At 62.8% G+C, this 43,393-nt stretch carries 43 protein-coding genes and 2 pseudogenes (1 of these 45 only partly in view); 21 read left to right on the plus strand and 24 right to left on the minus strand.

What is annotated here, in order from left to right; genetic code table 11:
• The 9 genes from AC1D2G_RS04865 to puuE form a co-directional block, all read right to left on the minus strand.
• A protein-coding gene (locus tag AC1D2G_RS04865; protein ID WP_095083048.1) for an ABC transporter ATP-binding protein crosses the window boundary here: on the minus strand, nt 1–306 show its 5' end (the start). Its footprint begins 1,350 nt before the window's first position; the window shows 306 of its 1,656 coding nt (coding positions 1–306); the start codon lies at nt 304–306; its stop codon lies off the left edge, out of view.
• Nucleotides 306–1,130 carry an ABC transporter permease gene (locus AC1D2G_RS04870; RefSeq protein ID WP_095083047.1) on the minus strand — a complete coding sequence of 275 codons (825 nt, stop codon included), beginning with the start codon at nt 1,128–1,130 and terminating at the stop codon, nt 306–308. The genes AC1D2G_RS04865 and AC1D2G_RS04870 overlap by 1 nt, the downstream gene beginning before the upstream one ends.
• Nucleotides 1,131–1,139: 9 nt before the next feature.
• On the minus strand, nt 1,140–2,099 hold the full coding sequence (locus tag AC1D2G_RS04875) for an ABC transporter permease (protein ID WP_184873155.1): 960 nt from the start codon (nt 2,097–2,099) through the stop codon (nt 1,140–1,142).
• 16 nt (nt 2,100–2,115) lie between these two features.
• Entirely contained in the window at nt 2,116–3,702 is a 1,587-nt protein-coding gene (locus AC1D2G_RS04880) for an ABC transporter substrate-binding protein (protein ID WP_095083043.1), read from the minus strand.
• 154 nt (nt 3,703–3,856) lie between these two features.
• Complete coding sequence (locus tag AC1D2G_RS04885; protein WP_477412338.1) at nt 3,857–5,842, minus strand: CocE/NonD family hydrolase; 1,986 nt, start codon at nt 5,840–5,842, stop codon at nt 3,857–3,859.
• 82 nt (nt 5,843–5,924) lie between these two features.
• Nucleotides 5,925–6,518, minus strand: coding sequence for a nucleoside deaminase (locus AC1D2G_RS04890; protein WP_477412340.1), 594 nt, complete (start codon nt 6,516–6,518; stop codon nt 5,925–5,927).
• Nucleotides 6,518–7,021, minus strand: coding sequence for an ureidoglycolate lyase (locus tag AC1D2G_RS04895; RefSeq protein WP_095083037.1), 504 nt, complete (start codon nt 7,019–7,021; stop codon nt 6,518–6,520). Before AC1D2G_RS04895 ends, AC1D2G_RS04890 begins: the two co-directional genes overlap by 1 nt.
• The gene (locus AC1D2G_RS04900) at nt 7,018–7,881 is read right to left on the minus strand and encodes a bifunctional allantoicase/(S)-ureidoglycine aminohydrolase (protein ID WP_477412342.1); all 864 of its coding nucleotides are present in this window, start codon (nt 7,879–7,881) and stop codon (nt 7,018–7,020) included. The genes AC1D2G_RS04895 and AC1D2G_RS04900 overlap by 4 nt, the downstream gene beginning before the upstream one ends.
• Before the next feature lie 9 nt (nt 7,882–7,890).
• A complete protein-coding gene (gene puuE / locus AC1D2G_RS04905) occupies nt 7,891–9,309 on the minus strand; it encodes an allantoinase PuuE (RefSeq protein ID WP_477412344.1) in 1,419 nt (472 codons plus the stop codon).
• 203 nt (nt 9,310–9,512) lie between these two features.
• Here puuE and uraH point away from each other — a divergent pair, with 203 nt between their 5' ends.
• The 4 genes from uraH to xdhC all read left to right on the plus strand — a co-directional run bounded on the left by uraH (nt 9,513) and on the right by xdhC (nt 14,676).
• On the plus strand, nt 9,513–9,887 hold the full coding sequence (gene uraH, locus AC1D2G_RS04910; RefSeq protein ID WP_477412346.1) for a hydroxyisourate hydrolase: 375 nt from the start codon (nt 9,513–9,515) through the stop codon (nt 9,885–9,887).
• Between the two features lie 3 nt (nt 9,888–9,890).
• Entirely contained in the window at nt 9,891–11,372 is a 1,482-nt protein-coding gene (gene xdhA, locus AC1D2G_RS04915) for a xanthine dehydrogenase small subunit (RefSeq protein ID WP_477412348.1), read from the plus strand.
• A complete protein-coding gene (xdhB, locus tag AC1D2G_RS04920; protein ID WP_477412350.1) occupies nt 11,372–13,723 on the plus strand; it encodes a xanthine dehydrogenase molybdopterin binding subunit in 2,352 nt (783 codons plus the stop codon). Before xdhA ends, xdhB begins: the two co-directional genes overlap by 1 nt.
• 62 nt (nt 13,724–13,785) lie before the next feature.
• Nucleotides 13,786–14,676, plus strand: coding sequence for a xanthine dehydrogenase accessory protein XdhC (gene xdhC, locus AC1D2G_RS04925; protein ID WP_477412352.1), 891 nt, complete (start codon nt 13,786–13,788; stop codon nt 14,674–14,676).
• 13 nt (nt 14,677–14,689) lie between these two features.
• Here xdhC and AC1D2G_RS04930 read toward each other — a convergent pair whose 3' ends face one another.
• The 3 genes from AC1D2G_RS04930 to AC1D2G_RS04940 form a co-directional block, all read right to left on the minus strand.
• Nucleotides 14,690–15,940, minus strand: a complete 1,251-nt coding sequence (locus AC1D2G_RS04930; RefSeq protein WP_477412453.1) for an LLM class flavin-dependent oxidoreductase — start codon at nt 15,938–15,940, stop codon at nt 14,690–14,692.
• A 17-nt stretch (nt 15,941–15,957) separates the two neighbouring features.
• Nucleotides 15,958–16,971 (minus strand): LLM class flavin-dependent oxidoreductase, encoded by a 1,014-nt coding sequence (locus AC1D2G_RS04935; RefSeq protein ID WP_477412354.1) that lies wholly within the window; start codon nt 16,969–16,971, stop codon nt 15,958–15,960.
• A 136-nt stretch (nt 16,972–17,107) separates the two neighbouring features.
• A complete protein-coding gene (locus AC1D2G_RS04940) occupies nt 17,108–18,028 on the minus strand; it encodes a LysR family transcriptional regulator (RefSeq protein WP_477412356.1) in 921 nt (306 codons plus the stop codon).
• A 137-nt stretch (nt 18,029–18,165) separates the two neighbouring features.
• Between AC1D2G_RS04940 and AC1D2G_RS04945 the strand changes: the two genes are divergently transcribed.
• The 4 genes from AC1D2G_RS04945 (at nt 18,166) to AC1D2G_RS04960 (ending at nt 22,538) form a co-directional block, all read left to right on the plus strand.
• The gene (locus AC1D2G_RS04945) at nt 18,166–19,383 is read left to right on the plus strand and encodes a urate hydroxylase PuuD (RefSeq protein WP_477393743.1); all 1,218 of its coding nucleotides are present in this window, start codon (nt 18,166–18,168) and stop codon (nt 19,381–19,383) included.
• 1 nt (nt 19,384) lies between these two features.
• On the plus strand, nt 19,385–20,698 hold the full coding sequence (guaD, locus tag AC1D2G_RS04950) for a guanine deaminase (protein ID WP_477412358.1): 1,314 nt from the start codon (nt 19,385–19,387) through the stop codon (nt 20,696–20,698).
• An 80-nt stretch (nt 20,699–20,778) separates the two neighbouring features.
• Complete coding sequence (locus AC1D2G_RS04955) at nt 20,779–21,282, plus strand: heme-degrading domain-containing protein (protein ID WP_477412360.1); 504 nt, start codon at nt 20,779–20,781, stop codon at nt 21,280–21,282.
• Nucleotides 21,279–22,538, plus strand: a complete 1,260-nt coding sequence (locus AC1D2G_RS04960) for a glycerate kinase type-2 family protein (RefSeq protein ID WP_477412362.1) — start codon at nt 21,279–21,281, stop codon at nt 22,536–22,538. Before AC1D2G_RS04955 ends, AC1D2G_RS04960 begins: the two co-directional genes overlap by 4 nt.
• A gap of 9 nt (nt 22,539–22,547) precedes the next feature.
• Here the strand turns inward: AC1D2G_RS04960 and AC1D2G_RS04965 are convergent.
• From AC1D2G_RS04965 to AC1D2G_RS04980, 4 genes and pseudogenes are all read right to left on the minus strand, one after another.
• A pseudogene (locus AC1D2G_RS04965) lies at nt 22,548–24,010 on the minus strand (UdgX family uracil-DNA binding protein).
• Between the two features lie 2 nt (nt 24,011–24,012).
• Entirely contained in the window at nt 24,013–25,248 is a 1,236-nt protein-coding gene (locus AC1D2G_RS04970; protein WP_477412364.1) for a putative DNA modification/repair radical SAM protein, read from the minus strand.
• Nucleotides 25,249–25,335: 87 nt separating this feature from the next.
• Complete coding sequence (locus AC1D2G_RS04975) at nt 25,336–26,721, minus strand: glutamine synthetase family protein (protein ID WP_095084312.1); 1,386 nt, start codon at nt 26,719–26,721, stop codon at nt 25,336–25,338.
• A 46-nt stretch (nt 26,722–26,767) separates the two neighbouring features.
• Nucleotides 26,768–28,147 carry an aspartate aminotransferase family protein gene (locus AC1D2G_RS04980; RefSeq protein WP_477412366.1) on the minus strand — a complete coding sequence of 460 codons (1,380 nt, stop codon included), beginning with the start codon at nt 28,145–28,147 and terminating at the stop codon, nt 26,768–26,770.
• Between the two features lie 159 nt (nt 28,148–28,306).
• Between AC1D2G_RS04980 and AC1D2G_RS04985 the strand changes: the two genes are divergently transcribed.
• Nucleotides 28,307–28,759, plus strand: a complete 453-nt coding sequence (locus AC1D2G_RS04985; protein WP_477412368.1) for a hypothetical protein — start codon at nt 28,307–28,309, stop codon at nt 28,757–28,759.
• A 15-nt stretch (nt 28,760–28,774) separates the two neighbouring features.
• On the opposite strand, the gene AC1D2G_RS04990 is transcribed toward AC1D2G_RS04985, so the two are convergent.
• Both AC1D2G_RS04990 and AC1D2G_RS04995 read right to left on the minus strand, forming a co-directional pair.
• The gene (locus AC1D2G_RS04990; protein WP_477412370.1) at nt 28,775–29,749 is read right to left on the minus strand and encodes a WD40 repeat domain-containing protein; all 975 of its coding nucleotides are present in this window, start codon (nt 29,747–29,749) and stop codon (nt 28,775–28,777) included.
• A 247-nt stretch (nt 29,750–29,996) separates the two neighbouring features.
• The gene (locus AC1D2G_RS04995) at nt 29,997–31,061 is read right to left on the minus strand and encodes a CobW family GTP-binding protein (RefSeq protein ID WP_477412372.1); all 1,065 of its coding nucleotides are present in this window, start codon (nt 31,059–31,061) and stop codon (nt 29,997–29,999) included.
• Nucleotides 31,062–31,255: 194 nt separating this feature from the next.
• On the opposite strand from AC1D2G_RS04995, the gene AC1D2G_RS05000 reads away from it, so the two are divergent.
• Entirely contained in the window at nt 31,256–31,987 is a 732-nt protein-coding gene (locus tag AC1D2G_RS05000; RefSeq protein ID WP_477412373.1) for an intradiol ring-cleavage dioxygenase, read from the plus strand.
• 217 nt (nt 31,988–32,204) lie between these two features.
• Entirely contained in the window at nt 32,205–32,675 is a 471-nt protein-coding gene (locus tag AC1D2G_RS05005; protein ID WP_095084311.1) for a MarR family winged helix-turn-helix transcriptional regulator, read from the plus strand.
• Between the two features lie 22 nt (nt 32,676–32,697).
• Here the strand turns inward: AC1D2G_RS05005 and AC1D2G_RS05010 are convergent, their stop codons facing one another.
• The gene (locus AC1D2G_RS05010) at nt 32,698–33,570 is read right to left on the minus strand and encodes an AraC family transcriptional regulator (protein WP_477412375.1); all 873 of its coding nucleotides are present in this window, start codon (nt 33,568–33,570) and stop codon (nt 32,698–32,700) included.
• Nucleotides 33,571–33,619: 49 nt separating this feature from the next.
• Here AC1D2G_RS05010 and AC1D2G_RS05015 point away from each other — a divergent pair, with 49 nt between their 5' ends.
• From AC1D2G_RS05015 to AC1D2G_RS05030, 4 genes are all read left to right on the plus strand, one after another.
• Nucleotides 33,620–34,027 (plus strand): DUF2000 family protein, encoded by a 408-nt coding sequence (locus tag AC1D2G_RS05015; RefSeq protein ID WP_477412377.1) that lies wholly within the window; start codon nt 33,620–33,622, stop codon nt 34,025–34,027.
• 200 nt (nt 34,028–34,227) lie between these two features.
• Nucleotides 34,228–35,112, plus strand: a complete 885-nt coding sequence (locus AC1D2G_RS05020) for a DMT family transporter (protein ID WP_477412379.1) — start codon at nt 34,228–34,230, stop codon at nt 35,110–35,112.
• Nucleotides 35,113–35,236: 124 nt separating this feature from the next.
• On the plus strand, nt 35,237–36,259 hold the full coding sequence (locus AC1D2G_RS05025) for a LacI family DNA-binding transcriptional regulator (RefSeq protein ID WP_477412455.1): 1,023 nt from the start codon (nt 35,237–35,239) through the stop codon (nt 36,257–36,259).
• Entirely contained in the window at nt 36,256–37,254 is a 999-nt protein-coding gene (locus AC1D2G_RS05030; RefSeq protein WP_477225150.1) for a 2-hydroxyacid dehydrogenase, read from the plus strand. Before AC1D2G_RS05025 ends, AC1D2G_RS05030 begins: the two co-directional genes overlap by 4 nt.
• Before the next feature lie 214 nt (nt 37,255–37,468).
• On the opposite strand, the gene AC1D2G_RS05035 is transcribed toward AC1D2G_RS05030, so the two are convergent.
• A complete protein-coding gene (locus AC1D2G_RS05035) occupies nt 37,469–37,666 on the minus strand; it encodes a hypothetical protein (protein WP_477412381.1) in 198 nt (65 codons plus the stop codon).
• Nucleotides 37,667–37,744: 78 nt separating this feature from the next.
• Nucleotides 37,745–38,518: a gamma-glutamyl-gamma-aminobutyrate hydrolase family protein gene (locus tag AC1D2G_RS05040; RefSeq protein ID WP_477412383.1), complete on the minus strand. Its 774-nt coding sequence runs from the start codon at nt 38,516–38,518 to the stop codon at nt 37,745–37,747.
• Between the two features lie 261 nt (nt 38,519–38,779).
• On the opposite strand from AC1D2G_RS05040, the gene AC1D2G_RS05045 reads away from it, so the two are divergent.
• Nucleotides 38,780–39,889 carry a TRAP transporter substrate-binding protein gene (locus AC1D2G_RS05045; RefSeq protein ID WP_477412385.1) on the plus strand — a complete coding sequence of 370 codons (1,110 nt, stop codon included), beginning with the start codon at nt 38,780–38,782 and terminating at the stop codon, nt 39,887–39,889.
• Nucleotides 39,890–39,954: 65 nt separating this feature from the next.
• On the opposite strand, the gene AC1D2G_RS05050 is transcribed toward AC1D2G_RS05045, so the two are convergent.
• Nucleotides 39,955–40,329 (minus strand): VOC family protein, encoded by a 375-nt coding sequence (locus tag AC1D2G_RS05050; protein ID WP_457150950.1) that lies wholly within the window; start codon nt 40,327–40,329, stop codon nt 39,955–39,957.
• A 267-nt stretch (nt 40,330–40,596) separates the two neighbouring features.
• Here AC1D2G_RS05050 and AC1D2G_RS05055 point away from each other — a divergent pair, with 267 nt between their 5' ends.
• The 5 genes from AC1D2G_RS05055 to AC1D2G_RS05075 all read left to right on the plus strand — a co-directional run bounded on the left by AC1D2G_RS05055 (nt 40,597) and on the right by AC1D2G_RS05075 (nt 42,946).
• Nucleotides 40,597–40,914, plus strand: coding sequence for a hypothetical protein (locus tag AC1D2G_RS05055; protein ID WP_477412387.1), 318 nt, complete (start codon nt 40,597–40,599; stop codon nt 40,912–40,914).
• A complete protein-coding gene (locus AC1D2G_RS05060) occupies nt 40,911–41,243 on the plus strand; it encodes a hypothetical protein (protein ID WP_477412389.1) in 333 nt (110 codons plus the stop codon). Before AC1D2G_RS05055 ends, AC1D2G_RS05060 begins: the two co-directional genes overlap by 4 nt.
• A complete protein-coding gene (locus tag AC1D2G_RS05065; protein WP_477412391.1) occupies nt 41,240–41,497 on the plus strand; it encodes a hypothetical protein in 258 nt (85 codons plus the stop codon). Before AC1D2G_RS05060 ends, AC1D2G_RS05065 begins: the two co-directional genes overlap by 4 nt.
• Before the next feature lie 226 nt (nt 41,498–41,723).
• Nucleotides 41,724–42,632 carry a hypothetical protein gene (locus AC1D2G_RS05070; protein ID WP_477412393.1) on the plus strand — a complete coding sequence of 303 codons (909 nt, stop codon included), beginning with the start codon at nt 41,724–41,726 and terminating at the stop codon, nt 42,630–42,632.
• 176 nt (nt 42,633–42,808) lie between these two features.
• Nucleotides 42,809–42,946, plus strand: a complete 138-nt coding sequence (locus AC1D2G_RS05075; protein WP_477412394.1) for a hypothetical protein — start codon at nt 42,809–42,811, stop codon at nt 42,944–42,946.
• Here AC1D2G_RS05075 and AC1D2G_RS05080 read toward each other — a convergent pair.
• Both AC1D2G_RS05080 and AC1D2G_RS05085 read right to left on the minus strand, forming a co-directional pair.
• The gene (locus AC1D2G_RS05080) at nt 42,943–43,149 is read right to left on the minus strand and encodes a hypothetical protein (protein ID WP_477412396.1); all 207 of its coding nucleotides are present in this window, start codon (nt 43,147–43,149) and stop codon (nt 42,943–42,945) included. The two genes, AC1D2G_RS05075 and AC1D2G_RS05080, sit on opposite strands and share 4 nt — an antisense overlap.
• 54 nt (nt 43,150–43,203) lie before the next feature.
• Nucleotides 43,204–43,393, minus strand: a pseudogene (locus tag AC1D2G_RS05085) (hypothetical protein); the annotation flags it as partial.

The raw sequence follows: 43,393 nt of genomic DNA on the forward strand, positions 1-43,393 counted from the left end.
ACGGCCGCGAAGCTTGCGGAAGCCGTCCTTGCCGCCCTTGAGGATGTCGCGGCCGTTGAGGATCACCTCGCCGCCGGTGATGCGCACGCCACCGCGGCCATAGCCCATGGACGAGAGGCCGATGGTCGACTTGCCGGCGCCGGATTCGCCGATCAGGCCAAGCACCTTGCCCTTCTGCAGGGTCAGCGAGACATCGTGCACCAGCACGATGTTCTTCGGCGGCTCGCCTGGCGGGAAGACAGTGGCCTCGATGCGCAGATTGCGGATGTCGAGCAGGAGGCCAGAGTTCGCTTTGCTGTCAGCCATCACCCGCGTCCTCCCTTCAGGCTGGTCGTCCGGTTGAGCACCCAGTCGGCAACCAGGTTGACGGAAATCGCCAGCATGGCGATTGCCGCCGCCGGGATGAGCGCGGCTGCGATGCCGAAGACGATACCGTCCTTGTTTTCCTTGACCATGCCGCCCCAGTCCGCATCCGGCGGCTGGACGCCAAGGCCGAGGAACGACAGCGTCGACAGGAACAGCACGGCATAGATGAAACGCAGGCCGAGTTCCGAAACCAGCGGCGACAGCGCGTTGGGCAGGATCTCGCGGAAAATGATCCAGGCGCTGCCTTCGCCGCGCAGCTTCGCCGCCTCGACATAGTCCATGACGTTGATGTCGACGGCGACGGCCCGTGACAGGCGATAGACGCGGGTCGAGTCCAGAACGCCCATCACCAGGATCAGCGTCACCAGGTTGGTCGGCAGCACGGAGAGCACGACGAGGGCCATGATCAGCGTCGGGATCGACATCAGGAGATCGACGAGGCGCGACAAAAGCGTGTCGAACCAGCCGCCGAACACCGCCGCGGAGAAGCCGAGGATGGCGCCGAGCGAGAACGACAGGGCGGTGGCAAGCACGGCGATGAAGAGCGTGATGCGAGCGCCGTAGATCATGCGCGACAGGAGATCGCGGCCAAGATTGTCGGTGCCCAGCCAATGCGTTGCCGACATCGGCTCCCAGACGTCGCCGACGATTTCGCCATTGCCGTGTGGCGCGATCCAGGGTGCGAAGAGCGCCGCCAGCACGAATAGTGACGTCAGCACGATGCCGATCAGCGCGGGGATGGGGATGCGTTTGATATCGAGCATATCCGCCCCCTATTTTGGATGTCTGAGACGCGGATTGGCGACGATAGCCCCTATGTCCGCAATGATGTTCAGGCTGATGTAGACGGCGGCGAAGATCAGGCCGACCGCTTGCACCACCGGCACGTCGCGCTTGGTGACGTGGTCAACGAGATACTGCCCCATGCCCGGGTAGACGAAGATCACCTCGACCACGACAACGCCGACGATGAGATAGGCGAGGTTGAGCATCACGACGTTGATGATCGGCGCGATCGCGTTGGGAAAGGCGTGCCTGCGGATGACGTTGAATGCCGAGAGGCCTTTCAGTTCGGCCGTCTCGACATAGGCCGACTGCATGACGTTGAGGATAGCCGCGCGCGTCATGCGCATCATGTGGGCAAGCACCACCAGCGTCAGCGCCGTCGCCGGCAAGGCGATCGCCTGCATGCGCTCGCCGAACGGCATGCCGTCATAGACGGTCGAAATGCCGGGGAAGATCTGCCATTTCACGGCAAAGAAATAGACCAACACATAGCCGATGAAGAATTCGGGAAACGAGGTCGAGGCCAGCGCCAGTCCGGAGATCAGCTTGTCGACCCAACCATTGCGGTAGCGCACCGCGATCAGCCCGAGGATAATCGCCAGCGGCACGGCGACGATCGCCGCCCAGAAGGCGAGAAACAGCGTGTTCCACAGCCGGTCCTTGATCGACGTCGCGATATCCTGGCCGCTCGACATGGCTGTGCCAAGATCGCCGGTGAGCACGCCGCCGAGCCAGCGGAAATACCTGATATAGGCCGGATCGTTGAGGCCGAGCTGCTCGCGCAAATTGGCGAGTGACTCCGGTGTTGCCGATTGCCCGAGAATGGCTTGTGCAACGTCGCCGGGCAGGATCTGGGTGCCGGCGAAGATCAGGACCGAAACGGCCAACAACAGGACGATGCCCAGCGCAACGCGCTGGGCAATTAGCTTCAGGATGGGTGAAGACATATCCGCAAAGCCGGGCTCAGGCCTGGAGCCAGCACTTCGCCAGGGCGTAGCCGTTCATCAATTCCTGATGCGGATCATCGACCCAGCCATCGACCTTGGCGCCGGTCGCATCGATGAACTGGTTGAACATCGGCAGGATCAGGCCGCCCTCGTCGCGCACCAGGACAGCCATGTCGTGGTACATCTGCTTGCGCTTGGTCTCGTCGAGTTCGGCGCGCGCCGCCAGCACCATCTTGTCGAAGTCCGGACGCTTGAAACGCGTGTCGTTCCAGTCGGCGGTCGACAGATAGGCGGTGGAGTACATCTGGTCCTGCGTCGAGCGGCCGCCCCAGTAGGAGGCGCAGAAGGGCTGCTTGTTCCAGACCTCGTTCCAGTAGCCGTCGCCGGGCTCGCGCTTGAGCTCGATCTTGATGCCGGCCTTGGCCGCGCTCTGCTGGAACAGCTGCGAGGCATCGACAGCGCCCGGGAAGGCGACGTCCGAGGTCCTCAGCAGCACGGTGCCGTCGTGACCCGACTTCTTGTAGTGGAACTTGGCCTTGTCGGGATCGTACTTGCGCTGCTCGATCTCGGTGAACAGCGGATAGGACGAATTGATCGGGAAGTCGTTGCCGAGCGAGCCGTAGCCGCGCAGGATCTTGTCCAGCATTTCCTCGCGGTCGATGGCCAGCTTGAGTGCCATGCGCAGATCGTTGTTGTCGAACGGTGCCGTGTTGCAATGCATGATGAACACGTAATGGCCAGGACCCGCGTGGTTGCGGATGGTGACGCCCGGCAGGCGCTTGATCAGGTCGACGATCTTCGGCTCGACGCGGTTGATCATGTTGACCTGGCCGCCCTGCAGGGCCGCCGTGCGTGCGGTCGCATCGTTGATGACGATGACTTCGATCTGGTCGGCATGGCCCATCTTGTCGCCCTGCCAGTAGTTGGCGAAGCGCTCGCCGCCATGGCGGACGCCGGGCTCGTTGGTCTTGACCACGTACGGGCCGGCCGAGATGCCGGCATCGGGCTTATCCTTGCCGCCGTTCGGCTGCACGATCAGGTGATAGTCGCTGAGCAGATAGGGCAGGTCGGCGTTGGCCTCCTTCAGCGTCAGCACCACTTCCTTGCCGCTCGCCTTGATGGTCTCGATGCCCTTCATGTAGCCGAGCGCGCCGGATTTCGACTTTTCGTCCGAATGGCGCTCAAGGGTCGCGGCGACGTCTGCCGCGGTCACCGTCTTGCCATTGTGGAATTCGACGCCGTCGCGGATCTTCAACGTCCACACCTTGGCGTCGTCCGAGGAGCCGATCTCCTCGGCGATGCGGTTCTCGAGCTTGCCTTCCGGCGACAGCTCGACGATCATTTCGCCCCAACACTTGCCGAAGGCGAACGGCACCTGCGTCATCATCAGCGCCGGATCGAGGCTGTTGGTGGATTCGCCGCCGACGAGGCCGGCCTTCAATGTGCCGCCCTTGACCGGGCCGGCAGCGCGCGCCGCACCTGAAAGCAGCGAGTTGGCGAAGGTCGCGGTGACGCCGAGTGCTGCCGCCCGACCGAGAAAATCGCGACGGCTCAATTTGCCGGAAGCGACTCGCCGGCTAAGGAATTCCAGTTCGTTTGACATGTTGAGTTCCTCACTCTGTTGGTTCGACTCTGCGGTCGTTTTTCTTGTTTCTTGTGAGGAGAATAATGACCGCAAGGGAAAGCGGTAAGCAAGACCGAATGCGACATGCCGTGGCGTAAATCGTACGTCGCATTTGGACCAACCAAATCCGTGGTCACAGGAGGACGCGCGGCACCCTTTCCTCGAAGTTACGCTCGAAAACGAGAGTTTCGCCCTCATAGGCCTCGATTCTGGCGCTGAGGATGAAGTTTTGCGCGTCCGATAGCATTTCGGCGAATGTCTCGGTGCGCACCGACCATCCATTTCGCGACAGGGTCTGTGTCCAGTGCGTTTTTCCCGAGGCCGCCAGGGGATCGTCCGGATGGATTGTCCAGATCTCGCGGGCGATGCTGCCATTGGCCAGGCCATGGGCAAGATCGCGCACCTTGCCGAAATCATCCGTTATGGAAAGCGTCACAATTCCGGTCTTTTCGTCGCGATCGACATGACGCTCGGAATTGGCGGCGCGGATCGTCTCGGTCGCCCAGGGAGTGGCGCTTTCCGGCTCGGCAAACGTCACTTCGTTGCCTGTCGCCAGCGGCCGCAGCGGCAGGGCCAGCACGGCGGCCGACAAGGCAAGCCGGACCGGCTCCGGCGACGGCCAGATCATCGGCCAATAGGCATTCGACACGGCGATGCGCAGATGGTGGCCTGCCGGCACGCGATAGGCGCATTGATCGAGCACCACGCGCGCAGACACGGTTTCACCCGGTACCAGCGCCTCGGGGAATTCGTGCGAATTGCGATGCGTCAGATTGAGCACGCCGTAGGAAATCAGTTCCGAGGCACCGTCAGGGTGCACGTCGCACAGCCGGATCGCGATGTTGGCCTGCGGGCGGTCGGAGGACAGCCGCACCTCGACTTCGGGCGCGCCGACGATGTCGATCGCCTCAGTGAGTTCCGGCTGGTCGAAACACACCGACAAAGCGTCGTCGGGGCGCTGGTCGCCGGGCAGTTCGGGGCCGAAGGTGAACGGAAAATACTCGCCGCCGGCAAGGCCGCAGCTCTGCGGCGAGGCAACGATGGCGGGCTTGCCACCGTCGGCGACAAGCTCGATCGATTGCGTCTTGATGGCAGGCGACGGCCATTCCTGCTCAGCCACCCAGCGACCGGGCCGCTTGGGATGCCAGCGCGCGGGGCGGACACTGTCCATGACATAGGCACGATAGGCTGGATCGGCCTCGACACCGGTGTCGATATCCTTCAGCCAGCGGTCCCACCAGCGCAGGGCCTCCTGCAGGAAACCGATGCGCGGTGCGGGTGCCGCGTAATGCGGGTATTTGTGGATCCACGGTCCGATGATGCCCTTCACCGGCGCTTCGATGTTGGTGGCCAGATGCGAGACGGTGTTGCGGTAGCCGTCGTGCCAGCCGCCGATCGACAGCACCGCGGCCTGGATGGCCGAATAATCCTCGCAGATTGAGCCGCGCTTCCAATAGGCGTCGCGGTGCTGGTGCTTCAGCCACAGCGGCGCGAGAAAAGGCTGGTTCTCCAGCCGGGTCAGCCAAAGGTCGCGCCACCTTTTGTCGCCGGTGAAGAGCGGGTCCGGCGGCCGCGACGAATAGGACAGCATGGTCGACGCCCAGCCGAAATTCTCGATCAGCAGGCAACCGCCCTTGTAGTGGATATCGTCGGCATAGCGGTCGGAGGTCGAGCACAGGCTGATAACCGCCTTCAGCGCCGGCGGCTGCTTGGCCGCCACCTGCAGGCAGTTGAAGCCGCCCCAGGAAATACCCATCATGCCAACATTGCCGTTGCACCAGGGCTGCGAAGCCGCCCATGCGATGACGTCGCAGGCGTCCTGCAATTCCTGTTCGGAATATTCGTCGTCCATCAGCCCTTCGGAATCGCCATTGCCGCGCATGTCGACGCGGATCGAGGCGTAGCCGTGGCCGGCGAAATAGGGATGCGTCAGCTGATCGCGGAAAATGGTGCCGTCACGCTTGCGGTAGGGCAGGTGCTCGAGGATCGCCGGCACCGGGTCGTCGCCGGCGTCTTCCGGCATCCACACCCTCGCCGACAGCCGGCAGCCGTCCGGCATGACAATCCCCATTACCGGAAATTCGACGACTTTGCGGGGGAACTCGGTGACGATTTTCATGCGGGACTCCAAGATCGCCAGATGATGGAGCCTGTGGCATCGCGTCGTGGGCCAGCCAACGAATTCGGCTGGTCAGTCCGCGTCAATTCAGCGGAATGTCGTTGTCGCCCTTGCTCGCCTGGTAGGCGCCGGACAGGTCGTCATAGCGTGCCGAGATCTCGCCGATGCGCGTTTCCAGCCGCTGGCGCTCGGCCTCGGGCATTGACCGTACCAATCTGCGGATCGAAAAGCTCCTCCAGTAGGCGTTCTCGGCATTGTAGCCGCCTGGATCGAGGGTGAAGACCTCCTTCAGGATATTCAGATCGTGCGGGATGGCGAAGCTGTCGCGCGAATCCTCATGGCTGAACAGATAGTAGAAATTGTCGAAGCCGGTCCAGGTGATCGCCGACAGGCAGAGCGAGCAGGGTTCGTGCGTGGCGATGAAGATGGCGTCTTTCGTGTCGACGCGCTCGGCCTTCGGCATTTCGTAGAAGCGCTTCAGGCAATGCACCTCGCCGTGCCAGAGCGGGTTTTCCATCTCGTTGTTGGTCTCGGCCAGCACCAACGAACGGTCGTCCTTGCGCAGGATCGCCGCGCCGAACAGCTTGTTGCCATGGGCAACACCGTCGGCCGTCTTCGGCACGATGTCGTGCTCGATCACGTCGAGCAGGCGGTCGATCAGGGAAATGTCGGTCATTACAAGCTCTCGTCGGGGAGATGGATCTCGTAGGCGTGCGAGAAATGGAATTCTTCCAGGTTGGAACCGTCGCCGCCGCGGTCGACGATCAGGAAATCCTGCGCCTCGCCGAGCGGCGTCAGCACGCCGTGCCACAGGTTGCGGGAATAGTTGATGCCTTGTCCGGGCGCGGTGATGAAGGCCTGCGGTTCACCCGGTCCCCCATCGCCGTCGTGGCAGACGACGACAAGGAACGGCCGGGGCGACAGCGGAATGAAAGCCTGGCTGCCGAATGGATGGCGCTCGACCATGGTCAGCTTCAGCGGCAATTCGTAAGGCGTGCCGCGCACCATCGAGATCAGCACGCGGGCGTTCGGCCCTGTCGCTTGCGCCGTGGCAAGATCGTGGTAGCGCTCGGCCTTGCCGCCATTGATCGGGTAGTGATTGTCGCCGCCCATGTCGATGACGTCGCCGAAGGCGGCAAAGCTCTCGCGGGTCAGCGGCCGCGCGACGATGCGGGTCACGGCGCCCGCCTAGCAATGCCGGCACCGCCGAGCTTGGCGTGGCGGTTGACGTCCTTGTAGAGCAGATAGCGGAATTTGCCCGGGCCGCCGGCATAGCAGGCCTGGGGGCAGAAGGCGCGCAGCCACATGAAGTCGCCGGCCTCGACCTCGACCCAGTCCTGGTTGAGGCGGTAGACCGCCTTGCCTTCCAGCACATAAAGCCCGTGCTCCATGACATGCGTCTCGGCGAAGGGAATGACCGCGCCGGGCTCGAGCGTCACGATGGTCATGTGCATGTCGTGGCGCAAATCGGCAGGATCGACGAAACGGGTCGTCGCCCAGCGGCCTTCGGTGCCAGGCATCGGCGTTGGCGCGATGTCCTGTTCGTTGGTGAAGAAGGCTTCCGGCGCCTCTAGACCGTCGACCGCCTCGTAAGCCTTGCGGATCCAATGGAAGCGGACCTCGGTCTTGCTCTCGTTGCGAACCGTCCAGGCGCTGGCCGGCGGTAGGAAGGCGAAGCCGCCCGGTCTCAGCACATGCTTCTTGCCGGCAAGCAGAACGGTCAACTCGCCTTCGACCACGAACAAGGCCCCTTCGGCGCCTGCATCGGGCTCCGGCCTCTCGCTGCCGCCACCGGGCGCGACCTCGACAATGTATTGCGAAAACGTCTCGGCAAAGCCGGACAGCGGCCGCGACAATATCCAGACGCGGGTCTTGTCCCAGAACGGCAAGGCGCTGGTGACGATGTCCTGCATCACCCCCCTGGGGATGACGGCATAGGCGTCGGTGAAGACGGCGCGGCCGGTCAGCAGCTCACTCTGGCCGGGGTGGCCGCCATGCGGCGCGTAATAGGTTCGGTCGGGCATCCTGATCGTATCCATGGGTTAAACCTATTGCGGAAGCATGTCCTTGAGGCGGAGCAGCGCGATGCGCTCGACCTGTTTGCAGGCGGTCTCGAATTCAACGCCGCGGCTGTTGCCGATGCGTGCCTCGAATTCCGCCAGGATCTCCTCTTTGGTCTTGCCCTTCACCGCGATGATGAACGGGAAGCCGAAGGTGGTGACGTAGGCGGCATTGAGCTTGGAGAACAGTTCGCGCTCCTTGTCGGTCAGCGCGTCGAGGCCGGCTGAGGCCTGTTCCTTGGTCGATTCCGCCGTCAGCCGTTTGGCCTTGGCCAGTTTGCCGGCAAGGTCGGGATGGGCGTTGAGCACTGAAAGCCGCTCGGCCTCGCTGGCGGAACGGAAGATGCGGCAAAGCGCGTTGTGCAGGCCGCCGGATGTGTCATGCGCCGGGCCCAGCTCCAGCTCGAAGGCGCGTTCGGCGATCCAGGGCGAATGCTCGAAGACACCGCCGAAAGTGTGGACGAACGTCTCGAATTCCATCTTGGACGGTCTGAGTGCTGCGGGTCGATAGGGGTGGTTTTCTTGCCAGTGGCGGGCGATATCGATGCGCCGTGCCAGCCAGACCTTGTCGTGCGACTTCACGTAGTCGACGAAGCGCTTCAGCGCCGCCACCCGGCCCGGCCGCCCGACGAGGCGGCAATGCAGGCCGATGTTCATCATGCGCGGCCGGCCGGCCTTGCCCTCGGCATAGAGCGTGTCGAAACTGTCCTTCAGATAGGCAAAGAACTGGTCGCCTGAATTGAAGCCTTGTGGCGTCGCGAAGCGCATGTCGTTGGCGTCGAGCGTGTAGGGGATGATCAGCTGGGCGCCGCCCTCATGCTCGAACCAGTAGGGCAGTTCGTCGTCATAGGTGTCCGACACATAGGCGAAGCCGCCTTCCTCAGCCACCAGCCGCACCGTGTTGACCGATGTGCGGCCCGTGTACCAGCCGGTCGGGCGCTGGCCGGTCACCTCATAGTGCAGGCGGATCGCCGCTTCGAGGTCGCGGCGCTCGTCCTCGGCGCTGTGGTCGCGATAGTCGATCCATTTCAGTCCGTGCGACGCGATCTCCCAGCCGGCTTCCTGCATCGCCGTGACCTGGTCGGGCGAGCGGGCGAGCGCGGTGGCGACGCCGTAGCAGGTCACCGGCACCTCGGCCTCGGTGAACAATCTGAGCAGCCGCCAGAAACCGGCGCGGGCGCCGTATTCGTAGATTGATTCCATGTTCCAGTGGCGCTGGCCCACCCAGGGTGCGGCGCCGACGATCTCCGACAGGAAGGCTTCCGACGCCTTGTCGCCATGCAGCACGCAGTTCTCGCCGCCCTCTTCGTAGTTGACGACGAACTGCACGGCGACATGCGCACCACCAGGCCATTTCGGATCCGGCGGATTGGCTCCATAGCCGCGCATGTCTCTGATATAACGCATCGTCCCTCCCGCCGGGCATTGCCCGATGTATGATCAGGATATCGAAAGGGCTGCTCGCGCATTCCCCCGAAAATTTTTGAAAGTGTTTTTGTCGCACTCCGCTCGACCGGGACTTATGCATCGCCTTTAATTGGCGCACAATTCATCAGCAATGTTCGACTGTACCGGGCCAGTTCGCTCGTACAGGAAATGGGAGGCGGCCAGTGGCAGAAACGTCGAAAGCCGATGGCGGGCGTCTGACGACCCATGTCCTCGACACCGCGACCGGCATGCCGGCGGCGGGATTGTCGATCGCGCTCTATCACCTCGAGGGCGACGCCCGGACACATCTGAAGACCGTTGTCACCAATGATGATGGCCGTTGCGACGCACCGCTGCTTGCCGGCGCCGAGTTCCGCACCGGCGAATATGAACTGATCTTTGCCGCAGGCGACTATTTGCGCCAGCACGGGACGAACTTGCCCAAACCGGCCTTTCTCGACGTGATACCGATCCGCTTCGGCATGGCCGAACCGGTGCACTATCATGTGCCGCTGCTCGTCTCGCCCTACGGCTATTCGACCTACAGGGGGAGCTGACGCATGGCCAAGGTCCGTATCCGCAACGAGATACGCTTCATTCTCAATGGCAGGGACGTCGCGCTTTCGTCGGTGGCGCCAGACGCGACCTTGCTCGACTGGCTGCGGCTCGACCGTTCGCTGCGCGGCACCAAGGAAGGCTGCGCCGAGGGTGATTGCGGCGCCTGCACCGTGCTGGTCGGAAAGCTCTCGGCAGGCGGTCTCGTCTATGAAGGCGTCAACGCCTGCATCCGCTTCCTCGGCTCGCTGGACGGTACCCATGTCGTGACCGTCGAGCATTTGCGCGGTCTTCCTGGCCAGTTGCACCCGGTGCAGCAGGCGATGGTCGATTTCCATGGCTCGCAGTGCGGCTTCTGCACGCCGGGCTTCGTCATGTCGCTCTATGGCCTGTGGATGAGATCATCAGACCCGTCGAATGAAGCCATCGAAAAGGCGCTGCAAGGCAATCTCTGCCGCTGCACCGGCTACGAGGCGATCATGCGCGCGGCCCGCGCCATCTCCAGCTACGGCAAGGCGGCGAAGGACCCGCTGGCGGTCGAGCGCAAGGCAATCACGGCAAGACTCCAGGCCATGCATGACGGCGCGCGGATCGAGATCGGCGCCGGCAAGGAGCGGCTCGTCGTGCCGGCCAATGTCGACGATTTCGCCGCCGTGCTTGACAAGGAACCCGGCGCCACCATCGTTGCCGGCTCGACCGATGTCGGCCTGTGGGTGACCAAGCACATGCGCGATATTTCGCCGGCGATATTCATCGGTGATCTCGACGGGCTTTGCACCATCGCCGAAGCAAACGGCGTCATCACCATCGGCGCCGGCGTCACCTACACCGAGGCGTTCTCGACGCTCGCCAAGCGCATCCCGGTGATGGGGCCGTTGTTCGACCGCATTGGTGGCGAACAGGTGCGCAACATGGGCACCATCGGCGGCAACATCGCCAACGGTTCACCGATCGGCGATACGCCACCGCCCTTGATCGCGCTCGGCGCGCGCCTGACGCTGCGCAAGGGCAAGAAACGGCGGACGATCCCGCTGGAAACCTTCTTTGTCGCCTATGGCAAGCAGGACCGGCAGCCTGGCGAGTTCGTCGAGGCGGTGCACGTTCCCGTCCCCGCCAAGGGCACGAAATTCGCCGTCCACAAGATCACCAAGCGCCGCGATGAGGACATCACGGCTGCCCTTGGCGCCTTCTTCCTGAACCTGGCCAAGGATGGCACGGTCGCGGATCTGCGCATCGCCTATGGCGGCATGGCGGCGATACCGAAGCGGGCGTCGGCTGTCGAAAAAGCGCTGCTCGGCAAGCCGTGGACCGAACAGACGGTTGTGACTGCCATGGCGAAGTATGCTGAAGATTTCACCCCGCTGACAGACATGCGGGCCTCGGCCGAGTATCGCGCCCTGGCGGCGCGCAATCTTTTGCTGCGCTTCTTCGCCGAGACCAGCGGCACCAGGGAGCCGATCCAGGTTTCAAGGCACGAGGCGGCATGATGAACAAGCACGCCACCCCCAATCCCAAGGCCGAAAAGATCACCGGCGGCGTCGCCACCGACCAGCGGCATGATTCTGGCCACAAGCATGTCAGCGGCACCGCCGTCTACATCGACGACATGCCAGAACCGGCCGGCACGCTGCATGGCTGCCTTGGGCTTTCGGCTGCCACCCATGCCACCATCACCAGCATGGACCTGTCGGCTGTGCGCACCGCCCCCGGGGTCGTCGACGTGCTGACGGCCAAAGATGTGCCTGGCGAAAACGACATTTCGCCGACGGGGCGCCATGATGAGCCGGTGCTGGCTGACGGCAAGGTGCAGTTCTACGGCCAGCCGATCTTCTGCGTCATTGCCGAGACGCGCGAGCAGGCACGCCGCGCCACCAGGCTGGCCAAGGTCGAATACAAGGAATTGCCTTTCGTCACCGACATCGGCGAACTTGATCCCCGTAAGGACAAGCTGGTCACGCCGCCACTGACGCTGAAGCGCGGCGACGCCGCGGCAGCGATCAAGGCCGCGCCCCGCCGGCTCAAAGGGCAGATGCGCGTTGGCGGTCAGGAGCATTTCTATCTCGAGGGCCATATCGCCATGGCCGTGCCCGGCGAGGACGAGGACGTCACCATCTATTCCTCGACCCAGCATCCGAGCGAAGTCCAGCACATGGTCAGCCATGCGCTCGGCGTGCCGAGCAACGCCATCACGGTGGAAATCCGCCGCATGGGCGGCGGGTTCGGCGGCAAGGAAACGCAAGGCAACCAGTTTGCGGCATTGGCCGCCATCGCCGCGAAAAAGCACCATCGCGCCGTGAAAATCCGGCCCGACCGCGACGACGACATGATCGCCACCGGCAAGCGTCATGACTTCCTCGTCGACTACGAAGTCGGCTTCGATGACGAGGGCAACATTCTCGGCGTCGATTTCATGTTCGCGGCGCGCTGTGGTTTCTCCTCGGACCTGTCAGGTCCGGTGACCGATCGCGCGCTGTTCCACTGCGACAACACCTATTTCTGGCCGGCGGTGCATGCCCAGTCGGCACCTCTCTACACCAACACCGTGTCGAACACCGCCTTCCGCGGTTTCGGCGGTCCCCAAGGCATGGTCGGCGCCGAGCGCGTCATCGACGAGGTTGCCTTTGCCGTCGGCAAGGATCCGCTCGAAATCCGCAAGAAGAATTTTTACGGCACAAGCGACCGCAATATCACGCCCTACCACCAGACGGTCGAGGACAACATCATCCAGCGCATCGTCGCCGAGCTTGAGCAAAGCGCCAGCTATGCGCGGCGGCGGCGCGAGATATCGGCCTTCAATGCCAACAGCCGTTTCATCAAGCGTGGCCTGGCGCTGACGCCGGTCAAGTTCGGCATCTCGTTCACGGCCACGCACTACAACCAGGCCGGCGCGCTGGTGCATGTCTACACCGATGGCTCGGTGCATCTGAACCACGGCGGCACGGAGATGGGGCAGGGCCTCTACGTCAAGGTGGCGCAGGTGGTGGCGGAAGAGTTCCAGATCGATCTCGATCAGGTGAAGATCACCGCGACGACGACCGGCAAGGTGCCGAACACCTCGGCCACCGCAGCGTCATCCGGTTCCGATCTCAACGGCATGGCGGCGCAGAATGGCGCTCGCCAGATCAAGGAGCGGTTGACCGATTTCGCCGCCGAAAAATATCAGGTGCCGCGCGATCAGGTGCTTTTCCTGCCCAACCGGGTGCGCATCGGCAACCAGGAGATCGCCTTCGCCGACCTCGTCAAACAGGCATATATGGCCCGTATCCAGCTTTCGGCGGCCGGCTTTTACAAAACGCCAAAGATCCACTGGAACCGTGACAAGGGCCAGGGCCGCCCCTTCTACTACTTCGCTTATGGCGCCTCGTGCTCGGAAGTCTCGGTCGACACGCTGACCGGCGAGTACATGGTCGAGCGCACCGACATATTGCATGACACGGGCCGCTCGCTGAACCGCGCCATCGATATCGGCCAGATCGAGGGCGGCTTCATCCAGGGCATGGGCTGGCTGACCACCGAGGAACTGTGGTGGGACGGCAAGGGCCGGCTGCGCACGCACGCGCCGTCGACCTACAAGATCCCCCTGGCGTCGGACCGGCCGAAGATATTCAACGTCACCTTGGCCGACTGGCCGGAAGCCAGCGAGCCGACGATCCACCGCTCCAAGGCGGTCGGCGAACCGCCGTTCCCGCTCGGCATGTCGGTGCTGCACGCGCTGTCGGACGCGGTGGCCAGCGTCGCCGACCACAAGATCTGTCCGCGTCTCGATGCGCCGGCAACGCCGGAACGGGTTCTGATGGCGATCGAGAGGCTGAAGAACGAGGTCAAGGCCGGCGCCTGAAACCGGCAAAACGTGCAATTCAGACCGAAAAAGCCTACATTTCCCATTCGGGAACGTGAGAAATGAACTCGAAAGTGCAAAGTCTGAAAGCCTTTCTCAGCACCGCCGGCCGGGTTGCCCTGGTCGAAGTGGCGGGCACCAAAGGCTCGACGCCACGCGAGAAGGGCGCCTTGATGCTCGTCTCGCAGGCGACGATCTTTGGCACGATCGGCGGCGGCCAGCTCGAATACATGGCGATCGACAAGGCGCGGCAGATGCTTGTCTCCCCCTCAAGGGATGCCCGCATCGAGGTTGACGAGGTCTGCGCGACCTTAGACGTGCCGCTCGGCCCCGAGATCGGCCAATGCTGTGGCGGGCGCGTCGAAGTGTTGATCCGGCTCGTTGACGCAGGGCTGGCAGCCGAGCTGGTTGCATCGGCTGAGACAGAAGAGGCACACCTGCCCTATGTCTATATCTTCGGCGGCGGCCATGTCGGCCAGGCGCTGGCCTCCGCGGTGGCCCTTCTCCCTGTGCACGCCGTCGTCATCGAGACGCGGGCCGAGGCGCTCGAAGGCATGCCGGAAACCGTCGAGACCCGGTTGACGCCGATGCCCGAAGCGATGGTGCGCGATGCGCCGGCCGGCACCGCTTTCGCCATCCTCACCCACGACCATGCGCTGGATTTCCTGATCGTCGCCGAAGCGTTGAAGCGCAACGATACCGCCTATGTCGGCATGATCGGCTCGAAGACCAAGAAAGCGACGTTCAAGAACTGGTTCCTGAAATCGGCGGACGGCAGCGAGGCCGAGTTTGCCCGCCTCGTCTCGCCGATCGGCGGCGATGCCGTCAAGGACAAGCGCCCGCCCGTCATCGCCGTACTCGCGGCCGCAGAAATCATAACCGCGATGGTCATTCACAGCGCAGCGTCAAACGCCGGTCGTCAGGTCCAGCGTGACAAGGTGTTAGCCGGCTGATCTTACATCACAGCTACATCGGCCGCTTCAAGCCCAGATGGTCGCGCAGCGTGCGGCCTTCATAATCCTTGCGAAAAAGGCCACGCCTCTGCAGTTCCGGCACGACGAGTGTCGCAAAGGCATCGAGTTCGCCGGGGAAATATGAGGGCATGACGTTGAAGCCGTCGGCAGCACCTCCTTCGAACCGCGCCTGCAGCTCGTCGGCGATCTCGGCCGCCGTTCCGACGATGCGCCAATGGCCACGCGCGCCGGCGAAATGCCGCGCCAGCTGGCGGATGGAGAGGTTGTCGCGGCGCGACTGCTCGATGACCAGCGCTTGCCGGCTCTGCATGCCTTCGCTGGGCGGCAGCTCGGGCAGCGGCCCATCGATCGGATAGCGCCACAGATCGGCGATGCTGAGGTAGCTGGACAGCAGTGCAACGCCGACATCGTCAGGGATCAGCTCCTGCAGTTCCTCATATTTTTCCTGGGCTTGCGCCGCGGTTTCAGCCACCACGGGTGCGACGCCGGGCATGATCTTGATGTCGTCAGGCTCGCGCCCATAGGCCGCCAGGCGCCCCTTGAGATCGTCGTAGAAGGCCTTCGCCTCCTCGAAGGTCTGCGCCGCCGTGAACACAACATCGGCGGTGCGGGCGGCAAGGTCGCGGCCGACATCCGAGGCGCCGGCCTGAACCAGCACCGGTGCGCCCTGCGGCGAACGCGGCAGGTCGAGCGGGTCTCGAACCGAAAAGCTCTGGCCATCATGACCGGAACCGGAAGCACCGCCGGGCTTGTCGCGCCAAAGCCCGGTGACCACCTCGGCAAACTCACGCGCCCGCTCATAACGATCGGCATGCGGCCGCAAGCCCGTCGAGCCGAAATTGGCGGCTTCAATAGGACTAGCCGAGGTGACCAGGTTCCAGCCGGCCCGCCCCCCGCTCAAATGGTCGAGCGACAGAAAGGTCCGCGCCAGCCCGTAGGGCTCGTTGTAGCTTGTCGACGCGGTGGAGACGAGGCCGATGCGGCTGGTCTGGACGGCCAGCGCCGACAGCAGGCTGATCGGCTCGAAGCCGATCGAACGCGAGGTCTGGCTGGCGATGGCGACATTGGCTTCGCGCAGGCCGGCGGCATCCTCGCAAAAGACCATATCGAACTTCGCGCCCTCCGCGGTGCGCGCCAGCTGGATGTAATGGTCGATGTCGATGCCCGCCGTCACATGTGCCTTGGGATGGCGCCAGGCGGCGATATGATGGCCTGTCGCCCACAAGAAGGCGCCAAGCTTCATCTGGCGGGAAGCGGCGGTCACAGGTCACCTCCACCGGCAATCCCAAGATGCGAGCGTAGATTTGTCCCGCGATAGCTTTCTCGAAACAGGCCGCGTCGCCGCAGCGCCGGCAAAACCAGATCGACAAAACTGTCGAGTGCCGAAAGCTGCGCCGGCATCTTCATGTTGAACCCATCGCAGCTTTTCCCCCGGAACAGGTCTTCAAGCCTGTCGTCGGTGACGGCAGGCTTTTCATCAATGACGTGCGAGACATTCATCAGCACCTTCACGACATCCGGGTCGCGTCCGCAGGCGGCAACGCGGCGCTTCAAGTCGTCATAACGTGTTTTCGCGCTCTCGATCGGTTCGTCGTCCAGCAGGACGACATCGGCGCTGCGGGCGGCAATATCCATGTCTGATGCCGCCAGGCCGGACAGCACCAGCACCGGCCTGTCCTGTGGCGAGCGCGCGACGTTCAGCGGCCCGCGCACTGAAAAGAATTCGCCCTTGTGGTCGAGCAGGTGCATCTTTTCGGGATCGTGGAAGCGGCCGCCGCTCTTGTCGAACTTGAGCGCGTCTTCGTCCCAGCCTTGCCACAAGCCCTGAACGATGCCGATATACTCCTCGCTGCGGCGGCGAAAATCGTCAGCGGAAAACCCGTCCGGGCGGCTGAAATTGGCAGCCTCGCGCGGGGCCTGCGCCATCGTCGCGTTCCAGCCGGCGCGGCCATGGCTGATGATGTCGAGCGAAGCAAAACGGCGCGCCAGATTGTAGGGCTGGTGGGCAACAGTCGAGGCCGCCGCGACCAGCCCGATCCTACTTGTCACCGTCGCCAGCGCGGCCACCAAGGTCGTCGCTTCGAAGGGCATCGTCGCGGCATCGCTGCCGGAAGCCGGCGCGGAATCGGCGAAAATCACCATGTCCAGACCGGCCGCTTCGGCCCTTTGGACAAACCGCGCCAGAAGGCTGAAGTCCGGCTCGGCTCCTGGCGATGGCTCGGAGATTCCCGGAAGCGGTGAAACGGCAAGATGCATTATGGCGCCGTTGTCCATCGATGGTCCCTGCAAGGCGAAATACCATCGGAACTATGTTCGTCACGTCCAGCGATGGCAACCGCTGGCGCTGGGCCAACGGCCGGTCACTTGCCAGCCAGCCATCACTTGCTAGCCAGCCCTTGCTTGCCAGCCATTACTTGCCAGCGAGAAGATCTTTGATCAGTCGCTGGCAGCGCTCGGCCATGAAGTCGAGCAGCAGCCGCACCTTGGGGTCCTGCAGCTTCTTGTGCGGATAGACGGCGGCGAACTGCACCGGCGTCGGCGGCGTGTTGCTCAGGATCACCTTCAGCCGCCGGTCGCGGATGAACGGCTCGACCTCGAAGCGCGGCTTGTTGATGATGCCGCGGCCGGACAGCGCCCAGCCGGTCAGCACGTCGCCATCGTCGGTGTCGTAGGGCCCGTGCACCTCGAATTTCTGCTGGCCGGTGGGGGTCTGCAACGTCCACACATACTCTCGCGCGCCGGAATAGCGCAGCATCAGACAGTCGTGCTTCTTGCCGATCAGTTCCTGCGGCTCAACGGGTTCGCCGCGCGCTTCCAGATATTTCGGCGCTGCCACCAGCACGCGTTCGCATTCCATGATGCCGCGCATCCTGAGGCTGGAATCCTCGATGATGCCGAGCCGGAAGGCGACGTCGATGCCTTCCTTCATGATATCGACATTGTGGTCCGAGAGCCTCAGCCGCACCTCGATATCGGGATATTTGTCGTGGAAGTCGGGGATGCCAGAGGCCAGCAGCCGGCGGCCGAGGCCGAGCGGCGCCGTCACGCGGATGGTGCCGCGCGGTTGTCCGGACAGTGCCGAAACGGCGGCTTCCGCTTCGGTGATCGCCTCCAGCACCTGCTTGGCGCCCGAATAGAAAACCGTGCCATGCTCGGTCGGCATCAATTGCCGTGTGGTCCGGTTGAACAGCCGCACGCCCAGATGCTTCTCCAGCTCCTTGATGCGGTTGGAGGCGACCGCCGGCGAAATGCGCATGTCGCGGCCTGCCGCCGACAGATTGCCGAGCTCGACGACGCGAACGAAGACGGCGATGTTGTCGAGATAGGCCATGCGGTTTCGTGGCTCTCATCCAGCTGCGTCCAGCAACCCTAGTATTTTCCATTTTTTTTTGAAAGTCATCGCGCACCTCGCCTCTTTCCGTTTGCGTGCGACACCGTAAAGTCGCGTCATCGGCAGGGACGACTTCAATGATGGATTTCGCGATTTTCTGGGACTGGCTGAGCTTCGCCGTGCGTTGGCTGCATGTCATCACCGGCATCGCCTGGATCGGTTCGTCTTTCTACTTCGTCGCGCTTGATCTCGGCCTGCGGCAGCGACCTGGCATGCCTGTCGGCGCCTTTGGCGAGGAATGGCAGGTGCATGGCGGCGGCTTCTATCACATCCAGAAATATCTGGTGGCGCCGGCCGAGATGCCTGAGCACCTGACCTGGTTCAAATGGGAATCGTACGCCACCTGGCTGTCCGGTTTTGCGATGCTGTGCGTCGTCTATTATGCCGGAGCCGATCTGTTCCTGATCGATCCCAATGTGTTGCCAATGTCGGTGCCGGTCGGCATCTTGCTGTCGCTGGCGACGATCGGCGTCGGCTGGGTGGTCTATGATCTTTTGTGCCGTTCGCCGCTGGGAAAAAGCGACACCGGCCTGATGCTGGTGCTCTACTGTGTTCTGGTGTTCATCGCTTGGGGGCTCACCCATCTGTTCACCGGACGCGCCGCCTTCCTGCATCTGGGCGCCATCACCGCGACGATCATGTCGGCCAACGTCTTCATGGTCATCATCCCCAACCAGAAGATCGTCGTTGCCGACCTCATTGCCGGCCGCAAGCCCGATCCGAAATACGGCAAGATCGCCAAGCAGCGCTCCCTGCACAACAACTACCTGACGCTGCCTGTGCTGTTCCTGATGCTGTCGAACCACTATCCGCTGGCGTTCGGCACGCAGTTCAACTGGGTCATCGCCTCGCTGGTGTTCATCATCGGCGTGCTGATCAGGCACTATTTCAACAGCGTCCATGCGCGCAAGGGCAACCCGACCTGGACCTGGCTGGGAGCCGTTGTCCTGTTCATCATCATCATATGGCTGTCGACCGCGCCGAAGGTGCTGACCGGCGAACCGAAAGAATCGGCCGCGGCGCAAGTCTATGTCGCCTCGGCGCATTTCCCGGCCGTGCGCGATACGGTGCTCGGCCGCTGCTCGATGTGCCACGCGGCGGAGCCGGTCTATGAGGGCATCTACCACGCGCCAAAGGGGGTGATGCTCGACACCGACGCCGACATCGCCAACCATGCCCGCGAGATCTATCTGCAGGCCGGCCGCAGCCACGCCATGCCGCCGGCCAACGTCTCGCAGATTACCGACAAGGAACGGGCGCTGCTGGTGGCCTGGTTCGAAGGCGCAGGGAAATAGCATGACCTCGATACTTCTGCGCGGCCGCACACTGTCCTTCGTGCGCTGGCCGCAAACCATCGATGACCATTCCGCCTGGCGCTACGAGGAGGATGGCGGCCTGCTGATCCGCGACGGCCGAATCGTCGCCGCCGGCGCCTACGCTGAAATTGCCAAGCAGGCAGGCGAAGCAGCGAAAAAGATCGACCATCGGCCGCATCTGCTGCTGCCGGGCTTCATCGACGCGCATGTGCATTTCCCGCAGATGCAGATCATCGCCTCCTATGGCGCCGAACTGCTCGACTGGTTGAACACCTATACCTTCCCGGAAGAGACGAAATTCGCCAATGCGCAGCATGGCCGCCGCGTCGCACGGCTGTTCCTCGACGAGATGGTGCGCCACGGCACCACGACGGTGGCTGCCTACTGCTCGGTGCACAAGGCATCCGTCGAGGCCTTCTTTGCCGAATCGCATGACCGCAACATGCTCAACATCGCCGGCAAGGTGATGATGGACCGCAATGCGCCCGACGGTGTGCTCGACACGCCGCAATCCGGCTACGACGACAGCAAGGCCCTGATCGCGCAATGGCACGGCAAGGGCCGCCAGCACTATGCGATCACACCGCGCTTCGCCATCACCTCGTCACCGGAACAGATGGAGATGGCCGGCGCGCTGTGCCTGGAGTACCCCGACCTGCACATGCAGACGCACCTGTCGGAAAACCACGCCGAAATCGCCTTCACCCAGGAACTCTATCCGTGGTCGCGCGACTACACCGACGTCTACGAGCGTTACGGGCTACTGGGGAAAAAGAGCCTGTTCGGTCATTGCATCCATCTGTCGGACCGTGAGGCGGATGCGTTGTCGGACAGCGGCTCGGTGGCAGTGTTCTGCCCGACCTCGAACCTGTTCCTCGGCTCCGGCCTGTTCGACTACCAGCGCCTTCGCCGCCGCGGCAAGCCGGTCAGGATCGCCGCCGCCACCGATGTCGGCGGCGGCACGAACTATTCCATGCTGCGCACCATGGACGAAGGCTACAAGGTGATCGCGCTGAACGGCGAGAAGCTCAATCCCTTCCAGTCCTTCTGGCAGATGACGCGCGGCAATGCCGAGGCGCTGTCGGTGGTGGAAAAGGTCGGCTCGCTGGATGAAGGCAGCGACGCCGACATCGTCGTACTCGATGCCAGGGCTACACCGGCGATGCGGCTCAGGATGGAGACGGTCGAGACGCTGGCACAGGAATTGTTTCTCTTGCAGACGCTGGGCGACGATCGCGCCGTGCGCGAGGTCTATGTGGCCGGGCGGGCCGCCAAATCCGACATGGCGACTTAGGCACCCTCCGATGTGTTTCCTTGCTTGACCCGGCGGCAGCCATCGGTCAAAGCGTGCGGCGAAGTTGACAGGGGAACGACATGGCCGTTGCCGAAGACATCGCTCTGATCAAGAGACAGGAAGACGTTCTTGTCTTTCCCGCCTTCGATGAGGCCGTGGCCTTCAAGATCGGCTCGGCCATCCGTGATCGAGCCTTGGCCGAGAACCTGCCTGTTATCGTCGACATCAGGACTTTCGACCGCCCACTGTTCTATGCCGCGATGCCAGGTTCGAACGCCTCCAATCCCGACTGGGCGCGGCGCAAGATCAATGTGGTCAAGCGGTTCCTGAAAAGCACCTACCGCATGGTGCTGGAACAACAGCGCCCCGATCGGACCTTCAAGATCGGCGAAGGGCTGGATATTGCTGATTATGTGCTGGCCGGAGGTGGTTTCCCGGTCACGGTCAAGGGCGCCGGCGTCATCGGTGTGATCGCCGTTTCCGGCCTGCCGGAGCGCCAGGATCACGGCGTCGTCGTCGAGGCACTTTGCGATCATTTGGGCATCGACAAGCGCGGTCTGGCACTGCCCCCGGAAGAACAATGAGCGACCCCAAGACGTTCCTCACCTCCATCTTCAACGCCGCCGTCGCCGCCGCCGATCCGGAGCGAACCATCCGGGATCATTTGCCGGCGAAGCCCAAGGGCCGCACCATCGTCATTGGCGCGGGAAAAGGCTCCGCGCAGATGGCAGCGGCCTTCGAGAAGGTCTGGGACGGGTCGATCGAGGGGCTGGTCGTCACCCGCTACGGTTATGGCGCGACATGCGAGCGCATCGAGATCATCGAAGCGGCGCATCCGGTGCCGGACGCCGCGGGCCTGGAAGCCTCGCAACGCCTGCTCGCCAAGGTCCAAGGGCTGACAGCGGATGATCTGGTCGTGGCGCTGATTTCCGGCGGGGGTTCGGCGCTCCTGCCATCGCCCGCCGGCAGCCTGACGCTGGCCGACGAGATTGCCGTCAACGAGGCGCTGCTCGCGTCTGGTGCGCCGATCGCAGCGATGAACACCATCCGCAAACATCTTTCCACCATCAAGGGTGGACGGCTGGCTGCCGCCGCCTGGCCGGCCAAGGTGGTGTCCCTGGTCGTTTCCGACATTCCCGGCGACAATCCTGCCCTGGTTGCCTCCGGTCCGACCGTGCCGGATACCGGCAGCCGTCAAGACGCGTTGGCGTCGATTGCAGCCTATGGGATGAAACTGCCGGCTGCGGTAATGGCTCATATCAGCACGCCTGCCGCCGATGCACCAAACCCCGATGATCCGCGCTTTTCACGCAACGAGGTACATCTGATTGCCTCGGCCGGCGTCTCGCTCGAAGCAGCGGCCACTGAGGCGAAACAGCAAGGCATCGAAGCCGTCATCCTTTCCGATGCCATCGAAGGCGAGGCGCGTGAGGTCGGCGGCGTCCATGCGGCCATCGCGCGCGAAGTGGCGACGCGCAACCGGCCATTCGCAAAGCCAGTGCTGATCCTGTCCGGTGGCGAGACGACAGTGACCTTGCGCGCAAAAGGCAAGGGCGGCCGCAATTCGGAATTCCTGCTCGCCTTCGCCATCGGCATCAACGGAGCGCAAGGCATTCACGCCCTGGCCGCTGACACCGACGGCATCGACGGTTCGGAAGACAATGCCGGCGCTTTCGCCGATAGTTCGACCGTGTCGCGCATGAGGGCGGCGGGCGTCGACGCCAAGGCGATGCTGGCCGGCAACAATGCCTGGACGGCGTTCAATGCGGTTGGCGATCTGTTTGTGCCTGGCCCGACCGGCACGAACGTCAACGATTTGAGGGCGATCCTGATCCGGTAGGCGACCGGTTCAGGCGGCCATAAGCCGCTTCACCTCTTTCATATCTCTGAGAAACCGTTCACGCTCCGCTTCCTTGTCCGCGGGCTCTTGGATGCGCAGGATAAAGGAGGGGTGGATGGTGATGAAGACACGCAAGCCGTCCTCGCGTTCGATCACCTGGCCGCGCATTTGTGTCACCGGGATCGCCTTGCCCAGCAGCGACAATGCCGCCGTTGCGCCGAGTGCCACGGCCAGATTCGGCTTGATCAGCTCGAACTCCTTGTCGATCCACCAGCGGCAGGCTTGAACCTCGCCGGCATTCGGTTTGGAATGGATGCGCCGCTTGCCGCGCGGCTCGAACTTGAAGTGCTTGACTGCATTGGTGACGTAGACCTTCTGGCGATCAACCCCGGCGTCGTCGAGGATGGCATCGAACACCTTGCCCGCCGGGCCGACGAAAGGTTTGCCGGCCAGATCCTCCTGGTCGCCGGGCTGTTCGCCGACGAAGATCACCTTGGCGCCGTCAGGCCCTTCGCCGAACACGGTTTGTGTGGCGTCGCGCCAAAGCGGGCAGCGCCGGCAACCTTTTGCTGCCTCTCGCAATTCGGAAATGGTGTTGGCGGCCTGATCTTCCAGGGCCTCAGCCGGCTCATTCTTCGGCCAATGCTTTGCCTGCAGCCTGGCGTGGTACGGCGCGGGTGTCGTTGGCATTCTCGCAATCATGTCCTTGGCGGCCTTGTCCGCTCCCGAGATCAGTTCTGGAATGAGCGAGGCCTCGGGAAGGTTCCGCCAGTACTTCTTAGGCATCTCCTTCTGCATGGCTTTCACCTTCAGCCGCGCCGGGTTGAAGATGTTCTCGAAATAGGTGCGCCACAGGGCTTCGGTATCGTCCTGCGCCGGCGCATCGCTCTTGACGGCGCCAGGCCCGATCGCCAGCCTGTCGCCATCCCAGTCGGCGGAGGCATGCGGCGTCAAAATGGTCCAGCGCATGCCGGTGAAGCGCCTGACGAAGAAAGCCGCGTTGCGCTCGACGATGAATGATCCGGCTCGAACCAGGCGACATAGCGCTCCTCGTCACCGTCGCCGATCTTCCGGAAGCGTACGAAGGCGCGCATCTTGTGGATGTCGCGCCGCACCGCTTTCTCCATGGTTTCGAGACGCCTGATGTCTGGATCCGATGCAATTGCCAGCAGCTTCGGCTCTGTGCGCAGCCGCCAGAGCAACCGGTAGAGAAAAGCGAACCGGCCGGGGTCTGAATGGCAGAAGGCGATTTCGGCATGCTCGACGAAGTCGCGCGGCACCACCAGTTGCACGCCCGCAGGCACGTCCGGCAAATCGGTTTGATTGGAGCCCGGCTCGACATGCCAGCTGATGTCTTCGGGCCGGACTGCATTCAGGGCCAGCCGGCGTGCCGCGTCGCGCCATCCGGAAAAGTCGGTCTCCGCGTCGAGCCGCACCGTATATCTGGCAAGATCGAGCCGTGCGGGTCGCATGGTCAAAACAGGGACAGTTGTTCGCAGGAACGCACGATCTTGCCGCGCAAACCGGCTTTGTCGGTGAGCGCGCCCGGCGACCAGCCTTCGGCGACGATGAATGGCCTGAGCTTGGCGATCGACTGGCAGAGACGGCCGATATCTTCCAGCCGCAGCCGCCGGTGACGTCGGGTCTCCAGGATTTTGGCGATCACCTTGGTGCCGAGACCGGGCACGCGCAACAATGCCTCTCGATCAGCGCGGTTGATATCCACGGGGAACCGTCCCCGGTTGCGCAGCGCCCACGCCAGTTTCGGATCGATGGCGAGGTCGAGCATGCCGTCGCTGCTGCCGGCCAGGATCTCCGGCTGCGAAAATCCGTAAAACCGTATCAGCCAGTCGGCTTGGTAGAGCCGGTGTTCGCGCATCAGCGGCGGCTTCTGCAAGGGCAGGGACGACGACGAGTCCGGGATCGGGCTGAACGCGGAATAATAGACGCGCCGCAGATGGTAACTGCCATAGAGCCGCGCGCTGGTATGAAGGATGCCGTCATCGGTGGTGCTGTCGGCGCCGACGATCATCTGCGTCGACTGCCCACCCGGCGCGAAGCGTTCGCGCTTTTTGGTCCTCAGCGTCGGCTCGGCCTTTTCCTCCATCTTCTGGCGCAGCCTGGCCATGGAAAGCCGGATCGTTTCCGGCTTCTTTTCCGGCGCCAGTCTCTTCACCCCTTCGTCGGTGGGCAGTTCGACATTGATCGACAACCGGTCGGCGTAGAGGCCTGCTTTCTCGACCAGTTCCGCTGAACTTGCCGGAATGGTCTTCAAATGGATATAGCCGGAGAACTTCTCTTCCAGCCGCAGCCTCCGCGCCACCTCGACCATCTCGCCCATCGTCTCGTCGGGCGAGCGGATGACGCCTGAGGACAGGAAAAGGCCCTCGATGTAGTTGCGCCGGTAGAAATCCATGGTCAGCTTCACCACCTCGTCAACGGTGAAACGGGCGCGCCGCACATTCGACGACGAGCGGTTGATGCAGTAGCTGCAATCGTAGATGCAGAAATTGGTCAGCAGGATTTTCAGCAGTGAAATGCAGCGCCCATCCGGCGCATAGGAATGGCAGATGCCCATGCCTTCGGTGGAGCCGATCCCGCCGGATTTCAGTGAATCCTTTTTCGCCGCGCCGGATGAGGCGCAGGAGGCGTCGTACTTGGCGGCATCGGACAGGATCGCTAGCTTTTCGCGGACGGTAAGTGCGCTCATCTGTTCATGGTATGTTCTCCAGAGAGAACGCGCCATCTCATTTGATGGAGGCGGCGAAAAAGTGATCGCCACCTGATCGCAAGGCTCTCAGACCTCGTGCAGGTAGAGGTGATAATCCAGTTCGCTCACCGTGCGCGCCACGCGCAGGTACTCGGACTGCTTGATCGCCACGAACGTGCGGTGCAGGTCTTCGCCGAGCGCGCCCTTCAGGAAGCTGGATGCCCTGGCGGCCTCGATCGCTGCGCGCCAGTCGACCGGCATCGTCGTGCGCGTCACCGCTGCCTCATAACCGTTGCCGGTGGTTTCCGGGCCGGGATCGAGACCTTCGTCGAGACCTTTGATGATGCCGGCGAGCACTGTCGCGGCGATCAGATAGGGGTTGGCGTCGACGCCCGACGGCCGGTGCTCGATGCGCCGGTTCTTCGCGTCGCCGGCCGGCACGCGCAGCGCCACCGAGCGGTTGTTGACGCCCCAGGTCGGCGCCACCGGCGCATAGGATTGCGACACGAAGCGCCGCCAGGAATTGGCATGCGGCGCAAACACCAGCATCGATTCGGCCATCGTCTGGATCAGGCCGCCAAGGCCGCGCAGCAGCGGCAGCGACCAGCTCTCGCCGCCGGCTTCGGCAAAGACGTTTCGGCCCGCTCTGTCCTGCAGCGAGACGTGGAAATGCATGCCCGAGCCGGCATATTTTTCGATTGGCTTGGCCATGAAACAGGCGGTGACGCCGTGTCGGCGCGCCTGTGCCCGCACCAGCCGCTTCAGCATGACCAGGTCGTCTGCCGCCCGCATCACGTCCTTGCGGTAATTCAGCGTCAATTCGTACTGGCCAGGCGCATATTCGGAGATCACCGTCTCGGCCGGAATACCTTGTGCCTTGGCAGCCGCATAGATGTCGGAAAACAGCGGCTCCATGCCGTGCAGGTGATCGACGGAATAGACTTCCGTCTTGCCCGAGACGCGGCCGTCGAGCACGGCGCGCGCCGGCTGCACCTTGCCGTCGGCATCGCGCTCGTTGGCCAGGAGAAAGAATTCCAGCTCGAAGGCGCCGGCGGGATGAAGACCCTTGGCGGCCAGGATCTCCACTTGCCGTGCCAGCGCCAGGCGAGGATCCGACGACATCGGCTGGCCGTCGAGGTGATACATCTCCATCAGCAGCTGGCCGCGTGGCGGGTTCGTGCCGTAGAGCGGCACCAGCGTGCCGGGGATAGGCCAGGCCCTGAGGTCGCCGTCACCGGTCGTCCAGATCAGCCCGGTTTCGTGCACATCCTCGCCGGTGATATCGAGGCCGAGGATCGAGATCGGCATGTGCCGGCCGCCCTCGAAGATGCTTTTCAGCTCATGCCGGCGCACGATCTTGCCGCGGCCGACGCCATTGGCGTCGGTCAGCACGATATCGAACGCCTCGATCTCGGGATGAACCTCGAGGAAGGCTTGCGCCTCGGTGGGCGTCGAGCCCGAAGGTGAGGTCATGATCTGTCCGGCTTTGCTTGGCGCGCCCATGTGTTAGCCGCTTGTCTCATGCCGCAAGCTTTGCCGCAACCGCGCCGAAGGCGGTGATCAGCCGGTTGACCTGAGCAGCGGTAGTCGCCGGCGAGATCAGCATCATGTTGTGGAAGGGCGCGATCAGCACGCCGCGATTGACCAGCGCGACATGGATGGCCGCTTCCAGTTCCGGCGCATGCGCCGTCTCGGCCTCGGCGCCATTCCGCAGCGGGCCGGGCGCACAGATGAACTCGACGCGGGCGCCGACGCGGGCAACATGCCAGGGCAAGCGATAACGGTCGATGACGCCGGTCAGCCCGGCGTCGAGCCGCCGCGCCAGATGGTCCATGCGGGCATAATTTTCTTCGGTCATCACCTCTTCGAGCGTGGCGCGCATCGCCGCAAACTGCAGCGGATTGGCTGAGAGCGTCGTGCCCATGCCGGAATAACCCGGCTCCTTCGCCCTGTTGTAGGCCGCATAGCGCGAGGCGACACCGTCGCTCATGCCCCACACACTGGCGGGCACACCGCCGGCGATCGGCTTGCCCAGCACGAAGAAGTCCGGGTCCAGCCCGTATTTCCTGGTGTAACCGCCCAGGCCTGTCGAGATGGTGTGCGTCTCGTCAATCAGCAGCAGCGTACCGGCTTCGCGCGTCAACCTGCGCAACGCGTCATGGAAGCCCGGATCGGCCAGCACCATGCAGGAATTGGTCAGTACCGGCTCGGCGATGACGCAGGCGACATCCTTGTCCCCAAGCGCTGCCTCCAGTGCGGCGACATCGTTGAACTCGATTACCTTCGCCGTGCGGGTCAGGTCGCGGAATTCGCCCGCCAGTCCCGGCCGGTTGACCGGAACACCATCCACCAGCCGCACCATCGTCTCATCGACCGAGCCGTGATAGCAGCCGTTGAAGACCAGGATCTTTTCGCGTCCGGTGACGGCGCGGGCGACCCGCAGCGCAAAGCGGTTGGCATCGGTCGCCGTCGTCGCGATCTGCCAGAACGGCAGGCCGAAATGCTGCTGCAGCAGCGGGCCGATGGCGAGTGCGTCTTCGGAGGGTAGCATATAGGTCAGGCCCCGCCCGGCCTGGCGGCGAATGGCGCGCGCCACCGGCGGTGGCGAATGGCCGAACATCGAACCGGTGTCGCCCAGACAGAAATCGTCGAGCCTGATACCGTCGATATCGGTGATGGTGGCGCCCCTGGCTCTGTCGACCAGGATCGGAAACGGCGTCGGCCAGTCGTTCATCCAGTGCATCGGCACGCCGCCGAAGAAGCCGGGCAGGCCATTGCCGACCTTCGCCTGCGATTTCGGCCGCGCCTTGCGGAAGGCTGCCGCCTCGATCTCCAGCAGGTCGGCAATGCGATCGCGATCGATGCCGCCGATGGATGTCCTTGAACTGCCGCTATGCATGAAAACCCCTCTGGTCGTCCCTCTTAGCCAATCCATGTCCGCGACCGCAATCGGCCGCGCGTCTGTCCTGCATTGGCTCAGCCGGTGGTGACAGCGCTTGACGCTGATCCGGAAGTCAGCGCCAAATGTGGGCGGCATTGGGCCTACGCGGGGGGAAAAATGCGGACGATCATTTGCGCGACGGGGCTGCTTTTGTCGGCCAGTATGGCCTGCGCCTCCGGTGGCATCTGGTGCAACGTCGACGATGCGGCGGTGGCATTCGAGGTCGGCGCCGGTGTCACCAGAGGCATGGGCGGCCCGACTTTCAACTTTCGCGGCGACCTCGAAATCAAGGCAAGGCCCGCTGACGACCATCTGCGCAAGACCGTGTTCGAGGATGCCAACCTCACCCAGTACTGGCTCGACGACAAGGATCTGCGGCTGAACATCTATCATGAGCACGAGGTGGCCCAGACCTTCAGTTCCGTCGAACTGACGATCCTGACCAAGGCCAGCGATGAAGGTGTCTATGACGGGCAGTACACGCTTGCCGTCTATGACAGCACCGCCGACAAGGACGGCGATGGCAAGACCACCGATCTGACCGGCAAGGTATCCTGCGGCGCCGAGTGATCCGCCGTTTTGAAATTACGCCGTGATGTCGATGACGCCGCAATCGCCGGCCGCGCTGCCGAAGGCGACGCGGCGCTCTTCCTTGTCCCACATCATCGAGGTGATGGCGCCCTTGCCCGGTCGCCGCAACAGCACTTCCTTGGCGTCGCTGAAGCGCACTGCCATCACCATGCCGTCATCATAGCCGACGGCGACGACATCCTGGCTCGGGTGGCAGGCGACCGCCGTCACCATGGCGTTGCCGCGCGTGCCGAGTTCCAGGGGCGCCTTGCCCATCGGGCCGTCCTTGCCTGAAAACGGCCAGACGATCGCCGCCGGTGCACCGGAACTCGCCAGCCACTTGCCTTTCGCGCTCCATGACAGGCTTTTGACCTTACCGGGATAGCCGCTCATACGCATGTGTTTGCCGTCGGCAAGCTTCCAGCCGTGCAGGGCGTTCTCCTGCATCGTGGTGACTAGGAACGCACCGTCGGGCGAGAAGGTGATGCCAGTATGGGCGCCGGCCCATTCGAGCTCCGCCGGCTTGCCTTCGGTGGCCGGGAAATGCAGCGTCGCGCCATTGTAGCGGGCAACACCAAAGCGCATGCCCTTGGGCGAGAACGCCAACCCCTCGACCGAACGCGGATGGGCAAATTCCCTGGTCTTGCCGTCGGCGAAACGCACGAAGGCGTTCTTGCTTGAGGCATAGGCGATGGCGCCCTGCGGTCCGGCGGCGACGCTGGTGATCCATTTTTTCCCGGCTCTCGCCAGTTCCTGGAAGCTACCGCCCGCGGTGACAGAAAAAATCTTGCCATCCTCGCCGCCGGTGATCAGCCGGTCATTGGCCGCATCGTGGAAGGCGGCGAGCAGCCCGTCATTGGCTTGAATTGTCTTGTGGCCATGGTCGAGCCGATGGACGGCACCATCGGCCAGCGCGAAATGCGGCACGTCGCCGAGGAAGACGGCGGCGACGCAATGGCCTTCGAGATCAAGCGGGGCGACGGTGGGCATCTACAACTATTCCATTCGAGATTTCTGTTTGCGCCTCTTCCGTCTCAATCACGGGCGACCGCGCTCGTTTCCTTCTCCCCTTGTGGGAGAAGGTGGATTGGCGCAGCGCCAAGACGGTTGAGGGGTGCTGCACGGATTGCGGTTTGCCAAGCTGGAGCACCCCTCATCCGACCGAGCTTCGCTCGGCCACCTTCTCCCACAAGGGGAGAAGGAAGGCCAGCGCTAGCGCCAGAAACTGATTGGAAAATTAGGCAGCCTGGCAGGCGTCAAAACTCTTCTTCAGCCGCTCGGCATCGAGTTCGCGGCCGATGAAGACCAGCCGGCTCTCATGCTTCTCGCCGTCCTTCCAGGCGCGCTGGTGATCACCCTCGATGATCATGTGCACGCCCTGGATGACGTAGCGCTCGTCATCGCCCTTGAGCGCGATGATGCCCTTCAGCCGCAGGATGTTGGGGCCTTCCATCTGGGTGATCTTCTCGATCCACGGGAAGAACTTTTTCGGGTCCATCTCGCCGCCGCGCAGCGACACCGACTGCACCGTCACGTCATGGATGTCGGACGGATGCGCGTGATGGTGGTGGTCATGCCCATTATGGTCATGATCATGATGGTCGTGGTCGTGGTCGTGGTCATGGTCGTGATGGTCGTGATCGTCATGCGCCTCGAGGAAATGCGGATCGTTTTCCAGCGCCCTTGAAAGGTCGAAGGCGCCGCGGTCGAGCACTTCCGTCAAGGCGACGCCGGCGCGCGTCGTGCGATGGATCTTCGCCGCCGGATTGATGGCACGGATCGTCGCTTCGACCTTGGCGAGTTCTTCGGGGGTGACGAGGTCGGTCTTGTTGAGCACGACGACGTCGGCGAAGGCGATCTGGTCCTCGGCTTCCCTGGAATCCTTGAGCCGCAGCGGCAGATGCTTGGCATCGACCAGCGCCACCACCGCGTCGAGCCTGGTCTTGGAGCGCACATCGTCGTCCATGAAGAAGGTCTGCGCCACCGGCACCGGATCGGCGAGGCCGGTGGTCTCGACCACGATGGCGTCGAAACGGCCGGGCCGGCGCATCAGGCCTTCGACGACGCGGATCAGGTCGCCGCGCACCGTGCAGCAGACGCAGCCATTGTTCATCTCGTAGATTTCCTCGTCGGATTCGACGATCAGTTCGTTGTCGATGCCGATTTCGCCGAACTCGTTGACGATGACGGCGTAGCGCTTGCCGTGGTTTTCCGACAGGATGCGGTTGAGCAGCGTCGTCTTGCCGGCGCCGAGATAGCCGGTGAGAACGGTTACGGGGATCTGCGTCTGTACGTCGCTCATGACTTGCCTCGAAAAATCTGAGCCTTGAAAGGCCTCGAAAAGGGATTGTCGGATCCATATAGGACGTGTGCCGGGCTTTTGCACGAGGCAAACCGATGGGCCAAACCGGCTTGCCGGCATTGCCGAATTTTCATTGGCGGTAGCCGCCGTCACAGCCTAGATCAGGAGACGGGGGCCAATTCGAGAGGCACGATATGTCCGGAAAGCCATTCTCCATCTCATTGAGCCGGCGTAAGGCGCTCGGCTTGATCGCGGTGACTGCCGGAGGTGGTGCCTTCCTGCCGGCCGCGGCAATCGCCGCCCAGTCTTCGTCCTATGCCGGGCTGACCCTGTTCCAATCCGGCGCCGGCGTTTGCGCCATCACGCCCGAGGTGACCGAAGGGCCGTTCTATTTCGACCCGAAACTCGAACGTGCCGACGTCACTGAAGGCAAGAAGGGCGTTGCCCTCACCGTAAGGCTGCAGGTCGTCGACGCGACCTGCCGGCCGCTTGCCGGCGCCCGCGTCGACATCTGGCATTGCGATGCGCAAGGTGCCTATTCGGGGTACGCGGGACAAGGTGACGGCCGTGATGTCGACACGTCGGGCCAGACGTTCCTGCGTGGCTGGCAGAAGACCGATGCAAGCGGCATCGTTTCCTTCGCCACAATCTATCCCGGCTGGTATCACGGCCGCACTACCCATATCCATTTCAAGGTCTTCCCTGACGAGAATTCCGTGATGACCGGGCAGTTGTTCTTCCCCGACAGCGTCAGCGACCAGATCTTCACCACTGTCGCGCCATACAACGACAGGCCCGGCAACCGTGACACCTCGAACGCTGGCGACGGCATCGCCAGGCAGGCCGGACCGCTGTTGCGGGCCGCACTGCACGAGGTTGAGGATGCCTATCAGGCGCTGATGATCGTGGCGGTGAAGCCCGGCTGAGCGGCATTCCCTCACGCATCTGGTCCGCGGCGAAAACTCCGCTCGCGAAAAGTCGTTTGTCATCTAACTGAAATAAACATCTGGCATTAGCCACGGCGGACACCGCAATGCTTGCCGGCAAAGCTGTTTGGAGCGCCGGAATCTTTTTGATAGTCGATTGCCAACCGGCCGGCTGAGTCTATGCTGACCGCACCGGTACGGCCGAAGAGGGATGACCATGGCCAAGGCGGACAAGACTGCAACAATGAGCCGGCTGCATTCGGCAGCAAGGTTGGCAAGAACCGCGCTCGCGGCGCGGCTTCTGGCACACGGCTTCTATGCCGGCCAGGACCAGATCATGCTGGCGCTCGACCGTGAAGACGGCCAGACGCCGGGTAATCTCGCCGGACGCCTCGGCGTGCGCCCGCCGACCATCACCAAGACCATCAACCGCCTGCAGGCGCAGGGCTTTCTGGAAAAGCGCGCCTCCTCGGCCGATGCTCGCCAAGCCCATATTTTCCTCACCGACACGGGCCGCGACATCATCCACGCTATCGAGAAATCGGTGAAGAAGACCGAAAAGCAGGCGCTGAAGGGCCTCGACAAGAAGGACCAGAAGGCACTGTTCAAGCTGCTTGCCCGTATCGAGGCCAACCTCTCGAACGAGGAATTGGTGTTGATCGACGACGACGCCGAGACGGACGACTGATCGCCTGGTCCCGGCGCGACAATCAAGCCGCCTCCGTTGCAGCGCCTTGGATCAGCGATGACCAGCGCCCCGGCGTCATGCCATAAGCCTTCTTGAATTGCCTGATAAAATGGCTTTGGTCGCTGAAGCCGGCCTCGATGGCGATCTGCGCCAAGGGCTCGCCGGCGGCAATCATCTGCCGCGCGCTCTGAAGCCGGCGCATCACCAGGAAGCGATGCGGGCTGGTGCAGAAGGCGGCCCGGAAATGCCGTGACAAGGCATAGCGGTCGAGCCCGGTGATCGCCTCCAGTTCGCCCGAGCAGACGGGGCGGCCGAAATTCTCCGTGAGATAGTCGCGGGCCAGCGCAGCCGCCCGCCACGCCGTCCTGGCAATCGGCTTCGCCGGCTGGCCGGCATGCCGGGTCAGGCTTTGCATCAACTGGGTGAGGAAGTCGGCAACGAACAGCTCGTCGAGTTCCTCCTCCAGCGGCCCCAGCGCCGAAAGCAGCGTCGTGCAGAAGCTATCGTCCGTCAGCACGCCGTCCCTGACAAAGGGCAAAGACGCGCCGCCAAGGCAGTCGAGCATCAACGACGGTTCCAGGTAGAGCATGCTGTAGCGCAATCCGTCCTCGGTGCCAGCACCACCGTCATGCAATTCGTCGGGATGCAGCACGATGATCTGGCCAGGCAGGCTGTGGCGCGTCGCGCCGAGGTAGCGAAACCGCTGCACGCCATGCAGCGTCACCCCGATCGCATAGGTGTCGTGGCGATGCAGGTCGAAGGCGCTGCCATGGAACCGCGCCTCGATCCGCTCCATGCCGGCCGGATCGGAGGCGGAGATGATGCAGTTCTCCGCCGCGTCAACGCACAAACGTCCAAGACCCTCGAATGCCCTGCTGTTTAGATCGTGCGACATCTTCTCCTTCAGCCTCGTATCGGGGCACAGCTCGAATGGTCAATGTCTCATGTTCGATACGAAATTTGCAATCGTGCTCAGGCAGGATCTGCCGGTCTGGCAGAAACTCAACGTCACCGCCTTCCTGACCAGCGGCATCGTCGCCCAATTCCCGGACATCATCGGCGAACCCTACCGCGACCGCGCCGGCAATCTCTACAATCCGCTGTCGATCCAGCCGGTCATCGTGCTGTCCGCCGACCAGGCAACGTTGGCCACAATCAACCGGCGCACGCTGGAGCGTGGCGTGACGACCTCGCTCTATGTCGAGGAGATGTTCGCGACCGGCCACGACGCGGCCAACCGTGCAGTCTTCGCCGAATTCGCACCTGAAGACGCCAGGGTGGTCGGTATCGCGCTTCGCGCCGAGAAGAAGGTGGTCGACAAGATCACCAAGGGCGCCCGCATGCACCCTTAGTTCCGGAGAGCTGGAACTAAGCCTACCGGCTGCAGTTGTTGTGCCAGCCGGCTTTGGCGTGGTGGCAGCCGACAATTGGCTTGCCGGCAAGCGGCATTTCCCGCAAAGGTGGGCTCCAGCCCAGCTTCCCATCCGGCCTGCAAGTGAGTGCTCCCCAAAGACATCCAGAAAGCGCAACGCCCCCGGTGGCGATTCTCTGCATGCTTTCCACCTACATCTTCTTCACCTTCCTCGACACCAGCAGCAAATATCTCGTCCTGGCCGGCGTATCCGTACTGATCGTCGCCTGGGTGCGATTTGCCGTGCATGTGGTGCTGGTCGGCACGCTTTTGCGCGGCTGGCGGCAACCGGTGCGGTTTCGCCCGGTCAACCTGCCGGCCCATGTTCTGCGTGGTCTGTTCCTGTTCGGATCGACCATGTTCAACATCCTGGCGCTACGCTCCCTGCAACTGGCCGAAACCACCTCGATCTATTTCTTCGGGCCGATGGTGATCACCGCACTTGCCGGCCCGCTGCTTGGCGAATGGGCCGGCTGGCGGCGCTGGCTGGCGATCCTGGCCGCCTTCGCCGGGGTTCTGATCATCACCCGGCCAGGCGTCGGCGTTTTCGGCATCGGGCATCTCTTCGCGCTCGGTTCAATGCTGTCGAACTGCTTCTACGTCATCATGACGCGCCGCATGTCGGCGAGCGAGACGTCGGAAAGCCTGATCCTGTTCTCGGCACTGGCGCCGGCGGTGCTGCTTTTGCCCCTGCTGCCGTTTTCGTTTTCCCTGCCGCATGATGGCTGGCACTGGTTCGTCCTGCTCATGCTGGGCGTGTTCGGCGGCGTCGGCCACTGGCTGCTGGTCCAGGCCTACCGGCTTGCGACGACCACCGCATTGGCGCCCTATCCCTATTCGCAGATGGTGTGGATGATCATTTCCGGCTGGATCGTCTTCAAGCAGTTTCCCGACCGTTGGACATTGGTCGGCGCCGCCATCATCGTCGCCAGCGGCCTCTACATCGTTCATCGCGAGCATCGGCTTCGGCTGCAGAGCCGCGCGGCCTCCGATGTCGAAGCGGAGGCGTTGGCAAAAAAACTTTGATTTACTGCCGATCGATGGCATAACGCCGCCTTTAAACTGTTTAATGCATGTCGCCCAAAAGTGGGAACCAGTTTCGGGACAACGACGTGCATAAGGACTGAAGCCGGTCGGGGAGCACAGGTCGCTGGCACAGAAAATCAAGCTTTCGACGATCGCGGATGCGCTCGGCGTCTCCACGGCCACGGTGTCACTGGCGCTGCGCGACAGCCCGCTGGTCGCCGGCACCACCCGCGACCGCATCAAGGAACATGCCCGCGCCATCGGCTATATCTACAACCGACGCGCCGCCAGCCTGCGCACCTCGCGTTCGGGCATTGTCGGGGTCGTCGTCCACGACATCATGAACCCGTTCTTCGCCGAGATCCTGCGCTCGATCGAAAGCGAGCTCGACCGCAGCCGCCAGACCTTCATCCTGTCCAACCATTATGACCAGCTCGAGAAGCAGCGCACCTTCATCGATACGTTGCTGCAGCTCGGTGCCGACGGCGTCATCATGTCGCCGGCCATCGGCACGCCGGCTTCCGACATCCTGATGGCCGAGGAGAACGGCCTGCCGGCGGTGCTGATCGCACGCACGGTCGAGGGCGCCGACGTGCCGGTCTTTCGCGGCGACGATGCCTATGGCACCGGGCTCGCCACCAACCATCTGATCTCGCTCGGCCACAAGCGCATCGCCATGATCGGCGGCACCGACCAGACCTCGACCGGCCGCGATCGCTACCAGGGCTATATCAACGCCATGGAGGCGGCTGGGCTGGAGGTCAGGCCGTCCTGGCGCATCGCCGGCCCGCGCACCAAGCAGGCCGGCTTCGAGGCCGCCGGGCAGTTCCTGGCGCTGAAGGACAAGCCGACGGCCGCCTGTTGCTGGAACGACCTTGTCGCCATCGGCCTGATGAACGGCATCGCGCGTGCCGGCCTGGTGCCGGGCGTCGACATCTCGGTCACCGGCTATGACGATCTCGAAGAGGCGGCAATTGCGACGCCTGCGCTGACCACCGTCTGGAACGGCCAGCGCGAGGTTGGACGCCGCGCCGCCAGCGCGCTGCTGGACAAGTTGAACGGGCAGACGGTGCGGCCGTCGCAGGAACTGATCAAGCCGGAACTGCATGTGCGCCAGTCGACCGGCAAGCCGGTGGAGCGTGCATGACCAAGGCCGAGCAATTGCAGACCGTCGCCATTCTGGTGCCGGGCGATTTCAACGATCATGCAATCAAGCGCATCGACAGCACCTTCAAGCGAGTCAAGATCGAACGAGCCGATCCGGCGCTGGTCACCGACGAGATGCGCAGCAACGTGCGTGGCATTGCCTCGTTCGCCGGCATCAATGCGGCGATGATGGATGCATTGCCCAATCTCGAACTCATCGCCTCCTTCGGCGTCGGCTATGATTCGGTTGATGTCGGCCATGCGGCCGCCAAAAACATCATGGTCACCAACACGCCCGACGTGTTGACCGAAGAGGTTGCCGACACCACCATCGGGCTGCTGATCAACACCATCCGCGACCTGCCGCGCGCCGAGACCTGGCTGCGTGACGGCAGCTGGCTGCGCAAGGGCAACTATCCGCTGAGCCGGCTGACCTTGCGTGGCCGCAAGGTCGGTATTTTCGGCATGGGCCGCATCGGCCAAGCGGTTGCCCGGCGGCTGGAAGCTTTTGGCCTGTCGGTCGCCTATCACAATCGGCGCCGGGTCGAAGGCTTGAGCTACCAGTACCACCCGACATTGAAGGGCCTCGCCGAAGCGGTCGACACGCTGATTTCGGTGGCGCCCGGCGGCGCCTCGACGGAGAAGGCGGTCAATGCCGAAATCCTGTCGGCGCTCGGCGCCAACGGCGTCTTCGTCAACATCGGCCGCGGCAGCACGGTCGACGAGACAGCGCTGGCGGCAGCGCTCGCCAATGGCACCATCGCCGCCGCAGGGCTCGATGTCTTTGCCGACGAGCCGAACGTGCCCAAGGCGCTGCTCCACGCACCGAACACCTCGCTGTTGCCGCATGTCGGCTCGGCCTCGGACCATACACGGCGCGCAATGGCGGATCTTTGCGTCGACAATCTGGTCTCCTGGTTCACCGAACGGCGGCCGCTGACGCCGGTGCCGGAGACTGTGAATGTGAAGGCCAAAGCTATTCCAGGAAAAGCGTGAAGCGCCTTTCCGTCCGGACAGGCGGCAGGTTGCCACACTTATTAACGTCCGCTTAACCATCTGAAATCATTCTTCATCCTGTCCGTGTTCGAGGATGAAGAATGATAAAAACGCTTTCCCTCGTGACAGCTGCCGCCGCGCTGTTTGGGAGCTTTCATCTGCTTCACGACGGCGGCGGTGAAAGTGCCGCCGATGCGGTCGCACCATCCAACAGCTACAGGCTGGTGGCCAATGGCGACCAAGGCAACTGCGCGGTCACGCGCGGTGCGTCGGTTTCGGATGACCTGTCGCTGTTGACGATGGGGCCGAACTGCCGCCGGCTCTTGCCCGGTATCGAGCGGGCAAAGTTCTGGCGCCAGGAACAGGACGGCACGGTCGCCTTCAGCGCCAATGGCGTCGATCCGATCGTCACCTTCGCGGTTGCTACAAATCCTATGCGCCGGCCGCACCATTGCTGTCGCTGGCGGCGACAGGTGATTTTAGGGACTGATTATTCCGCGGCGGCGCGCGCACCAGCTTTCGCCACGGCGTGCAGTCGCACGGCATCGCCGAAGGCACGGAAAATCTTGACCGAGTTGCTGTCCGAGTTGACCCAATATTCCGGATGCCATTGCACGCCGACGGCGAAGGCGCGGGAGTCGCGCACTGAAACCGCCTCAACCGTGCCGTCGCCGGCGACCGCCTCGATCTGCAGTTTCGGGCCTAACCGGTCGATCGCCTGACGGTGCAACGAATTGACCTTGATGTCGCCGGCACCGAACACGCCAGCCAGGCAGCTGCCCGGCTTGATCGAAATGGTCTGGTGGATGGCGAAGCGCTCATCCTGATTGTCGCTCACCGGCGCGCGGTGGTCGAACGAACCCTCGCGCTCCTGGATCTCGGTGCCCAGCGTGCCACCGAGCGCCACGTTCATCTCCTGGATACCGCGGCAGATGGCAAGCAGCGGTACGCCGCGCTCTATCGCCCTGCGAATCAGCGGCAGCGTGGTGGCGTCGCGCGCCGTGTCGTAGGGGCCATTGGCCTCACTGGCGTCGCCGCCATAGAGCGAGGGGTGCACATTGGATTTCGACCCGGTGACCATGACCCCGTCGACCGACGACAGAAGTTCGTCGAAGTCGAGCCTGTCGCCGAACGATGGCACCAGCACCGGAAACACGCCGGCACCGGCAATCGCCGCCTCCAGATATTGCCGCGGGGCGGCATGCCAGGTGTAGTTGTCGAACTGACGTACGTCGGTCGATATGGCGACGAGCGGCTGATGCATTTTGGCTCTGTTTTCCATCTGCAAAGGGTGTCCTGCTTCCAAAATAGGCGATCCGCCGCCATTTTTCCATGACAAGTTTCACGTGTCGCATGGGCCACGAAACAGCCTGTTAGACTATAGTTGCAAGGCGGCTGGGCTTCGCCGTCAAATCGGGCCGCCGCGCTGGACTCGACCTCTTGCCTGTGTATTGTTTCGCGCCAACCGGCACGGAAGCGAGGATTTTCCGAACGTCGGTCTATTGGTCCAAAAGGGAGGAACTTCATGGATCGTCGTTCATTCATTCGCAAGGCTGGTGTTACCGGCGTCGGTGCTGCAGCGGCGGCGGCCACTCTGGCAGCGCCGGCAATAGCCCAGTCCAATCCCAAGGTGACGTGGCGGCTGGCGTCGTCCTTCCCGAAGTCGCTCGACACCATCTATGGCGGCGCCGAGGTGTTCTCCAAAATGCTGTCGGAAGCCACCGATGGCAACTTCCAGGTCCAGGTCTTTGCCGCCGGCGAGCTCGTTCCAGGCCTGCAGGCCGCCGACGCCACCACGGCCGGCACGGTCGAGGCCTGCCACACGGTGGCATATTATTACTGGGGCAAGGACCCGACATGGGCGCTCGGTGCGGCGGTTCCCTTTTCGCTCAACGCGCGCGGCATGAACGCCTGGCACTACCATGGCGGCGGCATTGACCTGTTCAACGAGTTTCTCGCCACGCAGGGCCTTTTCGGCCTGCCGGGCGGCAACACCGGCGTGCAGATGGGTGGCTGGTTCCGCAAGGAGATCAACACGGTTGCCGACCTGTCCGGCCTCAAGATGCGCATCGGCGGCTTTGCCGGCAAGGTGGTGCAGAAGCTCGGCGTCGTGCCGCAGCAGATCGCCGGCGGCGACATCTATCCGGCGCTGGAAAAAGGCACCATCGACGCCGCCGAATGGGTCGGCCCGTATGACGACGAGAAGCTCGGCTTCTACAAGGTCGCGCCCTACTACTACTATCCCGGTTGGTGGGAAGGCGGTCCGACCGTCCACCTGATGTTCAACAAGGCGAAATACGACGAGCTTTCGCCGGCTTACAAGTCACTGCTGCGCACCGCCGCCCAGGCTGCCGATGCCAACATGCTGCAGAAGTACGATTATCTGAACCCGGCAGCGGTGAAGCGGCTGGTGGCCGGTGGTGCGAAGCTGCGCCCATTCAGCCAGGACATCATGGCCGCCTGCTTCGAAAAGGCCAACGAGGTCTATGCCGAAATGGAAGCCTCCAACGCGCCGTTCAAGAAGATCTGGGAATCGATCAAGGGCTTTCGCAAGGAGCACTATCTCTGGGCGCAGGTGGCCGAATACAATTACGACACCTTCATGATGGTCCAGCAGCGCAACGGCAAGCTGTAGGCCCTGCAAACGACTCCAGTGCATTCATTCAAGGACCCCGGGCCCGTTCGCCCGGGGTCTTTCTTTCAGGCTGGCGAGGAACTCACCTCGATCAGTATTCCGCCTGGCGCAAGGCAGTAGAAGGTGGTCGAATTGACGCCGCCTCGCGTCAGCTCCTGGACTTCGCCAGGCGCGAGGCCCGCATCGGCAAGCTCGGCCTGCTTTGCGTGCACGATGTCCGGTTTGCCGACGAAGAAGCCGACGTGAAAACCATCGGGATAGCTGGCTGCCCGTCCCTTGCCTGGTGTCATCAGGTTGAGGGAAAAACCGTCGGTGCCGCGTAGAACCGCGAAGGCATCCTTGCCGCGCATGGCGACAAGCTCGAAGCCGAAATGGCTGGTGAAGAAGCCGGCAAGAGCCGCGACTTCGGTGGCAATGAGATTGGCATGGTTCAGTTTCATGGTCCTTTGTCCTGTCGTTGATTCAAGCGCGGACAGGCGTGGCTGCAGACGTGAACCGGCGGGCCGTGGCATCAGGAAATCCGGACATGACCCAACCGGCTCGCGGGCTTTGGCCTCGCTTGCCGGCCGTGGGTTCTCCCGCAAATCATGCGGTGAACAGGCCTCCGTTCAACAACGGAAGAGACCGGACTACCGAACCGGTCTGTTTGCCGTCTACAGCGTTGATTTTGCGTTATTATCGCTTCGATAGCTTGTCGCCTTCCCAATGTGTTTCCCAAGGAAAATGCAACCGAAGGAGACTGGATTATGCACCGCTTTTCTAACCAGCCTGAAAGCCTATTTGTTGGAGCAATCGCGTCCGTTCCGGCCATCGCTTCGGCGGCTTCGGCATCGCCCGTCCTGCCGCGTGAATTGCCGGTCCAGCGGGTAAACCGCCTCGCTCGGGAACTTGCCTATGCAATGGACGACTGGATGGCCGACATCAGCCACCCTGACGATCCCCGTGCCTTGTGGAAGGCGCATGTCTGGCCGGCCTCAACTGGCCTCGGCATCTGCTTTGAAAACCACGATAGGGGCTTGTCATGAACGCCCACACGCCCATTCTGAAGCCCCTTGGAATGCCGAAGGGCATGGACCCGCGCGAATGGCGCCAGTCGGTAGAGAAACGGCTGAATGACCTCCTAGACCGCGCCATGTCCCTGATCACAGCGCTCGACCTGATGGAGGTAGATTGCGATCTGGAAGACGGCGCCGACGAAGAGCCGTCGCTAGGCTGCCTTGATGATCTGGAGCAGGATACCTGTGACGACGAAGACGGCGGGGATGCCGAGCCTTGCCCGGATATCTATGGCGAGCGCATCATGTGGCCCGACGATCTGGAATCTCAGGAAACACTGGTGGAGAGCGGGATATGATGACGCCGCTCAATCCCAAGTATCCCGGCTCGGAAGCGGTCGACGAGGTCGATCATGCCATGGACCTAATTCGCGTGGCGCGCCTCGCTATCTGCGCACACCAGTCCGAGCCATCGAATGCTTCGAACGAGGACATGGATGCCATCAGTTATGTCCTGATCTATGCGATGGACATCCTCAAGCCAKTGCGGGAACAACTCAACCGTGGCGTGGCCGAGGAAACGAAGTCCGTCCACACGGCCGGCCGAGCCTAATCATTCCGCACACGAAACGATCGAGCCCGCTGCCTCACGGTGGCGGGCTTTTCATTTTGCCCAGCCGCCGAGAAACCGCGGCCAGCGAGAACAAATTCCCACCCAAACCCATCGCATATTCGGCAGCTAAGTCATTGAAACCCTACGTGTATAACTTTCGTTAAAAGTAATTTGACATCATTAGCGAACTAGATTCTCATTCTTGCTCGGGGTGGGGGCTCGCAGAATGACAATTTGCGTGGGAGTACAGGTCAACGAATGCTTGGTGTTTGCTGCCGACAGCGCGGTAACTTTGCACTACGGCACTGACCCATCCGGCAGAGAGATCATCAACGTGCTACCGCACGGACATAAGGTTTTTAACCTCCATCGAGAGCTGCCAGTTTGTGCCATGTTTTGTGGCTTAGGCAATATCGGGGCTGCGTCGATGTCGAGCTTAGCTAAGGACTTTAGGATAGCGCTTATGCGCGATGATCCTTACAAGCTCAATCCTGAAAAATACTCGATCGAAGAAGTCGCCATCAAGGCACGAAAGTTTCTTTTCGAAGAACGCTATCAGACTCTTGTCGACAAACCGAGTTCGGACTTTTCGTTCTATCTTGGGGGATATTCGTCCGGGGCTGAAACGCCAGAACGTTGGCTGATGAAGATTGACGGCACTACGCATGACTGCGCAGCGCCGGTCATGATAGGAGACGAAGCAGGCGTTTGTTGGGGAGGTCAGCCTGAGGCAATTTACCGCCTGTTGATGGGCGTCAGCATGCAGCATAGAGCAGTCCTCGCTGCCGCCGGCCTCGACGCGGCTCAAGTTGACGCGGCTTCGACCGCCCTATTGAACCAGATGCAGGTTCCGTTCGTTCATGCTGCAATGCCGGTACAGGACGCCATCGATCTGGCGGACTTTCTGGTGGAGACAACCAAACGCTTCGTCCGCTTCCTGCCTGGCGCCGATACGGTTGGCGGCGAGACTGACATCGCGGTCATTACCAAGCACGAAGGATTCAAATGGGTCCGACGTAAGCATTTTTTCGCATCGCACCTTAACCCCTCGGAGGTTTCCTATGGCTCAAGATACCCGGTCGAAGGTGGAAAACCAGGGCACGCAGCCCCAAGAGACCCGCTCACCACAGTATGAATATCAGAAGGACGATGCCCGTACGTTCAACGTGCAATTTTCCAACTTTGCGAACGGCGAGAAGACTGGCGAACATAAAACCGGCGGCCATCCGGCGGTGGAGTGCAGCTTGAAGGTCTATTGATAGGTTTCGCCTTTTTGCGGTCCCGGACCTTCGACCTTAAAGTGTAAGCGGCATGATTACGCTCTACATCGCCGCCATAGCGGCCACCATGCTCGCTGGCGCTGTCTGGCGCTACCGGCAGCGCGACATGATCGGGATGGCTGCTTGCCTCCTGATGGCCGGCATGGGCGGCTACTTGCTGTTGCGCTAGCGCCTCTTCACCTTCGGCGTGATCTCCTCAATCCGTACCTTGTCGCCGATCTCCTTCGCCATGGCCAAGGCCTTGTCTTTGTCCTTGGTGGTCAGCACGGTGCGCCAGTGCGGCTTCTCAAAGACGCTCACGACGTAGGTTGTCCCAAGCTTATCAGGCATCGCTAAAATGTAGCTCTGCCTGCCGGCGGCGTCTATATGCATGGAGCCGTGACCTGGGCCGAGCCGGTCGATATTTCAGCTTCTCGACCTGGCCGGCTACCTTGCCACGAAGAGATTGCTCGCAATGCATTTATGGACCGGGCAATAATCTGTGTCGGTCGTCGGCACGCCTGCGCCAGTAGCCACCTCGCCAGGACCGCATTGCTTCTGCCCGCTGACATAGAGGTCGTAGCGCGTCAGGCTGAGGTTGAATATGGAGCGGTAGCGAATGACGGTGGTGCCGTCC

Source organism: Mesorhizobium sp. P2_C7 (assembly GCF_056404515.1).

Bases quoted from the DNA above. Each gene is read 5' to 3' on its own strand.
- AC1D2G_RS04990 (WP_477412370.1), bottom strand. From the start codon at position 29,749: ATGCCCACCGTCGCCCCGCTTGATCTCGAAGGCCATTGCGTCGCCGCC.
- AC1D2G_RS04900 (WP_477412342.1), bottom strand. From the start codon at position 7,881: ATGGATACGATCAGGATGCCCGACCGAACCTATTACGCGCCGCATGGC.
- AC1D2G_RS05080 (WP_477412396.1), bottom strand. From the start codon at position 43,149: ATGCATATAGACGCCGCCGGCAGGCAGAGCTACATTTTAGCGATGCCT.
- AC1D2G_RS04935 (WP_477412354.1), bottom strand. From the start codon at position 16,971: ATGGACAACGGCGCCATAATGCATCTTGCCGTTTCACCGCTTCCGGGA.
- xdhA (WP_477412348.1), top strand. From the start codon at position 9,891: ATGGCCAAGGTCCGTATCCGCAACGAGATACGCTTCATTCTCAATGGC.
- AC1D2G_RS05070 (WP_477412393.1), top strand. From the start codon at position 41,724: ATGACAATTTGCGTGGGAGTACAGGTCAACGAATGCTTGGTGTTTGCT.
- AC1D2G_RS04875 (WP_184873155.1), bottom strand. From the start codon at position 2,099: ATGTCTTCACCCATCCTGAAGCTAATTGCCCAGCGCGTTGCGCTGGGC.
- AC1D2G_RS05060 (WP_477412389.1), top strand. From the start codon at position 40,911: ATGAACGCCCACACGCCCATTCTGAAGCCCCTTGGAATGCCGAAGGGC.
- AC1D2G_RS04880 (WP_095083043.1), bottom strand. From the start codon at position 3,702: ATGTCAAACGAACTGGAATTCCTTAGCCGGCGAGTCGCTTCCGGCAAA.
- AC1D2G_RS04940 (WP_477412356.1), bottom strand. From the start codon at position 18,028: ATGGCCTATCTCGACAACATCGCCGTCTTCGTTCGCGTCGTCGAGCTC.
- AC1D2G_RS05030 (WP_477225150.1), top strand. From the start codon at position 36,256: ATGACCAAGGCCGAGCAATTGCAGACCGTCGCCATTCTGGTGCCGGGC.
- AC1D2G_RS04930 (WP_477412453.1), bottom strand. From the start codon at position 15,940: ATGAAGCTTGGCGCCTTCTTGTGGGCGACAGGCCATCATATCGCCGCC.
- AC1D2G_RS05020 (WP_477412379.1), top strand. From the start codon at position 34,228: ATGCTTTCCACCTACATCTTCTTCACCTTCCTCGACACCAGCAGCAAA.
- AC1D2G_RS05005 (WP_095084311.1), top strand. From the start codon at position 32,205: ATGGCCAAGGCGGACAAGACTGCAACAATGAGCCGGCTGCATTCGGCA.
- AC1D2G_RS04970 (WP_477412364.1), bottom strand. From the start codon at position 25,248: ATGAGCGCACTTACCGTCCGCGAAAAGCTAGCGATCCTGTCCGATGCC.
- AC1D2G_RS04955 (WP_477412360.1), top strand. From the start codon at position 20,779: ATGGCCGTTGCCGAAGACATCGCTCTGATCAAGAGACAGGAAGACGTT.
- xdhC (WP_477412352.1), top strand. From the start codon at position 13,786: ATGAACTCGAAAGTGCAAAGTCTGAAAGCCTTTCTCAGCACCGCCGGC.
- AC1D2G_RS05075 (WP_477412394.1), top strand. From the start codon at position 42,809: ATGATTACGCTCTACATCGCCGCCATAGCGGCCACCATGCTCGCTGGC.
- AC1D2G_RS05015 (WP_477412377.1), top strand. From the start codon at position 33,620: ATGTTCGATACGAAATTTGCAATCGTGCTCAGGCAGGATCTGCCGGTC.
- AC1D2G_RS05000 (WP_477412373.1), top strand. From the start codon at position 31,256: ATGTCCGGAAAGCCATTCTCCATCTCATTGAGCCGGCGTAAGGCGCTC.
- AC1D2G_RS05045 (WP_477412385.1), top strand. From the start codon at position 38,780: ATGGATCGTCGTTCATTCATTCGCAAGGCTGGTGTTACCGGCGTCGGT.
- AC1D2G_RS04975 (WP_095084312.1), bottom strand. From the start codon at position 26,721: ATGACCTCACCTTCGGGCTCGACGCCCACCGAGGCGCAAGCCTTCCTC.
- puuE (WP_477412344.1), bottom strand. From the start codon at position 9,309: ATGCGTTATATCAGAGACATGCGCGGCTATGGAGCCAATCCGCCGGAT.
- AC1D2G_RS04960 (WP_477412362.1), top strand. From the start codon at position 21,279: ATGAGCGACCCCAAGACGTTCCTCACCTCCATCTTCAACGCCGCCGTC.
- AC1D2G_RS04885 (WP_477412338.1), bottom strand. From the start codon at position 5,842: ATGAAAATCGTCACCGAGTTCCCCCGCAAAGTCGTCGAATTTCCGGTA.
- AC1D2G_RS04890 (WP_477412340.1), bottom strand. From the start codon at position 6,518: ATGACCGACATTTCCCTGATCGACCGCCTGCTCGACGTGATCGAGCAC.
- AC1D2G_RS05050 (WP_457150950.1), bottom strand. From the start codon at position 40,329: ATGAAACTGAACCATGCCAATCTCATTGCCACCGAAGTCGCGGCTCTT.
- AC1D2G_RS05010 (WP_477412375.1), bottom strand. From the start codon at position 33,570: ATGTCGCACGATCTAAACAGCAGGGCATTCGAGGGTCTTGGACGTTTG.
- xdhB (WP_477412350.1), top strand. From the start codon at position 11,372: ATGAACAAGCACGCCACCCCCAATCCCAAGGCCGAAAAGATCACCGGC.
- AC1D2G_RS04870 (WP_095083047.1), bottom strand. From the start codon at position 1,130: ATGCTCGATATCAAACGCATCCCCATCCCCGCGCTGATCGGCATCGTG.
- AC1D2G_RS04980 (WP_477412366.1), bottom strand. From the start codon at position 28,147: ATGCATAGCGGCAGTTCAAGGACATCCATCGGCGGCATCGATCGCGAT.
- AC1D2G_RS04945 (WP_477393743.1), top strand. From the start codon at position 18,166: ATGATGGATTTCGCGATTTTCTGGGACTGGCTGAGCTTCGCCGTGCGT.
- AC1D2G_RS05040 (WP_477412383.1), bottom strand. From the start codon at position 38,518: ATGCATCAGCCGCTCGTCGCCATATCGACCGACGTACGTCAGTTCGAC.
- AC1D2G_RS04995 (WP_477412372.1), bottom strand. From the start codon at position 31,061: ATGAGCGACGTACAGACGCAGATCCCCGTAACCGTTCTCACCGGCTAT.
- AC1D2G_RS04985 (WP_477412368.1), top strand. From the start codon at position 28,307: ATGCGGACGATCATTTGCGCGACGGGGCTGCTTTTGTCGGCCAGTATG.
- guaD (WP_477412358.1), top strand. From the start codon at position 19,385: ATGACCTCGATACTTCTGCGCGGCCGCACACTGTCCTTCGTGCGCTGG.